Genomic DNA, 57078 nt, shown 5'->3' on the forward strand with positions numbered 1-57078 from the left:
GCTTAACTAGTGATCAAATCAGTTCAGCTGATGCAGCAATTGATAAAGAAGTCGCTAACGGTTCTGCAAATATTGATAATGCTAGTGACACCGCAGGTGTTGATAGTGCCTTAACTACCAGTGAAGGTAATATTGATAAAATTGTTGATAGTCAACAAGCCGCTAGTGATAGTAAGATTAGTAGTGATAAAACAGCTGCTATTAATAATGTAGATCAAGCCGCAAAAGATGCGATTGATCATATCAATAATAACGATTCCAGCTTGACGCAAGATGAAAAAAATAGTGCGATTAATAAGATAACTGATGATGCTAATCAAGCTAAAGATCAGATTAATAACGCTACTACTCCAGATGCGATTACGAATGCTGAAAATGACGGAATCACTAACATTAAAAATGATCAAAATGCAGCTGATTTGCAAAACTTGCAAAATGCTAAAAACAAGGCTAAAGGCGAACTAGCAGATTACGGACAAGCCGCAAAAGATAAGATTGCTAAGATGCTAGGCTTAACTAGTGATCAAATCAGTTCAGCAGATAGTGATATTGATAAAGAAGTTGCTAATGGTTCTGCAAATATTGATAATGCTAGTGACACCGCAGGTGTTGATAGTGCCTTAACTACCAGTGAAGGTAACATTGATAAGATTGTTGATAGTCAACAAGCTGCTAGTGATAGCAAGATTAGTAGTGATAAGAAAACGGCCAGTGACAATGTTGATCATGCTGCAAAAGATGCGATTGATCACATTAACAATGAACCAAACTTAACGCCAGACGAAAAGAAAGATGCCGTTAAGAAGGTAACTGATGACGCTAATCAAGCAAAAGACCAAATTAATAACGCTGGTAATCCAGATGAGATTAAGAAGGCCGCTGATGACGGAATCACTAAGATTACTAACGATCAAAATGCAGCCGACTTGCAAAATGCTAAAAACAAGGCTAAAGGCGAACTAGCAGATTACGGACAAGCTCCGCAAAAGATAAGATTGCTAAGATGCTAGGCTTAACTAGTGATCAAATCAGTTCAGCTGATGCAGCAATTGATAAAGAAGTCGCTAACGGTTCAACAAATATTGATAATGCTAGTGACACCGCAGGTGTTGATAGTGCCTTAACTACCAGTGAAGGTAACATTGATAAGATTGTTGATATTCAACAAGCTGCCAGTGATAGTAAGATTAGTAATGATAAGCAGTCAGATAGCGATGATGTAGATCATGCCACAAAAGATGCGATTGGTCACATTAATAACGAACCTAACTTAACTCCAGCTAAAAAGAAAGATGTCGTTAAGAAGGTAACTGATGATGCTAATCAGGCTAAGGACCAAATTAATAAGGCCGTTACACCAGTCGAGATTAAGAAAGCAGCTGATAACGGAATTATTAACGATCAAGAGAATTTTAAACATTCTAGTAATAAATCAGTCAGTGAAAATAAAAAAGATCTTCCACAAACTGGTCAAAGCAATAGTGTTCTAGAGCTATTGGGTATAATGGAATTAACTCTTCTTGGAATTTTTGGTTTGGCAAAAACTAAAAAAAGAAAAGAAAAATAATTTTATTTATAATTTAGATTCTCTGTTAATCTTATTAATAAATAAAATGTTTGAATAAATTGTTTTCGCATTAAGCGATTGAATTCTTAGTGAATTCAATCGCTTTTTGTTTAAGAAATTTTAAAAATTATATATTTGAAAATAAAATTATGAAGATTTATATAGATATGAAATTTTAATTAGATATTTTTTAAGAGCTTATACTGATATTCAATTGGTATGAGTCTTTTTTGTATTTCTTAATTTTTTATGTCATTTTAATTAAAAACAATATTTAAATATACTAAGATTCTGTTTTTTGATTAATCAAGGCAAAAAGCGAACATTAAAATTTGTAATTCACTAAAAAGTTAACTTTAATTGACATATATAAGAACTATATGGTTTAATTTATATGAAAGATAGTCCAAAAGGCGAATTATAAGGAGAGTATTAATGGCAAAAGTTATGATTGTGATGGGTTCTATTTCAGATTGGCCAACGATGAAAGAAACTGCTCAAGTTTTGGATGATTTGGGAGTTCCTTATGACAAAAAAATCATTTCTGCTCATCGAACTCCAGATTTATTAACTGAATTTGCAAAAAGTACTTTAAATGAAGGAGTTTCGGTTATTATTGCCGGCGCAGGAGGGGCAGCCCACTTACCCGGTATGATTGCCGCTAATACAATTGTTCCAGTAATTGGAGTTCCCATTAAAAGTAAAGCTCTTAACGGCTTAGACTCACTTCTAAGCATTGTACAAATGCCATCAGGTGTTCCGCGGTTGCAACTGTGGCAATTGGGACTCCCGGTGCCAAAAATGCTGGATATCTAGTTGCGCAACAACTAGCTATGTCTGATAAATCCATTCGAGAAAATGTCATTAATTTTAGAAAAAATGCGGTGCAGTCAGTACTTGAAAGCGAGGAAAAATTAGATGAAGAATAATAAAATTATTCCTCCAGCTACAATTGGAATTATTGGCGGTGGACAATTAGGCCGCATGATGGCAGAAGCAGCCAAACCAATGGGATATAACGTTATTATTTTAGATCCGCAACCTAACTCACCTGCTGGACAAGTTTCAGATAAGCAAATTGTGGCAGAATATGATGATGTTGCTGCTTTAACTGAGTTGGCTAAACTTTGTGATGTTTTAACTTATGAGTTTGAAAATGTTGATACAGATGCTTTAAAACAAGTCTCCGATTTAGTTAGTGTTCCTCAAGGTACTAAACTATTGGAAATCACTTCTGATCGACTATTAGAAAAAGAATTTATCCAAAAAATTGGGCTTCCAGTAACAGATTTTGCAGATGTCGCAACAATTGGAAATCTTCCTCAGGCAGCAGCTAAAGTGGGATATCCAGCCATTTTAAAAACACGTAGTGGTGGATACGATGGTCATGGCCAATGGAACATTGAAAATGAAGCCGAAATGAAGGAAGTTTTACATAAATTAACTGGAAAAATTAATGTACCACTGATTTTGGAAAAGAAATTAGCATTTAATCAAGAAATCAGCATCATGGTAACGCGTGATGGGAATCAAGAAATTAGAACTTGGCCCATTGCTCAAAATACACATCAAGATCACATTTTAAAAACGACTGAAGTAAATAATTATTTACCAGAAAAATTAGTTCAAGCAGCCCATGAATATGCCAGGATGATTGCCGACGCTTTGAATTTAAACGGAGTTTTAGGAATTGAAATGTTCGTGGTTGGCGATGAAGTTTATATTAATGAATTAGCACCGCGTCCCCATAATTCTGGTCATTATTCAATTGAAGGTTGTAATGTTTCTCAATTTGAAGGACATATTCGCAGTATTACTGGGTTGCCAATTGCCAAGATTGCACAATTGGATGATTCAATTTGCATGATTAATCTATTAGGTGATCAGATGACTCAGGCACGCAATGATTTAATTAATCATCCAGAATGGCATTTTCATGATTACCAAAAAGATCAAATTAAACCGAAACGAAAAATGGGTCACATAACCGTTTTAGGACAAAAAAATAGTGAGAATTTAAAAACATGGGAGAAGGCACATCATGAAATCAATTAAAAAAGGGGAACAAATCACTTAAGGAAAAGCAAAAGTGATTTTTGCAACTGATGATCCAGAAGTTTTATGGGTTCACAGTAAAGACCAAGCCACTGCTTTGAATGGTAAAAAGAAGGTAGCCATTAATCAAAAGGGATACTACACCAACCATATTAGTTCCTTATTATTTCAATATTTAAATAGTCAGGACGTAGCAACTCATTTTCTTAGTTTAGAAAGTGATACTGATGTGCTGGTAAAACGTTTGAAAATGATGCCTTTAGAAGTAGTTGTACGAAATTTTGCTTCTGGTCATTTTGTAAGTCGATTTGCAGTTCCTAATATGTTGAAATTAAATCCGCCAGTGCAGGAATTTTATTATAAATCTGATGAGTTAGATGATCCGATGATTAATGATTCCCAAATTATCGCTTTAAAAATTGCCGATGAACAACAAATAAAAGTATTGAAAACTAAAGCTTTGAAAATTAATGAATCATTAAAAGCACTCTTTGAACAGATTAAGATTGATTTAGTCGACATTAAATTTGAGTTTGGAATTACTAAAACTGGCGAGTTAGTTTTAGGTGATGAACTTTCACCTGATAACATGCGGTTAGTTGATCAAGAAACCGGTAAATCACTTGATAAGGATGTCTTTAGAAAAGAAACTGGTAATTTACTTGATGGTTATGCAGTTGTATTAGATCGTTTGCAACAAAAAATAGGAGAATGATTATGTATTTTGGGAGAGTCTACGTTTCATATAAACAATCAGTGTTAGATCCACAAGGTGAAGTCATTAAGTCTGGTTTAACGCACATGGGCTTTAACAAGATTGAATCTGTTAAACAAGGAAAATACTTTGAAATTAAATTTGCAGCTGCTGATATGGAACAAGCTAAACAAGAATTAGTAAAAATGATTGAAGCTCTTTTAATTAATGCCAATACCGAAACGTATCGTTATGATTTAAAAGAATTGGAGGATTAAGCATGAAAGCTGCTGTAATTCAATTTCCTGGTTCTAATTGTGATATGGACATGATGCATGCTTTACAAGATTTTGGAGTTGATGCCACGTTAGTATCACATAATGCAACTGATTTGTCTGACTATGATGCAATCTTTTTACCAGGGGGATTTTCTTTTGGAGATTATTTACGCTCGGGAGCAATTGCTAGGTTTTCACCAATTATGGATGCAGTAAAACAGGCTGATGAAGCTGGTAAAACAATTGTAGGAATCTGTAATGGGTTTCAAATATTGACGGAAGCCGGGTTGTTACCAGGACAATTAATGCAAAATGAGCATCCTGGGTTTCTCTGCGATGAAGTTAAATTAAACATCACAAATGCTGACACTGAATTTAGCCGGGCATATCCAACGAATGAAATAACTTTACCTGTTGCACATGGTGAAGGTCGTTATTATGCAGATCAGGCGACAATTGCCGATTTGGAAAAAAACCAGCAAATTGTATTTAAATATCGAACCAATGTCAATGGTTCTAGTGACGACATTGCTGGAATTACGAATCAAAAGGGAAATGTTTTAGGAATGATGCCTCATCCAGAACGTGCGATTGAAGCAATTCTTGGGAATACTGATGGCAGAAAATTATTTGAAAGCATTTTAGATAATTAGTTGGAAGACAAGGAGTGCGTTATGGGAAAAGTTCCAGAACCAATGAGAAATGAACCTTCTCCAGAAGAAATCAAAGAAAATAAAATTTACCGCGATTGGGCTTTGACGACTGAGGAATACGATTTAATTTGTGAACATTTGCATCGGTTACCTAATTACACAGAGACAGGATTATTTGCTGCTATGTGGTCGGAACATTGTTCATATAAAAAATCTAAGCCGGTTTTGAAGAAATTCTGGTCTAAAAATGAACGTGTTTTACAAGGTCCTGGTGAAGGAGCTGGGGTTTTAGATATTGGCGATCAACAAGCAGTGGTTTTTAAGGCAGAATCGCATAACCATCCTTCAGCGGTTGAACCTTATGAAGGAGCTGCTACTGGGGTTGGTGGAATTCTACGTGATATTTTTTCAATGGGAGCTCAACCAATCGCTGTGTTAGACAGCTTGCGCTTTGGGGAATTGAACAATAACGATACCAAACATCTAGTTAATGGCATCATTGCTGGAATTGCTGGTTATGGAAATGCAATCGGTATTCCAACCGTTGGTGGTGAAATTGGATTTGACGCTACTTATCAAGAGAATCCATTAGTTAATGTAATGGCAGTTGGATTGCTAAATCAAGCTGATATGCAAGTTGGTAAAGCCGAAGGAATTGGTAATCGAATTTTATACGTTGGAGCTAAAACCGGACGAGACGGAATTCATGGTGCTACTTTTGCTTCTAGCGATTTTGATAGTGGAGTCGAAAAAAATCGTTCTGCCGTCCAAGTCGGTGATCCCTTCTTAGAAAAATTAGTGATGGATGCTACCATTAAAGCAATCCGTGAACATGGCGATGAGATTGTGGGGGTGCAGGATATGGGAGCCGCAGGGCTAGTTTCGTCATCTGCTGAAATGGCTGATGAAGCTGGCACTGGTGTTCATCTTGATTTAGATAAAGTTCCGCAACGAGAAACTAATATGACTCCTTATGAATTAATGCTATCTGAATCACAAGAACGGATGTTGTTAGTGGTTAAAGCGGATCGGGTTGCTCAAGTTTCGCAAGTGTTTGCTGATGCTGGACTTTCAGCAGTTGATATTGGTGAGGTTACTGATGATGGAAAATATGTGCTGTCATTTAAAGGCCAACAAGTAGCAGATGTTGATGTTAATTATTTAACTAATCCACCTAAACAAGTAATGCAACAGTCCAAACCGCAGCATCTAAATGATGAAGGTAATAATCAATATCAGCCCCAAATAACTGATGCTAGTGAAACGTTAACGTCCTTATTAAAGCAGAGTACGATTGCTTCTAAAGCCGATTTATTTAAACACTTCGATAGTATGGTTAAAACCAATACCGTTATCAAGCCTGGTGGCGATGCTGCTCTAGTACGAATTAAAGGAACGTCTAAAGCACTTGCAATGACAACTGATATTAGCGGACGCTATACCTATCTTGCTCCAAAAGTTGGGGGAGAATTAGCGGTCGCAGAAGCTGCTCGTAATATCGTAGCAACTGGTGCTACCCCAATTGGAATCACTGATTGTTTGAATTTTGGTGATCCTGACCTGACGATCCAGAAATTTATTATGAACTTGCACAGTCGTGTGAAGGAATTAACGACATGGCAAAAGAACTGAATACCCCGATTATTTCTGGAAACGTTTCTTTGTATAACGAAACTGACGGACAAGCAATTTATCCAACACCAATGGTTGGAATGGTTGGTCTGCTTGATGATGTTCAAAAGGCAACTACGATTAATTTTAAAAGTGCTGACGATTTAATTTACTTAGTCGGCGAAGTTAAGCCGGACTTTAATGGTACTGAATTACAAAAAATGCAAACCGGTAAGATTAATGGCAAGTTAAGCGACTTTGATAAAGATAAGGAGAAACAACATCAACAACTAGTTTTAGCTGGAATTAATCAAGGACTGATCAATAGTGCTCATGACATAGCAGAAGGCGGTTTAGGAGTTACGATTGCTGAAATGACTTTTAATACTAATTTGAGTGCAAACGTCAAACGAGATATGCCGGTTAGCTGGTATTTTGCTGAAACCCCCTCGTTGTTTGTAATAACAGTTAAACCTGAAGATCAGGAACAATTTGAGAAATTAGCTGGAAAACAAGCTAAATTAATGGGGAAAGTAACGAAAAATAACGAATTGAAACTTGAAGCTCGTGATCAAAATATTACATTACCAAAAAATGAAATTGAAAAGAGTTATCAGGAGGCAATAACATGGCAATTGAACCATTAAAATCTGCTAATTCTTTAAATGAAGAATGTGGAATCTTTGGAGTGTGGGGGATGCCGAACGCCGCAGAATTAACTTTTTACGGGTTACATGCTTTACAACATCGAGGACAAGAAGGGACCGGAATCGTTGCTAATAATCATGGTCATTTATGGCAGGAACGTGGTTTAGGGTTACTTAGCACTGTATTTGAAGATCCACAGAAATTAAAAAACTTGAAAGGTAATGCAGCCTTAGGACATGTTCGGTATGCGACGGCTGGATCTGGCGGAGTAGAAAATATTCAGCCGTTTATGGTGAACTTTAATGATATGCAGGTTGCTTTAGCTCATAACGGAAATATTACAAATGCTAAAACGCTGCGCAAGGAATTAGAAGATAAGGGAGCCATTTTTCAATCTTCATCAGATACTGAAATTTTGTTGCATTTAATTCGTCGTTCAAAAAAAGCCACTTTTGTTGAACAATTAAAAGAAGCTTTGAATCAGATTCATGGTGGCTTTGCAGTCTTGTTAATGACCCCAGATGGCATATATGCTGCCTTGGATCCACACGGTTATCGCCCGTTTGTGATTGGTCAGCTTCCTAATGGAGCTTATGTAGCTACTAGTGAGACAGCAGCGTTAAATGCTGTAGGAGCTAGATTTGTTCGTGATGTTCAACCTGGTGAATTAATTACGATTAACGACCAAGGAATGAAAATTGATCACTATACTACTGATACAACCTTAAATATTGATTCAATGGAATACATTTATTTTGCGCGTCCCGATTCTGATATTTATGGGGTAAATGTTCACCAAGCTCGGAAACGAATGGGAGAACAATTAGCCAAAGAAGCTCCTGCTAATGCTGATATTGTTGTGGCTGTTCCTAATTCTTCATTATCAGCTACCATGGGATATGCTGAAGCTTCTGGACTCCCTAATGAAATGGGATTGATTAAAAATCAATATATTGCAAGAACTTTTATTGAACCAACTCAGGAGCGACGAGAACGAGCTGTGCGGATGAAATTAAGTGCGATTCCTTCTGTTCTAAAAGGAAAACGAGTAGTTTTGGTTGATGATTCAATTGTTCGAGGTACGACCTCAAAGTATATTATTCGAATGCTTCGTGAAGCAGGAGCAAAAGAAGTACACGTTCGAATTGCTTCTCCAGCTTTTAAATATCCATCTTTTTATGGCATTGATATGCAAACTAGCAAGGAATTGATGGCAGCAAATAATTCGACTGAAGAAATGCGCAAGAAAATTGGAGCCGACTCGCTTCAATTTTTATCAACTGAAGGCTTGGTTGATTCAATTGGATTACAGCATGCTGGTAAGGGAAACGGATTAACGACCGCTTATTTTGATGGTCATTATCCTTCTCCTATTTATGACTACGAACCTGAATTAGCTGCGAAAGAAAAAACAGGAGAAATTACTTTCGATCCCGAAGTGGGTCAGTAATATTTAAGGAGGATTGGAATGGGAAAAGACGCTTATGCCAAAGCCGGAGTTGATATTCATGCTGGCGATGAAGCAGTCCAAAAGATGCGTTCCGTAGTTGAGGCTACCTATACTCCCCAAGTACTAGCTGGACTAGGCGGTTTTGGATCGGTTTTTGAATTGCCAGTCGGTTATCAGCATCAAGTATTAGTGAGCGGAACTGATGGAGTTGGAACCAAATTATTATTAGCCATCGGTGCCGATAAACACGATACTATTGGGCAAGATTTAGTGGCGATGGTAATGAATGATATTATTGCAGAAGGAGCTAAGCCCCTTTTTTTACAAGATTATTTAGCGGTTGATAAAATGCGTCCTGAAACGGCAGCTGAAATTATTAGTGGAATTGCTCAAGCTACTAAAGCAGTTGGAGCATCGTTAATCGGCGGTGAGTCAGCTGAACTCCCTGGTCTTTATGCGGAAAAACATTATGATTTAGCAGCTTTTGGAGTTGGAATTGCCGAAAAAGATGAAATTCTTGATTCACCAAAAAATGCTACTGCCGGAGATATTTTGCTAGGATTGCCATCTTCTGGAATTCATTCCAATGGCTATTCGCTAGTTCGCTTAGTGTTTGGAATTAAAGATTCCAAGGACTTCAAAAAATTGTCCGATGATTTACAATCTCAGTTATTAACTCCAACTACGCTATATTATCCCTTGATTAGTAAATTGCTTGATAACCATCAAATTACTGGAATTAGTAACATTACTGGTGGTGGAATTGTCGGCAATCTGCCACGAGCCTTTAGCAAAAATTTACAAGCAAAATTAACATGGGGCAGTTGGCCAGTTTTAGATATTTTCAATTTATTACAACAAACTGGTGATTTAAGTACGAAAGACATGTTAAAAACGTTTAACAACGGGTTGGGAATGATTTTAATTGTGAAGCCAGGGAATTTAAATGCTGTGATGAATCATTTCAAAAAAATCAATCAATCAGTTTATGAAATTGGTAAATTACAACCTAAAACTAATTCAACTGATGCTGAAGTTATTTTTGAAGGAGAATCTCCATGGAAAAAATAACTCGGTTAGCTGTTATGGCATCTGGCAATGGTACTAACTTTGCTGCTTTACTAAAATATATTCAATCACAAAAGTTACCAGCCCAAATTGTCCGTTTAGTGGTTGATCATGATGATGTCAAAGTAATCCAAATTGCTAAGCAAGAAAACGTTCCAATCTTCATTATTAACTACAAAGATTATCCAAATCGTAAGGATGCTGAAGCAAAGATTTTGCAACAATTAGCTGCTGACCAAGTCGATGGGATTTTGTTAGCAGGTTATATGCGGATTTTAACACCACAATTTGTTCAAGCTTATCCCCAAAAAATTATTAATATTCACCCAGCTTTACTACCCAGCTTTCCCGGACGACAGGGAATTGATGATGCCTATAATTATGGCGTGAAAGTCACAGGGGTTACCATTCATTTTGTCAATGATGGCGTTGATAGTGGAAAAATTATTGCACAAGAACCAGTAAGAATTGAAGCAGATGACTCGTTAGATTCATTAGAAGCGAAGATTCATGCTGTCGAACATCAGTTATATCCAAAAACATTACAGAAGTTGATTACAGAGGGAGTATTTAAATCATGAGAAGAGCGTTAATTAGTGTTTCAGACAAAACCGATGTGGTTTCATTTGCAAAAGGATTGGAAAAACTTGATTTTGAAATTGTTTCAACTGGTGGAACTTTTAAAGCATTACACGATGCTGGCGTGAAAGTTATTCCAATTGAGGATGTAACTAATTTTCCAGAAATGTTAGATGGACGGGTTAAAACACTTCATCCCAATGTTCATGGCGGGTTATTAGCTCGTCATGATGTTCCTGCTCATATGCAACAACTAAAGGAAGAAAAAATTAAACCGATTGATTTAGTAGCAGTTAATTTATATCCTTTTAAAGAAACGATTGAAAAACCAAACATCACTGAAGCAGATGCCATTGAACAAATTGATATTGGTGGTCCCTCAATGCTTCGTTCTGGTGCCAAAAATTATCATGATGTATTGTCAGTTGTTGATCCAGCCGACTATTCAAAAGTGTTACAAGCAATTCAAGATAAAACTGATACTCCAGCATTTCGAAAAGAACTAGCTGCAAAAGTATTTAGACATACTGCTGCTTATGATGCTTTGATTTCTCAATATTTGACTGGTCCAGAATTTACGCAAAAAGTAACTAATACTTATGATTTATTTGAACCATTACGTTACGGCGAAAATTCACAACAAAAGGCGACTGCCTATCGTGATGCAATTTCTGAACCCTATTCTGTTTTAAACGCTAACATCTTACATGGTAAACAGCTTTCTTATAACAATATTCGTGATGCAGATGCGGCTTTACGAATTATCGCAGAATTTTCTGATCCAGCAGTAGTGACCGTTAAACATATGAATCCAGCTGGAATTGGGATTGGAAGAAACATTGAAGAAGCCTGGGATAAAGCGTATGAAGGTGACGATATTTCTATCTTTGGTGGAATTGTGGCTTTAAACCGTCCCGTTGATTTAGCCACTGCTAAAAAATTACACAGTATTTTTCTTGAAATCGTGATTGCTCCTAGTTTTGACGATGATGCTTATGAAGAATTAGCTCGAAAAAAGAATCTTCGCTTGTTAACGCTTCCCTTTACCAATCAAATTCCCCAAAAAATTGAAACCACTTCTGTTTTAGGTGGGGCCGTAATGCAAGATCGCGATTTAGAAACGGAAACAATGGATGATTTGAAAGTAGTTTCTAAAAAGCAGCCGACGGAAGCTCAAATGAAAGCAATGTTGTTTGCACAAACAGCAGTTAAATATGTAAAGTCAAATGCGATTGTGGTTGCTAGTGAAGGGCAGACCCTTGGAATCGGTGCCGGACAACCTAATCGGATTGATTCAGTTAAAATTGCAATTGACCATGCTCAATCAAAACCCAGCTTTAAAAATGCGGTATTAGCTTCTGATGCCTTTTTCCCAATGGATGATTCAGTTGAATATGCCGCTAAACATGGAATTGATGCTATTATTGAACCAGGAGGATCAATCAAAGATCAAGATTCCATTGATAAAGCTAATGAATTAGGGGTTGCTTTAGTATTTTCTGGTAATCGTCACTTTAAGCACTAAGGAGTAATCGATGGCAAAAGTATTAGTGATTGGGTCGGGAGCGCGTGAACATACTATCGCGCAGACCTTTAAACGTAGTCCTCAAGTTGATGAAATATTTGTAGTGCCAGGAAACGACGGAATGAAAAGTGCTGGAATTTCACCAGTTACTATTGACACTTCCGACTTTCCAGCTCTCATCAAATTTGCGAAGGAACATCAAGTTGATTTAACTTTTGTTGGAAATGAAGCACCGTTAGTAGCTGGAATTGTTGATGCTTTTGAAGCAGCTGGTTTAGCAATCTTTGGTCCTAATCGGCAAGCGGCAAAATTAGAAGGATCAAAAGCATTCATGAAGAAACTTTTAGCTGATGCTGACATTCCAACTGCCAAAGCTGAAACCGTAACTTCATTGAGTGCCGCTGAGAAAGTTGCCGAGGAGTTGGGATATCCAATTGTGATAAAAACGGATTCTTTAGCCGCTGGTAAGGGAGTTTCCATTCACCAAAATCAAACAGCTGCCAATGAATTTTTAACTAAGTTATATCAAAAACAGCCCAAAGCTAAATTGGTAATTGAAGAATATTTAGAAGGTTTTGAATTTTCTGTTTTTTCCTTAGTTGGGAAAGATCAAGTTATTCACACGCCGATTGCTCATGATTATAAACGGCGGTTTGAAGCCGATCGTGGACCAAATACTGGTGGAATGGGCTCATATAGTCCAGTTGCTAATGTTTCAAAAGAGAATGTTAAATTAGCAATTGATCGGTTAGTCTTGCCAACTTTAGCATCAATGAAACAACAAAACACTCCGTTTCATGGTGTTTTATATACTGGTGTGATGTTGACAAAATCTGGTCCCAAAGTAATTGAATTTAACGTTCGGTTTGGCGATCCGGAAACACAGGTGGTCTTGCCACAATTGCAAAGTGATTTTTATACTTTGATTATTGACTTGTTGGCTGTCAAACAGACGAATCCTAAATGGCAGCAGACAGATACTTATTTAGGAGTTGTGCTAGTAAATCCTAATTATCCGGCTGCCAATCAGAAAATATATGAAATACCTAGTTTAAACAAAGATATACTAGTTAATTATGCAAGTGCTAAGCTGCAAGGAAATCAGTTAGTGAGTGATGGTGGTCGAATTTTAACTACAGTTGTTCATGCTCCTATGTTAGAATTTGCACGTGAAAAAATTTACACCATTTTAGATAATACAAAAATGAACTTGGAATATCGACAAGATATTGGTAAATTAAATAATAACTAACTACAACATAACTTTTGAGGTGGAAAAATGAAGAGTGATATTGAAATTGCACAAGCTGCAACTATGTGGCCAATTGAAAAAGTAGCTAAACAAGCTGGGTTTGTTTCAGATGAAGTGATTCCTTACGGAAAAAATACCGCTAAGATTGAAATAAACGAACAGCTGCATAAGAATGAAAACGGTAAGTTAGTGTTAGTGACCTCAATTAATCCCACTCCAGCAGGAGAGGGTAAATCAACTGTTGCAGTTGGGCTGGCTGATGCCTTGAATTTAGCTCATCATAAAACTATGTTGGCATTACGAGAACCCTCACTTGGACCTGTTATGGGAATGAAGGGTGGAGCAACTGGAGGCGGTATGTCACAAGTTTTGCCAATGGATGATATTAATTTACATTTTACTGGTGATTTTCATGCTTTGACAATTGCGCAAAATACTTTAATGGCATTGGTTGATAATAGTATTTATCAAGGCAACAAATTGAATTTAGATCCCCGTCAAGTGTTATTAAAACGAGTTTTAGATGTTAATGATCGTGAGTTGCGTCATATTGTCGTTGGTTTGGGAGGAAGAACAAGTGGAGTTCCTCGTGAAAGTGGTTTTGATATTACGGCTGCTTCAGAATTAATGGCAATTTTAACTTTGTCGACTGATTTAAATGATATGCAACGCAGAATTAATAAAATCGTGGTGGGTTATACATATGATAAAAAACCTGTTACAGTTGCTGAATTAGGAGTTGCGGGAGCAATTACTACCTTATTAAAAGATGCAATTAAGCCCAACCTAGTTCAAACTATGGGACATACTCCAACTTTGATTCATGGGGGACCTTTTGCAAATATTGCCCAGGGAACTAATTCAATTCAGGCTACTAAGATTGCCTTGAAAATGGGTGATTATGCGGTAACTGAAGCCGGATTTGGTGCTGACTTAGGTGGAGAAAAATTCTTAGATGTTAAGACACCACTTTTAGGAAAACATCCAGATACAATTGTGATTGTTGCTACTGTCAGAGCTTTAAAGATGCATGGTGGAATGGATAAAAAAGATCTTAATCACGAAGATACAGCTGCTTTACAAAAAGGGCTGGCAAACTTAGGGCAACATATTAGTAGCATGAAACGTTATGGTGTCCCAGTGGTAGTTGCCATTAATAAATTTACTAATGATACCGATGCTGAGTTAAAAATGATTGAAGATTATGCAGACCAACAAGGTGTGAAAGCTTATCCTGCTGATGTGTGGGGTCAAGGTGGACAAGGTGCTACTGATTTAGCTGCTGGCGTTGTAACTGCTACTGAACAACCAGCTGATTTTCAACCTTTATATCAACCAGACGATAGTATTACTACTAAATTAAACAAAATTGTTCAAGTAATTTATGGTGGCAAAGGGATTGAATTGTCACCAAAAGCCAAAAAGCAAATTGCTAGTTTTGAAAAATTAGGCTGGGATAAGTTACCAATTATTGTTGCCAAGACCCAATATTCATTAACTGATGATGCAAAACAAATTGGAAAACCTGAAGATTTTGTGATTCATATTCGTGAGTTTGTGCCTAAGTTGGGTGCCGGTTTCTTAGTTGCGATGGCTGGTAACATTTTGACAATGCCCGGACTGCCCAAAGACCCAGTTGCTAATCATATTGAGATTGATAATGATGAAAAGATTACCGGATTGTTCTAAATTGATAGCGTATAATTATTTTGTAGCTTATTGCAAAACTATATTTTGAAATAAAAGAGGAAATTGCAGATGATTGATAGATATTCACGAGCACCAATGAAGAAAATTTGGAGTATGCAAAATCAATATCAAACTTGGTTGGATGTTGAAATTGCAATTGATGAAGCCTGGAATCAGCAAGGAATGATTTCTGATGCTGAAATTAAAAAAATCCAAGATAATGCAACTTTTGATGTTGATAAAATTGCAGAAATTGAAAAAGAAACTCATCATGATATTGTCGCTTTTACCCGCAATGTTTCTGAATCATTAGGACCTGAAAAACGCTGGATTCACTACGGAATTACTAGTACTGACGTAGTTGATACTGCACAAGGCTTACGTTTGAAACAGGCTAATCAAATCTTACGCAGTGATATCGAAATGTTAATGGAAACCATTAAAAAAATGGCATTGAAATACAAAAATACAGTTGAAATTGGTCGGACTCACGGAGTTCAAGCCGAACCAACTACTTTTGGTTTGAAAATGGCACGTTGGTATTCAGAAATGAAACGGAATCTAAAACGTTTTGACGAAGCTGCTGCAGAGGTTGAAGCTGGGAATATTTCTGGGGCTGTCGGAACTTATGCATATATGCCGCTTGAAATTGAACAATATGTTTGTAAAAAATTTGGTTTGCGTCCACAAGAAATCACTAGTCAAGTTTTGCCTCGTGATTTACACGCTGAATATATTGCTACCCTTGCCTTGATTGGTACAAGTTTAGAAAATTTTGCAACTGAAATTCGTGGTCTGCAAAGATCAGAAATTCACGAAGTTGAAGAACTATTTAATAAAGGCCAAAAAGGTTCCTCAGCTATGCCGCATAAACGGAATCCAATCGGTTCAGAAAATATTACCGGGTTAGCTCGGACCTTGCGAGGCTTAATTACAACTGCTTATGAAAATGTTTCATTATGGCATGAACGGGATATCTCGCATTCTTCTGCAGAACGTATCATTCTTCCAGAGGCTACTACTTTATTAGATTATATGTTAAATCGCTTTAACGGGATTTTAAGTAATTTAGTAGTTTTCCCGAACCGAATGAAAGAAAATATGAAAATTACTTACGGACTAATCTTTAGTCAGCGAGTAATGCTTGAGTTGATTGAAAAAGGTATGAGCCGTGAAGCAGCTTATGATTTAGTTCAGCCATTAACTGCCAAAGCTTGGGATGAACATCAACAATTTAAACCATTAGTTGAAAATAACGAAGAAATCAGCAAAAAATTGTCTCAAGAAGAAATTGATGAAATTTTTGATTATCATTATCAGATTCGTCATGCAGATGAAATTTTCAAACGTGTAGGGTTGGAATAAAAACTTAAATAATTTTTAATTAACAGTAGAATTCAAATTGAATTCTACTGTTTTTATTTGGATTTTAAATAATAAAAAAGTCTTAATCTAAATGAGATTAAGACTTGGAAATATTTATTGAAAGGGAATGTCAAGTGAACTATGTTCCTGATCAATTTTATAGTGGATAGCTTGATTGCCTCTAATAGTCATTTGAAAATCAGTGGCATATAAAACTAGAGTTAGTTTTCTCCCAGCAGGCAAATGGTAATAAGTTGGCTGTAAATCGAAACTAACATCATAAAATTTATCTGGTTCGATAATTTCATTTTGAGATGAATCATGACGGTTTTGGAGGTTTAGATGGGCTCGAGAAATTATTTTGAATGGAGTTTGCTGTTTATTTTGCAATAATTCGCGTAAATCATCAGTGTACCAGCGATAACCTAACTGGACCCCATTCTTTTTGAGGATAGTTGGTGATTCCTGTAAGCGGTTGGCATTCCCGGAATCTAACAAGAGAGCACTAATCATTCCAATATCTTGGTTGCTTTTAATTCTGAGCTTAATCGTCACATTACCATTAATAGTAGTATCGTGGTTAATATTGATATTGGCAATTAGCCGATTATCATTCAGCGTGTCGTTGCGAGGATTAAGCAAATCCGTTTGCCATTTATCAGGGTTTTGACAATATTTAATAAATTGTTGTGGTGCTATTTCATTTTTAAACTGTGTTTTTGAAAAAACAAGCGGAAAATTAGTAGTAGTTTGCGATAACCAATTAGGCTTAGAATTCCAAGTGTCAGCTTTTACATTGTCTTGAACAATCACATTGGGAATGATTTTTTCAGCTTGATTATTAATATTATATAATTCATGAGTTAACCACAGATTAACCAGGTCGGAAAAATCAAACGAAGGGAAAGCATTAATGTAGATATGTTGACCTTGATGTAAGATTAGTTTTTTACTGATAGGTAATTGTTGAATACCCCGCCACAGCTTAGCTGGATTTTTGAGTTTTACGTTCCAATCATTTAAACCATGAACTAACATAATGTCAGCTTTGATATTTTTTAAATTATTACGATAGTTGCGATTATGCCAAAATTGATTATAACTACCAGTTTTTCGATCTTGCCCAGAGGTTAAATGACTTAATTCTTTTATGAAAGCAGGTTTGATTTTTTGATAATCACCCAAACGTAAGCTCCGAGAAAAAGTTTCTCCTGCCAGCACGTCGGCATCTTCACCTTGAAAACCACCAGGAGCAATTACTAAACCATTTTCCCTGTAATAGTCGTACCACGAAGAAATTGCGGCTTCAGCAATGATGGTCTTTAAACCTTTGACTCCGGTAGTTGCCGCCGCAACTGCTAGGGTTCCGAGATATGAACGTCCAGTCATTGCAACATTGCCATTACTCCAGTTCGCTTTGACTGGTATATAATCCGTACGATTGGTGTAGGCAGTTCGATCACCATGCAACCATTCAATGACGGCAATGGTACTCGCGGTTTGTTGTGCATCTCCACAAGTTTGCAAACCGTCGGAATCGACTGTACCAATCCCGGCCGCATAAACACTTGCAAAACCACGAACTAACAGGTAATCATTAAGCGTATAACCAGGTTTAGGAGTATGTGTATGCGTGGCATTAGTAGCTGGTTGTTGATTTAGAGGCTTTTTCCCTCGTATCAAAGATGATGTTTGCATTAATTTATTCTTTTTAACAGGCTTTTTAGTGAGAGAAACATTAACGTTATGAGTTAGTTTTTCCCCTAATAAATCATTAGTCCCTTGATCATATGGAGAAGCAGTATAGGCTACTGCAACTTTCATGTTTGTTTTAGGACGAGTGATTTCAACTTTGATTAAATCATTTTTTCCGTCAAAATCAGAATCAAAATCAGTTTGGACATAAACAGTTTCATAAATGAAATTTTGGGCTAAAAAAGTAGCCTGAGCTTTTCCATTAAAAATTAATTGCTGATTTGGCTTGAAATGGTGCTGTGTATAATATCCTTGGGCTGCCAACTTATCAATTAAAGTTAGCCCATTTTTGGTATGCGTATTTAACAAATTATAGTAGGCAGTTACAAGATCGTTTGTGCTTTTGATATTATTTAGGGTAAACAAACCTAAATTTTTCATGCTAGCAATAGGAGACTCGATTTGAAAATCATCATCAGCTTCAAAATCGAGCAACTGTAAAGCAACAAGATAAAAGACCTCATTGGTAATTGATTCTTTATCCTTGATAAAGCGACCCAAAGAGGTGCTTGGGGTCGCTAAATATTGATCCAGTTCCGCGTAAAAATCACTTGTAGCAGGAAATTGCCAAAAGATGGTTTGAAGAAAATTTTTAAATAAAGCAGTTGTAGTAGTTGCTGAAGTAGGAAAACCAATCGTATTTAATTCGTTTTTGATAGTGGTTATCTCTGGGTGTAATTGTGCAAATTGATTAATTTTCATTATGGGCCTCTTTTATTTTTTCTACATTGTACCTTATTTAATTTCTTTAGGATGTAATAGTGTAGAATTAGTAGTGAAAAAGATAACGAATTAAAAATTGGAGAATAATATCATGACAGAGAAACTAACATCAGAAGTCAAAAAGAATGTTTTAAACACCAAATTATCAAATATTTATGGGTTTAGTGAAAAATTAGCTGAAATTCCAGATTTAATCAAATTAACTTTAGGGGAACCCGATTTTGCGACTCCAGAACATGTGAAAAAAGCTGCTATTGCAGCGATTCAAAATAATGATAGCCACTACACAGCAACTTGGGGTCGGATTGAAACGCGCAAAGCGGCAGCAGATTTTTTAAAGCAAAAGTATGGATTATACTATAATCCTGAAACTGAGTTAGTGATCACTAATGGTGTTACGGAAGCGATGTTTGACACAATGGAAACATTAATTTCTGATGGAGATGAGGTGCTAATTCCTACTCCTGCTTTTCCTGTTTATTATTCTTTAATTGATTTAAATGGCGGTAAACGAGTTGCAATTAACACCCAAGATGATGATTTTTTGTTAACGCCGCAAAAACTCCAAAATGTAATTGCAAAACATCCGAATGCTAAGGCTTTAATTTTAAACTTTCCGTCTAATCCGACTGGTCGAACATATTCTGAGAGTCAGATTAAAGCATTAGCTGATGTAATCGCTAATACTAACTTATTAGTAATAAGTGACGAGATTTATAGCGAACTCACTTATGGACGAAAACATACTTCGATTGCTAAATATTTGCCGGAACAAACTATTTTGTTTAATGGTCTTTCAAAATCACATGCTATGACTGGTTGGCGAATTGGTTTATTTGCTGGTCCAGCTGATTTGGTGACAGAAATTGCTAAAGTTCACGAATTAGTGACGACCTCTGTAATGACTGCAGCTCAGGATGCTGCTGAAGAGGCATTTGGAAATGGAAAAGATGATGCATTGCCAATGGTTACAGAATACGTTAAACGTCGTGATTACTTAAGCAATGCTTTAGCTGATTTAGGTTTTGAAAATCATTTGCCAGAAGGTGCATTTTATATCTTTGCTAAAATTCCGGCAGAATATAATCAAGATAGTTATGATTTTTGTTTAGATGTTGCACAAAATGCTAGAGTTGGAATGATTCCTGGATCTAGTTTTGGACCTGGTGGGGAAGGTTATGTACGTGCTAGTTATGCAACTAGTATGGATAATTTGCATGAGGCCATTAAGCGTTTGCAAGCTTACTTAAATTAATTTTTTCGACAAAAAAACGGACAATTTAAAAATTGTCCGTTTTTATTTACATTAGCAAAATACTTATTCGATACCAGTTGCTTTCATACCGTTATGAGCAGTTTCTTGTAAAGTTTTAGCAGAAGCAGCCATCTTAGCTTTTTCATCATCGCTAAGAGGAATTTCAATCACATCAGCAATTCCTTGAGCATTAATAACTGCAGGAGTACCAATATAAATATCATTTAAGCCATATTGACCGTCCATTGGAGCACCAACAGGTAATACAGCATTTTCATTACGTAAAATAGCACGAGAAATACGCATTAAGGCAGTTCCAACACCATAGAAAGTAGCACCTTTTAAGTTAATGATTTGGTAAGCCTTGTTTCTAGTTTCGTCTTCAATTTTAAGTAAATCGTCTTTTGAAACACCACGATCGGCAGCAAATTTAACTAAAGGAACGTTACCGATTGAAGCTTCGTCAATGTCAGCGAACTCTGAATCACCATGTTCACCTAAGATGTAAGCATCAACGCTAGCAGGGTCGAGACCAAGCTTTTTAGCAACGCCAACTCTGAAACGACCAGTATCAAGTGAAGTACCTGAACCAATTACTTTTTCCTTAGGGAAACCTGATAATTTTTGTGTAGCATAAGTTAAGATATCAACTGGGTTAGCAGCGACTAAGAAAATACCATTAAAACCAGAATCAACTACTGGTTTAACTATTGAAGATAAAATTTTCAAGTTACGGTTAACTAAGTCTAATCTGGTTTCACCTGGTTTTTGGGGAGTACCGGCAGTGATTACAACTAAGTCGGCATCTTTACAATCAGGATAGTCACCTGAATAAATGTTCTTAGGGAATGTGTATGGAGTTGCATCTTCTAAATCAAGTGCGTCTCCTTCAGTACGGTCTTTGTTAATATCAACGATTACGAATTCTTCGCCGATACCTTGTTGCGTCATGGCAAATGCATATGAAGAACCAACAGCACCGTCACCAACTAAAACAACTTTTTGATGTTTTTCAGCCAAAATAATCATCCTTTCAAGATAGTTTCAATAAATGATACACTTATATTATATCATTTATTGAAACTTTTTCATGTTATATAGTAGTCAAAACAAAAACTAGTCAGCAATCTAATTTATTTAAAATTTTGCTTGACGAAATAATTTTCTGATGGTAATATTTAATAGTTGTCAAAACGAGGTTATTAATTTTTTGCCTCATCCCATTCAATGGAAGATTAGCTCAGCTGGGAGAGCATCTGCCTTACAAGCAGGAGGTCACAGGTTCGATCCCTGTATCTTCCATTGAGCCGTTAGCTCAGCCGGTAGAGCATCTGACTTTTAATCAGAGGGTCGGCAGTTCGAACCTGCCACGGCTCATTAGTACAATTTAATAATAAGCATATATGCGGACGTGGCGGAATTGGCAGACGCGCTAGATTTAGGTTCTAGTGTCTTCGTGACGTGGGGGTTCGAGTCCCTTCGTCCGCATTATCTATTATGCCGACTTAGCTCAGATGGCTAGAGCGCGTCACTAGTAATGATGAGGTCGGAGGTTCGAGTCCTCTAGTCGGCATTATGCGGAAGTAGTTCAGTGGTAGAACGCCACCTTGCCATGGTGGAGGTCGCGGGTTCGAATCCCGTCTTCCGCTTTTAACATCTAGTAATTTTGCCGCGGTGGCGGAATTGGCAGACGCACAGGACTTAAAATCCTGCGGTCAGTAATGACCATACCGGTTCGATCCCGGTCCGCGGCATTTTTATTTATAATAATATGCACCTATAGCGCAATTGGATAGAGTGTCTGACTACGAATCAGAAGGTTGTAGGTTCGACTCCTACTAGGTGCATTTTCATCGGGAAGTAGCTCAGCTTGGTAGAGCACCTGGTTTGGGACCAGGGGGTCGCAGGTTCGAATCCTGTCTTCCCGATTATATTTTAATAGTCCAACTAAAATACCGCTAAATAATAAATTTGGCGGTATTTTTATATACTTAAATAAGTATTTTAAGTTACTTTACTTGTCATTTAATTAAGTTGTTTATATAATTAAAGTCAAGATTAGTCAGAAATGAGATGAGATTATGGCAAGCCATAGTATGTCAGATACTATTGAAGAATATTTGAAACAAATGCTGGTTAGTTCAGATGAAGAAGAGGTCGAAATTAGACGTTCCGATATTGCGGAACACTTTGATGTGGTACCTTCTCAAATCAACTACGTCATAAAAACTCGTTTTGCACTTCAAGACGGTTATATCGTCCAAAGCAAACGAGGCGGCGGCGGTTATATTAGGATTGAAAAGATTAACTTAATGGAAGATTCAGATGTTTTTGACCGTTTGATTAATTCGATTAGTGACCGTATCAGTCAAAAAGAAGAAGAAGATATCTTGCATACTCTCTTTAATAATGATTTACTCTCGGATCGAGAAGTAAATATGGTTGCATCGATTCTTACTCACGATGCAATCAACGTTTCTGATCCTGAAACTGAAGAAAAAGTTCGTGCAAACGTATTGTCGGCTTTATTATGTCGACTTAAATATGAATGTTAGCCGAAAGGAGATTCTAATTATGGAAGATTCATTGACGCCTAGTGCTAAAAAAGTACTTGAAATTGCTCAAGAACAGGCACGTAATTTTCGTCATCAAGCTGTGGGAACTGAACATTTGTTGTTGGCTCTTACAATTGAAAAAAGTGGAATTGCGTATCAAACCTTAAATCAATTATCAGTTACAGAGCAAGATGTCAAAGAAGAGATTGAACAATTAGCTGGATATGGTGATTTACAGGTTGATGAAAACACTTATTTGTCATATTCACCAAAAATGCGAGATGTGATTGCGTTGGCTGGAAAAATTGCTAAACAATATGGCAGTGCAAAAGTTGGACCAGAACATTTATTGCTAGCTTTGACTAACGATAATGCAATTTTATCATCCAGAATTTTAACTAGTTTAGGTGTTGGACCTGAAGAAGTTCGCAAAATTACAATTCGAAAAATGGGAGTTCCGGATCAGGGATTTCCTAAAGATGGTAAATCTAGTAATAAAAAGGGACTTACGCCAACCCTTGATTCTTTGGCTAAGGATTTAACTAAGGTTGCTAAAGATGGTAATCTAGATCCAATTATTGGCCGTGATACTGAAATCAAACGAGCAATTCAGATTCTAAGTCGAAGAACGAAAAATAATCCGGTTTTAATTGGCGAACCTGGAGTTGGTAAAACTGCGATTGCCGAAGGATTAGCACAAAAGATTGTCCAAAAAAAGGTCCCAGAAGACATGCTTAATAAACGAATTATGATGCTTGATATGGGATCATTGGTAGCTGGAACGAAATATCGTGGTGAATTTGAAAATCGTTTAAAGAAAGTTATTAACGAAGTTCAAGCAAGTGGAAATGTGATTTTATTTGTCGATGAATTGCATACTCTAATTGGTGCTGGTGGCGCTGAGGGAGCTATTGATGCTTCTAATATTTTGAAGCCTTCCCTTGCTCGAGGAGAAATCCAACTGATTGGTGCTACTACTTTAGATGAATATCAAAAACACATTGAATCTGATGCTGCTTTAGAGCGTCGTTTTGCTACCATTCAGGTTGAAGAACCTAGTGTTGACGAATCAAAGAAAATTTTAAAAGGGTTACGACCAAAATATGAAGAACATCATCATGTGAAAATTACCAATGATGCAATTGATTCAGCTGTAGATCTTTCTAGTCGTTACATTAGTGACCGCTTTTTACCTGATAAAGCAATTGATTTAATGGATGAAGCAGCTGCTAAAGTTCGAATTGATAAGATGGGAAAGCCATCTGCTTTAGCGAAAAAGCAACGTGAATTAGATGCAGCTCGGCAAGCGAAAGATCAAGCAATTGAAGAACAGCGTTTTGATGAAGCGGTGGCAATTCGTTCTAAAGAACAAAAATTAGAACAAGAAGTTGCTGATTTAACCAAAAGTGAAGCAACTAAGCGAGCAGCTGAGAATCAACAGCATCAGTATGCATTAGCTGAAAACTCTGAGGATGTAGCTGCAATTGTGGCAGAATGGACTGGAATTCCAGTCACTCATTTGAAAAAATCCGAAGCTGATCGATTAGTAAATCTTGAAGACATTCTACATCAGCGAGTAGTTGGGCAGGATGAAGCCGTTTCATCTGTTGCCAGAGCAGTTCGTCGAGCTCAAAGCGGATTGAAAGATCCCAACCGTCCCATTGGCTCATTCTTATTTTTAGGTCCTACTGGGGTTGGGAAAACAGAATTGGCTAAAGATTTAGCTGAAACCATGTTTGGATCTGAAGATTCGGTTATTCGTGTTGATATGAGCGAATATATGGAAAAGTATTCTACTAGTCGGTTGGTAGGATCAGCTCCCGGATACGTTGGGTACGATGAAGGTGGTCAGTTAACTGAAAAAGTTCGTAAGCATCCTTATTCAGTGGTTTTATTAGATGAAGTTGAAAAAGCTCATCCGGATGTTTTCAATTTATTACTTCAAGTTTTAGATGATGGTTTCTTAACCGATTCTAAGGGCCGAAAAGTTGATTTTAGAAATACAGTTATCATTATGACTTCAAACTTAGGTGCTTCAGCACTTCGGGATAAAAAAACGGTTGGCTTTGATGCTGATCGTACTAAGTCTGATGAAACTGATATGAAAAAAGTGATTGATGAACAGGTTAAACATTTCTTCCGTCCGGAATTTTTAAACCGAATTGATGAAACTGTTACTTTCCATTCATTGACTGAGTCTGAGTTGCATCGCATTGTGAAATTGATGTTGCAAGATTTGATTTCACGAGTTTCAAAACAAGGTTATGAATTAAAAATCACTCCTGCAGCAATTGATGTGGTTGCTAAGAGCGGTTATAATCCCGAATACGGTGCTCGTCCATTGCGTCGGGCTATTCAAACTAAAATTGAAGATCCTTTGAGTGAAGACATGTTGGCTGGAAAATTTCAGCAAGGCGACAAGATCTCAATTGGATCTCGTAAAAACGAAATTACCATTACTAGTAAACATCAAAATTTAGTCAAAGAATAATTGAAAGGTCACTGTAATTACAGTGGCTTTTTTGTTGACGAAATTGTTTGACAGTTGTATTATTAAGTAGTATATAAAAATGAATTGAAATGAGTCATTGCGATCTATTGTCTGTAATGACGTTTATAGAAAACCAAAAGTAAGAAGATGATCTTATTTTTGGATTTTTTTTGCTCAAAAATTGGAATTTAGCCAATTTGTAACACAAATGTAACATTTCTTTTCGAAGGATTTTTTAAGGAGGGTGAACAGTTTGGCAGGAAACGTTCAAGAAAAAAAACAAGAAGACGCAATGGCTGGAAACGTTGTTAAGTATGGTAAACACCGTACTAGAAGAAGTTACGCGCGAATCAAAAAAGTTTTGGATCTTACAAACTTGATTGAGGTTCAAACTAACTCATACAACTGGTTCTTAGACGAGGGTCTTCGTGAGATGTTTAAAGACATTATGCCAATTGATGATTTTCAAGGAAAACTTTCGTTGGACTTTGTAGATTATCAGTTATTAGAACCTAAATACACTGTTGCTGAAGCACGAGCTCACGAAGTTAATTATTCAGCTCCATTACACGTTACACTCAAATTAACTAACCATGAAACTGGTGAAATTAAGACACAAGATGTGTTCTTTGGTGATTTGCCTTTAATGACTGATCAAGGAACTTTCATTATTAATGGTGCCGAACGAGTTATTGTTTCTCAATTAGTTCGTTCCCCAGGTGCTTATTACCACAAAGAATTAGATAAAAATGGTCGTGAAATTTACAGTGCGACTGTTATTCCTAATCGTGGGGCTTGGATGGAATTTGCAACGGATGCTAAAAATGTTTCTTACATCCGCATTGATCGGACTAGAAAACTTCCAATCACCGAATTAGTTCGAGCTTTAGGTTTTGGTTCTGATGATGACATCACCCAAATCTTTGGCAGTACAAATGATAGCTTGAATCTTACTTTAGAAAAGGATGTTCATAAGGATTCTAGTGATTCTAGAACTGAAGAAGCCTTAAAAGATATTTATGAAAGATTGCGTCCTGGAGAACCTAAGACCGCTGAATCTTCTAGAAATCTTTTAACCACTAGATTCTTTGATCCTAAACGATATGATATGGCTCCCGTTGGTCGTTACAAGACTAATAAAAAATTGAGTCTAAAAAACCGTTTAATGGGATTAGCACTTGCTGAAACCTTAGCTGATCCTGAAACTGGTGAAATCATTGCCAATAAAGGCGATATTGTCGACAAAGAGTTAATGAAAAAACTTGCGCCCCATTTAGATAATAAAGATTTCAAAGCTTATACCTTTAATCCATCTGCAGAAGCAGTTGTGACCGATCCTGTTACAGTTCAAATTATTAAAGTATATTCAAATAAAGATCCTGAAAAAGTTGTTCCCGTAGTTGGTAACGACAATATCAGTCTTGATTATAAACACATTACTCCTGCTGATATGCTCGCTGAAGTTAATTATTTCTTTGATTTACAAGAAGGAATCGGCTCAGTTGATGACATTGATCATTTGAGTAATCGTCGAGTTCGTTCAGTTGGTGAATTATTACAAAACCAATTTAGAATTGGACTTTCTAGAATGGAACGGGTAGTTCGTGAAAGAATGTCAATTCAAGATACTGCCACGGTTACCCCCCAACAATTGATTAATATTCGTCCAGTAGTTGCTTCCGTAAAAGAATTTTTCGGTTCCTCGCAACTTTCACAATTCATGGATCAAACTAATCCTTTGGGAGAATTAACTCACAAACGTCGTCTTTCTGCGCTTGGACCTGGTGGTATTACTAGAGATCGAGCTGGATATGAAGTTCGAGATGTTAACTACACTCACTATGGTCGAATTTGTCCAATTGAAACTCCTGAAGGTCCTAACATTGGATTGATTAACTCATTTTCAGGATATGCACGGGTAAACAAATATGGCTTTATTGAATCTCCATATCGTCGAGTTGATTGGAAAACACATAAAGTTACTGAAAAAATTGATTATTTAACTGCTGGTGATGAAGATAAATATGTGATTGCTCAGGCTAACTCACCATTAAATGACGATGGTTCCTTTAAAGAAGAACACGTTATGGCACGTGATAAGTCAGAATATGTTGAAGCTAATACTAACAATGTTGATTATATGGATGTTTCTCCTAAACAAGTTGTTTCAGTTGCCACTGCATGTATTCCTTTCTTGGAAAATGATGACTCTAACCGTGCTTTGATGGGTTCTAACATGCAGCGTCAGGCTGTTCCATTGATTAATCCTCATGCTCCTTTAGTAGGAACTGGAATGGAATACAAAACTGCTCATGATTCTGGAGTTGCAAAAATTGCTAAATATGCCGGAATTGTTGAGTATGTTGATGCCAGCGTGATTAAAATTCGTCGTGATAACGGTACTTTAGATACTTATGAATTAACGAAATTCATGCGTTCTAATAATGGTATGAATTATAACCAGTCACCAATTGTTAAAACTGGTGATCATGTTGATGTTGATGAAATTATCGCTGATGGTCCCGCAATGGAAAATGGTGAACTTGCTCTTGGTCAAAATCCAACAGTTGCCTTTATGACATGGCAGGGATATAACTTCGAAGATGCCATCGCTATTAGCGAACGTTTAGTAAAAGAAGATGCATATACATCTATTCATATTGAAGAATACGAATCAGAAACTCGTGATACTAAACTTGGACCTGAGGAAATGACTAGAGAAATTCCTAATGTTGGTGAAGATGCTTTGAAAGATCTTGACGAAGAAGGAATTGTACGAGTTGGTGCTGAAGTTCATGATGGTGATATCTTAGTTGGTAAAGTTACTCCAAAAGGTGTGACTGAATTATCTTCTGAAGAACGTTTGCTTCATGCCATTTTTGGAGAAAAATCACGTGAAGTTCGTGATACTTCATTACGTGTTCCTCATGGTGCTGATGGTGTTGTTCAAGATGTTAAAGTTTTCTCAAGAGAAAACGGGGACGAACTTCAACCTGGCGTTAATAAAATGGTACGAGTATATATTGCCCAAAAACGTAAATTACAAGTCGGAGACAAAATGGCTGGTAAACATGGTAATAAGGGTACGGTTTCAATCGTAATTCCTGAAGAAGATATGCCATACATGCCTGATGGAACTCCAGTTGATATTTTGTTGAGTCCCATGGGTGTTCCATCACGTATGAACATTGGACAGGTTTTGGAAATGCATCTGGGAATGGCTGCAAAGAAACTTGGAATTCATGTGGCTACTCCTGTCTTTGATGGTGCTACTTCTGATGATGTTTGGTCTGCGGTTAGAGAAGCCGGAATGTCTCATGATGGTAAAACTATTCTTTACGATGGAAGAACGGGTGAACCATTTGATAAACCAATTGCTGTTGGTGTTATGGGTTATCTGAAGTTAAACCATATGTCAGAAGACAAGATTCATGCTCGTTCAATTGGACCTTACTCACTAGTTACCCAACAACCACTTGGTGGTAAAGCTCAATTTGGGGGACAGCGTTTTGGTGAAATGGAAGTTTGGGCCTTGGAAGCTTATGGTGCTGCTCATACATTGCAAGAAATTTTGACTTATAAGTCAGATGATGTTGTAGGTCGAGTAAAGACTTACGAAGCAATTGTTAAAGGTGAACCAATTCCAAAGCCAGGAGTTCCAGAATCATTCCGAGTACTTGTAAAAGAATTACAAGCTCTTGGGCTTGATATGAAAGTCCTTGGTTCCAATCATCAACCAATTGATCTTCGTGATATGGACAATGATGACGATGTTGTAAACGTGAATGCGCTTAACAAGATTGCCCACGAACAGGATGAAAAAAAGGAAGAGAAAAAGAAAGAAGAAGCTGCTAAAGCAGCCAATTCAGATGCTTCCGATGAAAACGATAACAATAAAGACGAAAACAATAATTAAAAAAGGAGGTAATGCCAATGGTTGATGTTAATAAATTTAAAAGTATGCAGGTTGGCTTAGCTTCACCTGAAACCATTCGTAGTTGGTCTTTTGGAGAAGTTAAAAAACCTGAAACGATTAACTATCGAACTTTAAAACCAGAAAAAGATGGGTTGTTTGACGAAAGAATTTTTGGTCCTACTAAGGATTGGAAATGTGCCTGTGGCAAATACAAAGGTATTCGTTACAAAGGCATTGTGTGTGATCGTTGTGGAGTTGAAGTTACCCGCTCAAAAGTTCGTCGTGAACGAATGGGACACATCGAGTTAGCTGCTCCAGTTACTCATATTTGGTACTACAAAGGAATTCCAAGTCGAATGGGACTTGTCTTGGACATGAGTCCGCGAGCTTTGGAAGAGATTATTTACTTTGCAGCATACGTTGTAACTGATCCAGGGAACACCCCTATGGAAAAGAAACAATTGTTAACAGAACAAGAATACCGTGATAAAAAACGGGAATATGGCAATCGTTTTCACGCTGAAATCGGTGCTGAAGCAATTCGAACTCTGTTAGACGATGTTGACTTAGATAAAGAAGTTAAAGAATTAAAAGAAGAATTAAAAAAAGCTACTGGTCAAAAGAGAACCAGAGCAATCCGTCGTTTGGATATTTTGGAAGCCTTTTTAACTTCTGAAAATAAACTTTCATGGATGGTAATGGACGCAATTCCAGTTATGCCACCTGATCTTCGACCAATGGTACAACTTGAAGGTGGACGTTTTGCTACTTCTGATTTAAATGATTTATATCGTCGAGTAATTAATCGTAATAATCGTTTGAAACGTTTATTAGATTTACATGCTCCCGGTATTATTGTTCAAAATGAAAAACGGATGTTACAAGAAGCAGTTGATGCATTGATTGATAATGGTCGTCGAGGCCGTCCAGTTGCTGGACCAGGTAACCGACCATTGAAATCTCTTTCTCACTTGCTAAAAGGGAAGCAAGGTCGTTTCAGACAAAACTTGCTTGGTAAACGAGTTGATTATTCAGGTCGGTCAGTTATTGATGTTGGTCCATGGTTAAAATTAAGCCAAATGGGGTTACCAGTTTCAATGGCACTAGAATTATTCAAACCTTTTATCATGCACGAATTAGTTAAACGTGGATTAGCATCCAATGTTAAAAATGCTAAGCGAGAAATCGAACGTAAAGATGATGTTGTCTTTGATGTTCTTCCTGATGTTATCAAAGAACACCCTGTTCTTTTAAACCGGGCACCTACCTTGCATAGATTGGGAATTCAAGCTTTTGAACCTGTTTTAGTTAGTGGTAAATCAATGCGTTTGCATCCATTAGTTTGTGCTGCATACAATGCTGATTTTGATGGAGATCAGATGGCTATTCACGTGCCACTTTCTGACAAAGCTCAAGCAGAATCGCGTCTATTGATGGCCGCTGCCGGACATATTTTGGCACCCAAAGATGGGAAGCCGGTTGTGGCTCCTTCGCAGGATATGGTTATTGGTAACTATTACTTAACGATGGAAGAACCCGGTCGTGAAGGTGAAGGGATGATTTTCAATAATCCTGCTGAAGTTGAATTAGCTTACCGTGATGGTTTAGTTCATTGGCACAGTCGAATTGGAATTCCTGCCTCAGCCTTTCCAGACAAAACATTTACTGATGATCAAAAAGACAAAATTATGGTTACCTCAGTTGGTAAAGTGATTTTTAATGGGATCTTGCCAAAGGAATTTACTTACCTAAATGAACCAACTGCTACTAACTTGCATGGTTATGTACCTGACAAGTACTTCTTAAAACCTGGTGAGGATATTCATGAGCACATTAAGAATGCTGAATTAGTTAAACCATTTAAGAAGAGCTTTTTATCAGATATTATTGCCGAAGTTTACAATCAATATAAAGTTACTGAAACATCAGAATTATTGGATCGAATTAAAGATCTTGGTAATGATGAATCAACTAAATCTGGTTTGACAGTTGGAATGTCTGATATTACCGACTTACACGAAAAACCAGAAATTGTAGCTGCTGCTCATAAGAAAGTTGAAACAGTTACTAAACAATTCCGTCGTGGATTAATCACTGATCAAGAACGTTACGAACGAGTTGTAAATGTTTGGAACGATGCCAGAGATGAAATTCAAGATAAACTAATGAAGACTTTTGATCCTGAAAACCCAATTTTCATGATGAGTAATTCTGGAGCTCGTGGTAATATTTCTAACTTTACCCAGCTTGCTGGAATGCGTGGATTGATGGCTTCTCCTGATGGTAAGATTATGGAACTTCCAATTACTTCTAATTTCCGTGAAGGAATGTCAGTTTTGGAAATGTTCATTTCAACCCATGGAGCTCGTAAAGGTATGACTGATACAGCCTTGAAGACTGCCAACTCAGGTTACTTGACTCGTCGTTTAGTTGATGTTTCACAAGATGTTATTGTTCGTGAAAAAGACTGTGAAACTGATCGTGGTTTGACTGTTCGTGCCATTAAAGAGGGTAACGAAATGATTGAACCGCTTTACGATCGAATTCTAGGCAGAAATGCAATGAAGACGGTTAAGAATCCTCAAACTGGTGATGTAATCGTTAAACGTAATCAAATGATTGATGATAAAAAGGCACAACAAATTGTTGATGCTGGGATTGACAGTGTTGAAATTCGTTCTGCCTTCACTTGTAATACTGCTCATGGTGTTTGCGAAATGTGTTATGGTCAAAACTTAGCAACTGGTGATGAAGTTGGTGTTGGTGAAGCAGTTGGAACGGTTGCTGCTCAATCAATTGGTGAACCAGGTACTCAGTTAACATTGCGGACTTTCCATACTGGAGGGGTTGCAAGTAACACCGATATTACTCAGGGACTTCCTCGAGTTCAAGAAATTTTTGAAGCTCGTAATCCTAAAGGTAAATCAACCATTAGTGAAGTTACTGGGGTCGTAGAGTTAATTGAAGAAGATCCTGCTGAAGGGGTTAAAGAAGTTACTATTCAAGGTAAAGCCGATACAAGAAAGTATAAGGTTCCTTTGAATGCTCGGATGAGAGTTGCTGAAGGTGACGAAGTTCGACGTGGTGATGCCTTGAATGAAGGTTCAATTGATCCTAAAGAGTTGCTTAAAATTAGAGATACTCTTTCTACTGAAACTTACTTGTTAACGGCGGTTCAAGAAGTTTACCGTCGTCAGGGTGTGGAAGTTAATGATAAGCATGCTGAAATCATGGTTAGACAAATGCTGCGTAAAGTTCGGGTAATGGATCCCGGCGATACCGATATTTTGCCTGGTACTTTGATTGATATTGATGATTTCAAGGAACGTAATAAAGACGCTGTTATGACGGGTAAAACCCCAGCAACAGCACGTCCAGTGTTACTTGGAATTACCAAAGCTGCTCTTGAAACTAACAGTTTCTTATCAGCAGCATCTTTCCAAGAAACAACTAGAGTTCTTACTGATGCCGCTATTCGTGGTAAAGTAGATCCATTAATTGGTTTGAAGGAAAATGTTATCATTGGTAAATTGTTACCTGCTGGTATTGGGGTTCATGAATATGAAGACATTGAACCAGAAGAAATTGGCAAACCTGCCGGAGAGAGCGTAAAAACTGACTCCGAAGTTGTTGAAGAATCAGATAACGAGAAATCAAGTAAATAAAGTATAATTAAAAAGAACGTTTGCAAATTAATTTGCAAACGTTCTTTTAGTATATAAATTTTTAAAATTAATCATTCATAAAAGTAACTTTGTTATTAGCTAGTGACTTGATTCGAGCAAGAGAATGGACGATAATTCCTTGATCTCGTAAATATTGGGCCCCAGGCTGAAATGATTTTTCAATTACAATTCCTACACCTGTTAAATTAGCATTGGCATTTTTAATAATTTGTAATAAGCCCTTAACTGCTTCACCGTTAGCCAAGAAATCATCAATAATTAGTATATGATCGTCTGAATTAATAAATTTCTTTTCAATGTAAATTTGATTATTAGTTTTCTTGGTATATGAGATAACCTCGGCTGTATAAACATCATCTCGAACCGTTAGTGATTTGCTTTTTCTAGCAAAAACGACTGGGACATTTAATGCTAAGCCCGTCATCATAGCTGGAGCGATTCCAGAAGACTCAACCGTAATAATTTTGGTGATTTTTGCAGTTTGAAATAATTGGGCGAATTCTTTTCCAATTTTATACATTAAATTTGGATCAATTTGATGATTTAAAAATGAATTAACCTTTAAAATATTTCCGGGTAAAACGGTTCCATGTTCCTTAATGGCAGTCTTCAATGCTTCCATGACATCCTCCTAATAATAATTGGCAATATTATTCAATTTTAATTATAATATTACGCTGTTTTAAAGTCCTAGGCAATTAAGCCCCCGCTATTTACTATTAAAGTACCAAAGTATAAAAAAGGAAGAAATGGAATGATTTTTTGTTTTTTAAAGATAGCAAAAAACAGGGCTAGTAATGAAGCAATCAATGTGACATGAATAATAGCGGTAAATCCAAAAACTATGAGTATTAAAATCATTAAATCTATGTCGCCATTACCAAGCATACTGTAGCGACGATTTAAGGCTAACAAAATAAAATATATTATAAAAATAGTTAGTAATTTTAACAAAGATAAATTAGTCACAATAAGTGCAATAATTAATAATGGTAATAACCAATAACTGCTAAACTGAAATGTGAGCAAGTCAAAGGTGCTGATAATTTGTAAAATTATAATAAATATTAATAATAAAATGTTAATGATGTTACAAGGACGAAATTCTAAAAACGCGACTCCCATAGTTAATTCAAAAATAAAAACATAATTAGGGATGTTAGTTAGACAGTTACGGCACTTTCCAAACTGAATTATATAACTAATCATCGGAATGAGTTCGTACCATTTCAAATTTTTTTGACAATTATCGCAATGGGATCGACCACTAATAAAATTAGTTTTATTCAATGATCGACTAACAAATACATTTAAAAACGAACCGATAACGCACCCAAAAACAAACCAATAGAAATTCATTTTGTCACCTCCATCTTAAAATACGTAAAAATGTTATTGACACTTAATTTTAGACGTGTTAGTCTATTCATTGTGCTTATTCAAGTTAAGCGATTTTTTTATCTCTAAAAAAGGTCCGCCTGGATGTGTGGACTTAAAACAATTTTACGAAAGGAGGACTTTTTAGATGCCTACAATTAACCAATTAGTAAGAAAAGGTCGTAAATCTAGAAGTTCTAAATCAAAGTCCCCAGCTCTTGGCTTCGGATATAACAGTTACAAAAAGAAACATACACAAAATGCTTCACCACAAAAACGTGGGGTTGCAACTCGTGTTGGTACTATGACTCCTAAAAAGCCTAACTCAGCATTACGTAAGTATGCTCGTGTTCGTCTTTCAAACTTGTATGAAGTTACTGCATACATTCCAGGAATTGGACATAACTTGCAAGAACATAGTGTTGTTTTAATTCGTGGTGGTCGTGTTAAGGATTTACCTGGAGTTAGATATCATGTTATCCGTGGTGCCTTAGATACTGCCGGTGTTCAAGATCGTCGTCAAGGACGTTCAAAATACGGTACTAAGAGACCAAAAGACAAGAAATAATATAATATTTAATTAGGAGGTCCTTTAAATGCCTAGAAAAGGTAAAGTTCAACAACGTGAAATCCTTCCTGATCCAATCTACAACTCAAAGTTGGTTTCAAAATTAATCAACCACTTGATGTTAGATGGTAAGAGAGGTACTGCATCAGAAATTTTATATGGTGCATTTGATGAAATCAAAGAACAAACTGGTAATGATCCAGTTGAAGTATTTGAAGAAGCTATGAAAAACGTAATGCCTGTACTTGAAGTTAAGGCCCGTCGTGTTGGTGGTTCTAACTACCAAGTTCCTATTGAAGTTCGTCCAGCAAGAAGAACTACATTAGGTTTGCGATGGATGGTTAACTATGCTCGTCTTCGTGGTGAACATACAATGACTGAACGTCTTGCAAAAGAAATCATTGATGCTTCAAACAATACTGGTGCCGCAGTTAAGAAACGCGAAGACACTCATAAAATGGCTGAAGCCAACCGTGCCTTTGCACATTATCGTTGGTAATCAGTTATTCGTTTAAATGTAAATCAAGGGTGGCTAAATTTTTAGCCACTTTTTTAGAATTATTGAATCATAAAAGGAGTTAAAAATGGCTAACAAACGTGCATTTCCGTTAGAAAAAACACGTAATATTGGGATCGTAGCTCATATTGATGCTGGTAAAACTACTACTACTGAACGTGTCCTTTACTATACTGGACGAATTCACAAAATTGGTGAAACCCATGATGGTGCTTCGCAAATGGATTTCATGGATGAAGAAAAAGAACGTGGAATTACTATTCAATCAGCTGCTACTACTGCTGAATGGAAGGGATACCGAGTTAACATTATCGATACTCCAGGACACGTTGATTTTACTGCCGAAGTAGAACGTTCTCTTCGTGTGCTTGATGGTGGTATTGTGGTAATGGATGGTGAAGCAGGGGTTGAACCTCAGACTGAAACAGTTTGGCGTCAATGTTCTGACTTTAACGTTCCTCGAATTGTTTTCATTAATAAGATGGATAAAATGGGAGCAAACTTTGATTGGTCAGTTCAAACCATCAAAGATCGTTTACATGCGAATGCTGTTCCTGTTCAAGTTCCAGTGGGTGCCGAATCTGATTTTGAAGGTGTAATTGACTTAGTTACTATGAAAGCCTACCTTTACGATGAAGATAAAGAAGGGGAAAACTGGGATGTTGTAGATATTCCAGCTGACTATCAAGAAAAAGCTCAACAAGCTCATGATGATATGGTTGAAGCAGTAGCTGATGTTGATGACGAAGTGATGGCTAAATTCCTTGAAGGTGAAGAAATCAGCGAAGAGGATATTAAAGCCGGAATTCGTCGTGCTACTTTAAACTTGCAAATGTTCCCAGTTTACGCTGGTTCAGCTTACAAGAACAAAGGGGTACAAATGATGATGGATGGTGTGATTGATTACTTACCATCACCATTGGAAGTTCGTCCATACATGGCTACGGATCCTGAAGATGAAGATAAGCAAGTAGAAATTCGTGCTGATGATAAGGGTCCTTTTGCTGCTTTAGCCTTTAAGATTATGACTGACCCTTATGTTGGTCGTTTAACCTTTATCCGAGTTTATCGTGGTACTTTAGGTGCTGGTTCATATATTTTGAATGCAACTAAAGACAAACGTGAACGAGTTGGACGTTTAGTTCAAATGCATTCTGATCAACGTCAAGAAATCCCAGAAGTATTTTCTGGTGATATTGCCGCTACAATTGGGTTGAAAAATACTACTACTGGTGATTCTTTAACTGACCCAGACCATCCACTTATCTTAGAATCAATGGAATTCCCTGAACCAGTTATTCAGGTTTCAATTGAACCTAAGACTAAAGCTGATCAAAACAAAATGAATACTGCTTTACAAAAACTTTCTGAAGAAGATCCTACTTTCCAAGCAAATACAGACCCTGAAACTGGTCAAACTATTATTGCCGGAATGGGTGAATTACAATTGAACATCATTATTGAACGAATGAGACGTGAATTTAATGTTGATGCTACGATTGGTGCTCCACAAGTTGCTTATCGTGAAGCCTTCTCAAAACCTGTTAAAGCAGAAGGTAAGTTTGTTCGTCAATCTGGTGGTAAAGGTCAATATGGTGATGTTTATATTGAATTTACGCCAAGTGCAGAAGGCGATGGATTTACTTTTGAAGATGCCATTGTTGGTGGGGTTGTTCCTCGTGAATTTATTCCTTCCGTTGAACAAGGTTTGAAAGAAGCTATGGAAAACGGTGTAATTGCTGGATATCCATTGATTGATATTAAAGCCAAGTTATATGATGGTAGTTATCATGATGTCGATTCTAGTGAAGCAGCCTTTAAAATTGCTGCCTCATTAGCATTGCGTGAAGCTGCTAAAAAAGCGGATCCTAAGATTTTGGAACCAATTATGAAAGTTGATATTCGAGTTCCAGAAGAATACATGGGTGATGTTATGGGACAAGTTACTGCTCGTCGTGGTAATATTGAAGGTATGGAAGCACGTGATGGTGCTGAAGATATTCATGCGATGGTTCCATTGGCAGAAATGTTTGGATATGTTACTGATTTGCGTTCTGCAACTCAAGGACGTGGAACATTCGTAATGTCATTTGATCATTACACTGCTGTTCCTAAGAGTATTCAAGAAGATATTATTAAGAAAAATGGTGGAAACGCTGAATAATTAAAAATTATAAAAAGTCTGTTAATTTCTATTTCAGAAATTGGCAGACTTTTTTATTTATTTAGACTAAAACCCTTGAAACAATGGTAAATATTCGGTATTATATAATAGTGTCTTACTTTGAGGGACTAGTGTGCTCAAAAAAGGCATTAAAATTAGCAATGATGTAGAAGGTTGCGGCACACCCGGCCGCTTTGCCATGGCAAGGTACGTCGGTAATTTCTACGGAGTTAGTCTTATTTTGGAAAATAGACGAAGGAGGGATAACTATGGCAAAAGAAAAAATTCGTATCCGTTTAAAGGCTTACGAACATCGTAGTTTGGATCAAGCTGCTGACAAAATTGTAGCAACTGCACAAAGAACTGGAGCTAACATTTCTGGCCCAATTCCATTGCCAACTGAAAGAACTTTATACACAGTTTTGGCATCACCATTCAAATACAGTAAAGCTCAAGAACAATTCGAAATGCTAACACACAAGCGTTTGATTGACATTTTGAACCCAACCCCTAAAACGGTTGATTCATTAATGAAATTAGACTTACCAAGTAGTGTAGACATCGAGATTAAATTATAATCATTACAAAATATTGGAGGTGTACTCATGACCAAAAAAGGAATCTTAGGTAAAAAGGTCGGAATGACACAAGTTTTTACTGAAAACGGTGAATTAGTTCCAGTTACTGTTGTCGATGTAACCCCAAATGTTGTTTTACAAGTTAAAAACAACGAAACTGACGGTTACGAAGCAATTCAACTTGGATTTGATGACAAACGCTCAGTATTAAGTAACAAACCTGAAGAGGGTCATGTTAAAAAGGCAAATACTACTCCTAAGCGCTTCATTCGTGAAATCAACGATGTTGACTTAGGTGAATACAAAGTTGGAGACGAAGTTAAAGCTGACACATTTGCAGCAGGCGATTTCGTTGATGTAACGGGTACTACTAAAGGTCATGGCTACCAAGGTAACATTAAAAAAGATGGTCAACATAGAGGACCTACTACTCATGGTTCAAGATATCACCGTCGTCCCGGTTCTCTTGGTGTTATTATTAACCGTGTTGTTAAAGGTATGAAATTACCTGGAAGAATGGGTAACAATACTGTTACTATTCAAAACCTTGAAGTTGTTAAGGCTGACACAGAAAACAACGTATTATTAATTAAAGGTAACGTTCCAGGAGCCAACAAAACACTAGTTACAGTTCGTACTGCAGTTAGTGAATCAAGAAAATAGAAAGGAGGAACCGTAAATGACAAGCGTATCATTATACAAACAAGATGGAAGTAAGAACGGTACAGTTGATCTTAATGAAACTATTTTCAACATTGAACCAAATGAAGATGTAGTATTTGACACTGTAGTGATGCAAAGAGCTTCACAACGCCAAGGTACTAATGGAAGCAAGTCCAGAGGACAAGTTAGTGGTGGTGGTAAAAAGCCATGGAGACAAAAAGGTACTGGTCGTGCCCGTCAAGGTTCTATTCGTTCACCTCAATGGGTTGGTGGTGGAGTAGTATTCGGACCAACTTCTCGTTCATACAGCTACCATCTTCCTAAAAAGGTTACTAGATTAGCTGTTAAATCAGTTCTTTCAGAAAAAGTTGCAAATGGTGACTTGATTGTTGTTGATTCAATTGAATTTGACAAACCAAAAACTAAAGAATTTGCTGAATTATTGAAAAATATTGACGCAGCTACTAAGACATTAGTAGTTTTGGAAGATGACAATGAAAATGCTATTCGTTCTGCAAGAAACATTGATAATGTTCAAGTTATCAATGGTAAGAGCGTTAATACACTTGATGTATTAAATAGCAAAAAAGTTGTCATCACCAAGGCTGCTCTTTCTCAAGTAGAGGAGGTGCTCGCATAATGGAAGCACGAGACATTATTTTACGTCCAGTTATCACAGAAGCTTCAACTGATCGTATGGACGACAAAAAGTATACATTTGATGTTGATTTACGAGCAAACAAAAACCAAGTTAAAGATGCTGTTGAAGAAATTTTTGGCGTTAAGGTTGTTAAAGTAAACATCATGAATGTTAGAGGAAAAGAAAAAAGACAAGGTAGATATGTTGGAATGACTAAAAAACGTCGTAAAGCTATCGTTACTTTGTCAGATGATTCAGATGAAATTAAGTTATTCTCTGAAGAATAATATTTGAATAGGAGGGAAATAACGTGGCTTTAAAGAAATATAAACCAACGACTAATGGTCGTCGTAATATGACTAGTATTGATTACAGTGAAATCACTACTAACAAGCCTGAAAAGAGTTTGCTTGCAGTTAACGCTCACACAGCCGGACGTAATAATTCTGGTCGCATGACTGTTCGTCACCGTGGCGGTGGAAACAAACATAAATATCGTATTATCGATTTCAAGCGTAATCATGATGGTGTTCCAGCAACTGTAAAGACACTTGAATATGATCCAAACAGAAGTGCTAACATTGCATTGATTGTATATGCTGATGGATTAAAATCATACATTATTGCTCCTAAAGGATTAAAAGTTGGCGATGTTGTTGAATCAGGAAAAGATGCTGATATCAAACCTGGTAATGCACTTCAGCTTAAAGATATTCCAGTTGGATCAATTATTCATAACATTGAATTGAAACCAGGCAAGGGTGGCCAATTAGCTCGTTCTGCTGGAAACTCAGCTCAATTAATTAGTAATGAAGGAAATGACAAGTATTCACTTGTTAAATTACCTTCCGGTGAAGTTAGAATGGTTCTCTCAGTTTGTCGTGCTACTATCGGTGCTGTAGGTAATGGTGAACATTCACTTATTAACTGGGGTAAAGCAGGTAGAACTCGTTATCGTGGTCAAAGACCTCATGTTCGTGGTTCTGTAATGAATCCTAACGATCACCCACATGGTGGTGGTGAAGGAAAAGCTCCAGTTGGTTACCCATCTCCATTGTCTCCATGGCATAAGAAGACGGTTGGTAAGAAAACTCGTTCTAAGAAAGCACGTTCAAGTAAGTTTATTGTTCGTCGTCGTAAAGGTTCAAAGATGTAATATAACTTACATTTAGATTAACAATTACTTTGAAGAGGAGGTTTTATTAATGAGCCGTAGTTTAAAAAAGGGACCATTTGCTGATAAATCTTTATTAAAGAAAATTGATGCTCAGAAAGATCAAGAAAAAAAGACTGTAATTAAAACATGGTCACGTCGTTCAACTATTTTCCCAAGTTTCATTGGTTATACCATTTCTGTATATAACGGAAGAACTCATGTCCCAGTTTATATTCAAGAAGACATGGTAGGTCACAAACTTGGAGAATTTGCACCAACTCGTACATTCCATGGTCATGGTAATGTAGGTGGCAAAGGTGCCGACAAGCAAACTGTTTAAACAAGGAGGATATCTAATGGCTGAACAAGTTACATCAGCAAAAGCTATTGCCAAAACTGTTCGTATTGCCCCTCGTAAGGTCCGCCTTGTTTTAGATCTTATTAGAGGAAAGAACGTAGCAGAAGCTACTTCTATTTTAGAGTTCACCCCTCGAGGTGCTTCTCCAGTAGTAGAAAAAGTTTTGAAATCAGCTGTAGCAAATGCAGAAAATAATTTTGACCTTGATGGTCAAGACTTAGTTATTAGTGAAGCATACGCAGACGAAGGTCCAACCTTAAAGCGTTTCCGTCCCCGTGCCAAGGGTTCAGCTTCACCAATCAATAAAAGAACAAGTCACATTACAATCGTAGTATCAGAAAAGAAGGAGGGATAGAACATGGGTCAAAAAATTAATCCTAATGGTTTGCGAATTGGCGTTAATCGTGGTTGGCAAGCACAATGGTATGCCAACGATGATAAATTCGCTTCATACTTAAATGAAGATTTGAAGATTCGTGACTACCTCGAAAAACGTTTAGCTGATGCCTCAGTATCAGAAATTGACATTGAACGAGCTGCAAAACGTATTAACATTTCTATTCACACTGCCAAACCTGGAATGGTAATTGGTAAAGGTGGTTCAGAAGTTGAAAGTCTTCGTCAAGAACTAAACAAATTAACTGGACGTCGTGTTCACATTAATATTGTTGAAGTTAAAAAACCAGATCTTGAAGCTGACCTTGTTGGTGATAACATTGCTAAACAACTTGAAGGTCGTGTTGCATTCCGTCGTGCTATGCGTCAAAGCATGAAAGGCGTTATGCGTTCAGGAGCAAAAGGTGTTAAAACTCAATCTTCAGGTCGTTTAAATGGTGCTGATATGGCTCGTGTTGAAAGTTACTCAGAAGGAAGAGTTCCTCTTCATACTTTGAGAGCTGACATTAACTATTCATGGAATGAAGCACATACCACTTATGGTTCAATCGGTGTAAAAACTTGGATTAACCGTGGTGAAGTTTTACCTGACAAACCTGAGGAAAAACGTAAGGGAGGTAAATAAATATGCTTGTACCAAAACGTGTTAAGCATCGTCGTGAACATCGAGGCAAGCTACGTGGACATTCAAAAGGTGGAAACAGTGTAGCCTTTGGTGAATACGGTTTACAAGCCGTTGATTCACATTGGATCTCTAACAGACAAATTGAAGCTTGTCGTATTGCTATTACTCGTTGTATGAAACGTGGTGGTAAAGTTTGGATTAAAATTTTCCCACACAAATCATACACTGAAAAGGGTATTGGTGTTCGTATGGGTAAAGGTAAAGGTAGTCCAGCTGGATGGGTTTCTCCTGTTAAGCGTGGTAAAGTCCTTTTTGAAGTTGGTGGTGTTGATAAAGCAACAGCCATTAAAGCTTTAACTTTGGCTTCAAGCAAGTTGCCTGTTCGTACTAAGATTATTAAACGTGAGGAAGTAGGTGGCGATTCAGATGAAGGCTAAAGAAATTAGTAAGTTGACTACTGACGAGATGCGTGCTAAAGAACAAGATTACAAAAAAGAATTGTTCAATCTTCGTTTTCAATTAGCCACTGGACAATTAGAGAATACTGCTCGTCTAAGAACTGTTCGCAAAACAATTGCTCGTCTAAAAACTGCATTAAGACAAAAAGAATTAAATAAATAAAATACGATAAAAGGGAGGGGTTATTATATGAGCGAAAAACGTAATGAACGTAAGACATATAGAGGCCGTGTTGTTTCTGACAAAATGGATAAAACTATTACTGTTGTAGTAGAAACTACTAAAACGCATCCAACTTACGGGAAACGCATTAAGTATACTAAAAAGTACATGACTCGCGATGAAAACAACGAAGCAAAAGTGAACGATATTGTTGAAATTATGGAAACTAGACCATTATCAAAAAATGTTCATTTTCGTTTAGTTAACATTGTTGAAAAGGCCGTAATTATTTAGTCTTGTTTCATTTTTATCGTATATTTATTTAGTTTAAGAAGGGAGGACACTTACTTATGATCCAACAAGAAAGTCGTTTAAAGGTTGCTGACAACTCTGGTGCTCGTGAACTTTTAACAATTAAAGTTTTAGGTGGTTCAAGAGTTAGATATGCAGGTATTGGTGATACAATTGTTGCTACTGTTAAACAAGCAACACCAGGTGGCGTTGTCAAAAAAGGTGACGTTGTTAAAGCTGTTATTGTAAGAACTAAATCAGCTGCACATAGAACTGATGGTTCATACATTCGTTTCGACGAAAATGCTGCAGTTTTAGTTAATGATGATAAGAGTCCTAAGGGAACCCGTATTTTCGGACCGGTTGCTCGTGAATTACGTAATAATAATTTCATGAAGATCGTTTCATTAGCGCCTGAAGTACTTTAATACTATTGCAAATCAAGGAGGTGCCAGATTAATGTTCTTGAAAACTGGTGACAAAGTTCGTGTTATTGCTGGTAAAGACAAAGGTAAGGATGGAAAAATCATCAAAGCCATTGCTGCTGACAATCGCGTAGTTGTTGAGGGAATCAACAAAGTTAAAAAACATCAAAAAGCTTCACAAGCAAATCCACAAGGTAACGTGTCTGATGTTGAAGCACCAATTAACGCATCAAACGTTATGTTGATTGATCCATCGACTAATGAGCCTACTAGAATTAGTATGGAAGTTAAAGATGGCAAAAAAATTCGTATTTCAAAAAAATCACATAAAGCAATCGATTAAGATTGTTAGTGAAAGGAGGAAACTATTTTCATGTCTACTCGTTTAGAAGAAAGATATAAGAAAGAAATTCTCCCAGCACTAGTAGAGAAATTTGACTATTCATCAATTATGCAAGGACCAAAACTTGATAAAATTGTTTTGAATATGGGTGTTGGTGATGCAGTAACAAACTCTAAAAACTTAGACGAAGCTGTTAATGAATTGACTTTAATTGCTGGTCAAAAACCTCTTGTAACTAAGGCTAAGAAATCTATTGCTACTTTCCGTTTACGTGAAGGTATGCCAATTGGTGCTAAAGTTACTCTTAGAGGTGACAAAATGTATGACTTTTTGGACAAATTAATTAATGTTTCATTGCCACGAGTTCGAGATTTCCATGGTGTTCCAAATCGTTCATTTGACGGTCGTGGAAACTACACTCTTGGTATTAAAGAACAATTGATTTTCCCAGAAATTAGTTACGATGATGTGAACCGTGTTAGAGGGTTGGATATCGTATTGGTAACAACTGCTAAAACGGATGAAGAAGGACACGAATTATTAAAACAATTCGGTATGCCATTCGCTAAATAGGAGGTTTTATATTGGCTAAGAAATCAATGATTGAAAAAAGCAAACGTCCAGCTAAGTTTTCTACACAAGCATATACTCGCTGCGAACGTTGTGGTCGACCTCGTGCGGTTTACCAAAAGTTCCACTTATGCCGAATTTGCTTGAGACAACTTGCTCATAAAGGTCAAATTCCAGGCATGAAAAAAGCTAGTTGGTAGAATAAATAAACTTAAAGGGAGGTTTCACGTTTATGGCAATGACAGATCCGATTGCAGACTTTTTAACTAGAATTCGTAACGCCAACATGGCTCGTCACAATTCAGTTGATGTTCCTGCATCAAAAATGAAACGCAATATTGCTGAAATTTTAAAACGCGAAGGTTTTGTAAGTCGTGTTGAATACATTGAAGATGACAAACAAGGCGTTATTCGTGTTTATCTTAAATATGGTAAAAATGATCAACGTGTAATTTCAGGATTGAAACGAATTTCAAAACCTGGATTACGTTCATACGTTAAATCAGATGATGTTCCTAAGGTACTTAATGGATTAGGAATTGCAATCATCTCAACATCAAATGGTGTTATTACTGATAAAGAAGCTCGTGACAAACAAGTCGGCGGAGAAGTATTAGCATACGTTTGGTAAAATTTATAATGAAATGGAGGTGTCTATTAAATGAGTAGAATTGGTTATAAAACGGTAGTTATTCCTGAAGGCGTAACAATTGAACGTAAAGATGATCAAGTTACAGTTAAGGGTCCTAAGGGTGAATTAACTGAAGCTTTTGCTCCAACTGTAGAAATGAAAGTTGATGGCAACGAAGTTAACTTTGAACCAACAGGTAAGTACGATAACAAAATGCGTGCCATGCATGGTACTCAACGTGCTAACTTTGCTAACATGGTTGAAGGTGTTACCGATGGTTTTGCCAAAACTTTAAAATTAGTTGGTGTTGGATACCGTACCCAATTAAAGGGAAAGACATTAACTTTAAATGTTGGTTACTCTAACCCAGTTGAAGTTCCAGTTCCTGAAGATATTGAAGTTAAAGTTCCAGATAACACTACAACTGAAATTAGTGGAATCAACAAGCAACATGTTGGTGATTTTGCTGCTAAAGTTCGTGCAATTCGTTCACCAGAACCTTACAAAGGTAAAGGTATTCGTTATGCTGAAGAACATATTACTCTTAAAGAAGGTAAAACTGGTAAGTAGTAATAATTAAAGAATAATATAGAGGTGACTATTTTGATTACAAAACCAAGCAAAAACAAAACACGTCAAGTAAGACATACACGTGTTCGTACTAAAATTGCTGGTACTGCTGAGTGCCCACGTTTAGACGTATTTCGTTCTAACAAAAACATCTACGCTCAAGTTATTGATGACGTAGCGGGTGTAACGCTAGCTAGTGCCTCAACTCTTGATAAAGAAGTAACTGGTGATAACAAATCTGAAAAAGCTGCTAGTGTTGGTAAACTAGTCGCAAAACGTGCTAATGACAACAAAATTAAAAAAGTTGTTTTTGATCGTGGAGGATACTTATACCATGGACGTGTTAAAGCACTTGCAGACGCTGCACGTGAAAATGGATTAGAATTTTAATAAAAGGAGGAATTTACTTACATGGCTAAATATATTGATCCTGACAAATTGGATTTAGATGATAACGTTGTTGCCATTAACCGAATTACTAAAGTTGTTAAAGGTGGACGTAGATTACGTTTTGCCGCTTTAGCAGTTGTTGGTGATAAAAACGGTCACGTTGGCTTTGGTACTGGTAAAGCTCAAGAAGTTCCAGAAGCAATTCGTAAAGCAGTTGAAGCTGCTAAAAAGAACTTGATTGAGGTTCCAATCGTTGGAACAACTATTCCTCACGAAATAGTTGGTGTTTACGGCGGTGGTAAGATTATGTTGAAACCTGCTGAAGAAGGTTCTGGAGTTGCAGCCGGTGGTGCTGTTCGTTCTGTCATGGAATTAGCTGGTATCAGTGATGTTACTAGTAAACGTCTTGGTTCAGACACAGCAATCAACGTAATTCGTGCAACTTTCGAAGGTCTTAAAGGCCTCAAAAATGCTAATGAAGTTTCAGAACTTCGTGGTGTTTCTGTTGATCATTTAGCTGAATAAGGAGGATTATCAGATGGCTCAATTAAAGATTACTTTAGTTCATAGCGCTGCTCATCGTCTTCCTAAACAACGTAAGATTGTGGAAGCTTTAGGTTTAGGTCGTATTAATAGTAGTGTTATTCGACCTGACAATGCAGCAACTCGTGGTGCAATCTTCAAAGTTGCTCATTTAGTTGATGTTGAACAAATTAAAGATTAATTATTTTAAAGTAAGAGGAGGTGCAATTTTTATGAAGTTACACGAATTAAAGTTTGCTGAAGGTTCACGTGGTGAAAGAACTAGAAAAGGTCGTGGACGTTCAAGTAAAGGTAAGACTTCTGGCCGTGGTCAAAAAGGTCAAAAGGCTCGTGGTAAAACACGTTTAGGTTTTGAAGGTGGACAAATGCCTTTGTACCGTCGAATTCCAAAACGTGGATTTACTAACATTCATCGTAAAGATATTGTGATTGTTAATGTTAACGAACTTAATAGTTTTGATAACGGTGCTGAAGTTACACCAGAAGTATTAATTGAAACTGGAATTATTAAGAATGCCAAAGATGGTGTTAAAATCCTAGGTGAAGGTAAACTTGAAAAGAAATTAAATGTAAAAGCAAACAAGTTTTCTGAAAGTGCAAAAAAAGCTATTGAAGATGCCGGCGGTAAAGCTGAGGTGATTTAATGTTATCAACCTTAAAAAGTGCCTTCGAAGACAAAAATATTCGCAAAAAGATTTTGTTTACTCTTTTTGTATTAGCAATATTTCGATTAGGAGCTTATATCACAGTTCCTGGAGTAAATGCTAAGGCTCTTCAAGAAGTAGCTTCTTCTGGGTTAGTTAATGTTTTAAATATGTTTAGTGGTGGAGGATTAACTAATTACTCCATTTTTGCCATGGGGGTTTCTCCTTATATTACTGCTCAAATTGTAGTTCAACTTTTACAAATGGATATTGTTCCAAAGTTTGTTGAGTGGGGTAAGCAAGGTGAAGTCGGGCGATTAAAGTTAGATAAAGTTACTCGAAGACTTACAATTGTTTTAGCTTTTTGTCAGTCAATTGGGATTACAGCAGGATTTAATGCCTTAAGTAGTTTGCATTTGGTTGAAAATCCAAGTATTGGAACGTATATAAGCATTGGTTTGATTTTAACTGCTGGAACTATGTTAACAACTTGGATGGGTGACATGATTACTGATAAAGGAATTGGTCAAGGAATTTCAATGATCATTTTTGCTGGGATTGTAGCTAATATTCCAACCGGGTTTGAAAGTGTTTACCGTGAATATGTTCAAGGTACACCAATGAGTGATATGTGGCGACCTGCTTTATTTATTGCAATTTTGATTATTGCTATTTTAGTAGTTGTTACTTTTGTTACTTGGGTTCAACAAGCTGAGAGAAGAATTCCAATTCAGTATACTAGAAGAGCTGCTGGATCTGCCAAATCAAGTTATCTTCCTTTGAAAGTTAACGTTGCTGGTGTTATTCCAGTTATTTTCGCTAGTGCTTTTATTTCTACTCCACAGACGATTTTAATGTTTTTTACTAGAAATTATGGTGGAGCTGGTTGGTTTAAGTTTTTAACACAATTATTTAATATGCAAACTCCAATGGGAGCTACATTTTATACTGTTTTAATTGTTGTCTTTACATTCTTTTATGCTTTTGTTCAAGTTAATCCTGAAAAGTTAGCTGAAAATTTGCAAAAGCAAGGTAGTTATATTCCTGGTGTATGGCCTGGGCATGAAACCCAACTTTATATTTCTCGTCTTTTGATGAGATTAAGTACAGTTGGTGCATTGTTTTTAGGAATCGTTTCTTTGATTCCATTAGTTGCACAAAATGTTTGGAATTTAAATAGTTCTATTGGACTAGGCGGAACTAACTTATTGATTATAGTTGGAGTTGCTATTGAAACCATGCAACAAATTAAGGGATTAACTATGAGACAAGAATATACTGGTTTTATTCAAAACGATCCTAAAGGCAATTAGTAATGGAGGACAAATAAATGTCAATGAATTTATTGTTAATGGGTCTTCCAGGTGCCGGTAAAGGAACTCAAGCTGAATTTATAGTTGAAAAATATCAAATTCCACATATTTCTACCGGTGATATTTTTAGAGCAGCTATAAAAGGAAAGACGCCATTAGGTATTGAAGCACAAAAGTATATTGATAAAGGTGAATTAGTTCCAGACGAAGTCACCTGTAAAATTGTTGCAGAACGGCTAAAACAAAATGACACTAAAAATGGTTATCTGTTGGATGGATTTCCACGAGATTTAGATCAAGCAAAAAGTCTTGAAGAAATTACTGATAAACTTGATAAAAAGTTAGATGCTGTAATTAACATTGATGTTGATCCCGACACCTTAGTTCAACGTTTATCTGGTCGTTTTATTTGTAAGAACTGTGGTGCTACTTATCATAAATTGTACAAAAAACCTAAAGTCGAAGGTACGTGTGATGTTTGTGGTGGACACGTATTTTATCAACGAAGCGATGACAAACCTGAAACTGTAGAAAATCGATTGAAAGTAAATATTAAAATGAATACTCCATTAATTGATTTTTATAAAAAACTCAATTTATTGCATACAGTAAATGGTAATCAAGACATTGCAAATGTTACTGAAGATATTAATAAAATTCTTACTAATTTAAACTAATTTTTAGTTAGTTGATTGTGGAATTGAAAAGTATGTGCTATATTTAAGTTTGCTATAATATTTAATAAATATTGAATTAATCATTAATTTTGGAGGACTATTTTGTCTAAAGATAATGTAATTGAAATCGAAGGAAAGATTACTGAAACCTTACCTAATGCAATGTTCAAAGTTGAATTAGAAAATGGTCACGTTATTTTGGCTCATGTTTCTGGTAAAATTAGAATGCATTACATTAAGATACTTCCAGGAGATCGTGTAACTGTTGAAATGTCACCATATGATTTAACTAAAGGCAGAATTACTTATAGATTTAAGTGATGTCTTTTATTTAGGAGGTTTATAATATGAAAGTGAGACCATCAGTAAAAAAGATGTGTGAACATTGTAAAATCATCAAAAGAAAAGGTCGTGTGATGGTAATTTGTTCCGCAAATCCAAAACACAAACAAAGACAAGGAAAATAATTAATATAACAGGAGGTGGACATTAATGGCTCGTATCGCCGGAGTAGATTTACCACGTAACAAACGAATTGTAATTGCATTAACATATATCTATGGTGTTGGTGAAACAACTGCCCAAGAAGTATTAAAAGAAGCTGGTGTTTCTGAAGACGTTCGTACTCAAAACTTAACTCCTGATCAAGAAGATAAGATTAGAGCTGCTCTTGACTCATTCACTATTGAAGGTGACTTGCGTCGTGAAGTTAGTATGAATATTAAGAGACTTTCAGAAATTGGTTCTTACCGTGGCATGCGTCATCGTCGTGGCTTACCTTCTAGAGGTCAACACACTAAAAACAACGCTCGTACCAGAAAAGGTAAGAGAACCAAGAAATAATAATTAAAAAAGGAGGTTATCAATTCATATGGTAAAGACTAAAAATACTCGTAAACGTAAAGCAAGAAAACATGTTGAATCCGGTGTTGCTCACATCCATTCAACTTTTAACAATACATTGGTTATGATTACTGATATTCAAGGGAATGCAATTGCATGGTCATCTGCTGGTGCTTTAGGTTTCCGTGGAAGTCGTAAGTCAACGCCATTTGCTGCACAAATGGCCGCTGAAGCAGCTGCTAAGTCAGCAATGGAACATGGTATGAAATCAGTTGAAGTTGCTGTTAAGGGACCAGGTTCTGGACGTGAATCTGCAATCCGTGCTTTACAAACTACTGGTTTGGAAGTTGCAGCAATTCGCGATGTTACCCCAGTTCCTCATAATGGTTGTCGTCCTCCAAAACGTCGTAGAGTTTAATTTTTAATGAAAGTTAATTTTGTAAAAGACTCAACGCGGTTTGAAAGGGGTAGAAATTAGAATGATTGAATTTGAAAAGCCTAACATTCATAAAATTGAAGAAACAAATAACTATGGTGAAGTAGTTGTAGAACCATTAGAACGTGGATATGGGACAACCCTTGGTAATTCTTTAAGACGTATTTTGCTGGCTTCATTACCTGGTGCTGCCATAACCAGTGTTCAAATTGATGGTGTTTTGCATGAATTTTCAACTGTTAAAGGTGTTACAGAAGATGTTACTAAGATTATTTTAAACTTGAAGAAAATCAAGTTAAAGATTGAATCTGATGATAATGATCTCCATACTATGAGTATTAATGTAACCGGGCCTGCAGACGTGACAGCTGGTGACATCGTTACTGATAGCGATACAACCATTTTGAATCCTGATTTGCATATTGCAACTGTTGCTGAAGGTGCCACTTTACACATGACTATGACTGCTAACAAAGGTCGTGGATATGTATCAGCTGAAGAAAACAAAGCTAGAAACGATGATATGCCAATTGGTGTATTACCAGTCGATTCTATTTATACCCCAATCGAACGTGTTAACTACCAAGTGGAAGATACACGTGTTGGACAACGTGATGATTTTGATAAATTGACTTTGGATGTTTGGACTGATGGTTCAATTACTCCTTCTGATTCTATTAGTTTAGCTGCTAAGATTTTAAGTCAACATCTTGATATGTTTGTTGGCTTAACTGATCGAGCTCAAAAAGCTAACGTAATGGTTGAAAAAGAAGAAAGCCATAAAGAAAAAATGCTTGAAATGTCAATTGAAGAATTAGATCTTTCAGTTCGTTCATATAATTGTTTGAAACGTGCTGGAATTAACACTGTTCAAGAATTAACAGATAAATCCATGGCTGATATGATGAAGGTTAGAAATCTTGGTCGTAAGTCCCTTGAAGAAATTGAACAAAAAATTGAAGCTCTTGGATTATCTTTTCGTAAAGAAGATTAAATAAAAAGGAGGATACCAACTTATGAGTTATCGTAAATTTGGTCGTGAAAAAGGACCACGTCGTGCCATGCTTCGTAATTTAACTACTGACTTAATTGTTAATGGAAGAATTAAAACTACAGAAGCAAAAGCTAAAGATGTAAGATCTTCTGCTGAAAAAATGGTTACTTTAGGTAAACGTGGGGACTTAAATGCTCGTCGTCAAGCAGCTGCATATTTACAAAATATGATTGCAGATGTTAAAGAAGATGGTGATGACATTAAAGTAACATCTGCTTTGCAAAAATTATTTGATGAAATTGCTCCTAAATATAAGGATCGTAATGGTGGGTACACTCGGATTCTTAAAACCATTCCTCGTCGTGGAGACGGTGCACAAATGGTAATTTTAGAATTTGTTTAATTAATAAATTCTAAGATAATTTAATATTTCACTGAATCACTAAGATTAAGGTATAAAGCGTTACGATGATGGATTTCCAAGTCTAGCTTGAATGTGGGTTAAACCATGCGCCTTAATCTTTTAGTGATTTTTTTATACATAATATTCAGAAGTAGGTGAATTTAGTGCCGTCAAAAATTAAATTTAAAAATGTTTCGTTTAAATATGAGAATCAAATTAGTGTACTGAAAGATATTTCGTTTAAAATTAAGGCGGGAACTACTAATGCTTTAGTTGGTAAAAATGGAAGCGGAAAAAGTACAATTGCTAAATTAATGGACGGATTACTTGCACCTGATTCTGGAACAATTGAAATTGATGGAGAAAAGATCAATACAAAAAATATAGCTCAGATGCGAACTAAAATTGGTCTTGTTTTTCAAAATCCTAATGATCAAATTATTGGTGCTACAGTTGCTGAAGATGTTGCTTTTGGATTAGAAAATCGAAATATTGATTATAAAATCATGCATGAAATGGTTGAGAAAGCATTAATTAAAGTTGGAATGAATGAATTTGAAAATCAGGATCCTAATTTGCTTTCTGGCGGACAAAAACAAAAAGTTGCCATAGCAGCTGCCTTAGCAATTAATCCATCAATTTTAATATTGGATGAAGCAACGAGCATGCTTGATCCAGTTTCAAAACAAGAAATAAAAAATATCATAAAAAAGTTACAAACAACGACTGATTTAACGATTATAATCATTACACATGACATAGAAATGTTGGATCAGGTTGATAACGTGATTGCAATTCAAGAACAACAGATTATTTTTTCAGGTGAGCCACAACAGTTATTCTTATGTACTAACTTGATGAAAAGAATGGACATGGAACCTCCGTTTAGTGAACAAGTTAAAAAAGAACTCACTAGTCAAGGAATTAAGTTACCAAACCAATATCTAAATGATGAGGAATTAGCACAATGGATTACCAAATTAATTTAAATAATGTTGATTATTTGTATGCTCCTAACACACCATTTGTACACTTAGCATTACATGGGATTAATTTAAAAGTTAAAAAAGGAGAGTTTCTAACAATTATCGGTTCAACTGGTAGTGGGAAATCAACTTTAATTAAATTATTAAATGGATTGCAAACTGCTACGAGAGGAATAGTTGAGATAAATGGAATCGAGCTTAATTCCAAGACAAAAAAGAAAAATTTACAAGAAATTAGATCTCAAGTTGGAATGATTTTTCAATCGCCAGAAAAACAGTTATTTGCGGATACAGTCTTAGATGATGTAAGTTTTGGACCACTTAATTTTGGTTATTCAAAAAAAGAATCAGAAACTTTAGCAAAAAAGACTTTGCTTTCAGTAGGTATCAAATCTGAGTTATTTAATCGGTCGCCTTTTGAGTTGTCTGGGGGACAAATGCGGCGGGTAGCAATTGCAGGAGTATTAGCAATGCAGCCTCAAGTTTTGGTTTTAGACGAGCCTACCGTTGGACTAGATGCTAATGGTAAAAAAAATATTTTAGAATTAATTAAAAAATTAAATGTTAAAAATAAGACAACCATCATTATGGTTACACATGATATGAATGTTGTTAGTGAATATTCTAATCGAGTTGTTTATTTGAATAAGGGACAAGTTCAAGCGGACATTATCCCTAAACAATTTTTTGCAGATTATCAAGATACGGTTATTCTTCCAGATGCTGTTAAAATGTATAAACTTTTAAAACAACATGGAATCGTATTAGATGAACTGCCAATGACTAAAAATGAACTGATAAAATTAATTATGCAGAAATCAAAAATGGTGAGGTGAAGTTGAATGAATCATGTTGTATTTGGAAGTTATCTTCCGGGGAATTCATTTATTCATCGACTCAATCCTGCTCTAAAAATTTTAGCAGTTTTATTGTTGATTACTTGGACATTGTTTGCTAATAATTGGTTAAATTACGGTTTATTAGCAATATTTATTTTACTTCAACTTATTTTGTCAGCTACGTCGGTCAAAACAGTTTTTAGAGCTATCCGACCATTTCTTTGGTTAATTATGTTTACTGTTTTGATTCAAATTTTATTTGGTAATCAAGGAACGATTTACTGGCAATGGGGACCAATTAAGATTACTTCAGTGGGCTTAGAAATGGCTGTGTTGATTTTTATTCGTTTTACTTTGATTATTATTGAAGCTACAATTTTAACGCTGACGACTTCTCCAAATGCGATTGCTACTGGAGTAGAGTATTTAATTAGTCCTTTAAAATATCTTGGAGTTCCAGTTGCAACCATTAGTATTATGATATCGATTGCATTAAGATTTATTCCAACTTTGGTTGATGAATTACATACTATTATGAATGCACAAAAATCACGAGGAGTTTCTTTCGGTAGTGGTGGAATTATTAAACGGGTTAAAAGCATTTGTTCGCTGATTATTCCTATTTTGGTATCGTCCTTTCGGCATGCTGATAATTTAGCGGATGCTCTAAGTGCTAGTGGATATGAGGCAAATGCAACTCGTAGTAGTTACCAGCAGTTTCATTGGACCATATTTGATACTCTTTGTTTAGTAGTAGTTTTAATACTAGGGATTTTAGTAATATTAATGAGGAAGATTTAATTGACAAACAGATATAAAATTACATTTGCATATGATGGTACAAAGTTTGCTGGTTTTCAAAAACAACCTCAGCAAAGAACGATTGAGGGTGTTTTAACTAGAGTTGTAAATAAGATGGCTAAGCGAGCAGATGGAGAGATTTCCGTATATGGTTCGGGTAGAACTGATGCAGGAGTACATGCATTAGCTCAGGTCGCTCATTTTGATTTTCCGTTTGATATTCCAGCTGACAGTATGCTAAAAGGTTTAAATAGTATGTGTCCCTTGGATATTGAAGTTAAAGATGTTGAAATAGTATCCAATGATTTTCATGCTCGTTATGATGTAACCGGGAAAAAGTATTTATATCGAATATCTCAAGGCAGATTTACTGATCCTTTCAAACGAAATTATACGGCGCATTGGCGGTTGCCAATTGATTTTTCGCTTATTGATACAGCAATTCAGGATTTTGTGGGAAAACATGATTTTTCTTCATTTGTTGCTTCTGGGGCTAAACCTGGAAGTCGAATTCGGACGATTTTTGCGGTTAATGCAATCGACGATGAGGTTAATGATGAGATTCAACTCGAGTTTTATGGAGATGGATTCATGTATAATCAAATCAGAATTATGGTTGCCGTTTTGGTTGAAATTGGGATGGGTAAACGGCCAGTTCATGATATTCAGCGTTTATTGAAAGTCAAAGATCGACAGCAAGCTCGTTTAACGATGCCAGCTAATGGCTTGTATCTAAAAAAAGTTTATTATCCGGGTGATGATCCTAAACATTCGATGAAAAAACATCAACAACGGGATTAATCTTGAAAGAATATTGACTTTTTAGTTGATAATTTGTATCATGGTAGTTGGTATTGTTTGCCCCACATAAGCCCCGGAAACTTATAAGGTGTCGAACAAACACAGAAACATGGAGGAAGAAATATTGCGTACAACATACATGGCTAAACCCGATGAAATTGAACATAAATGGTACATTATTGACGCAGCAGGCGTTCCACTAGGTCGTCTTGCAAGTGTTACTGCTTCAATTTTACGTGGTAAAAATAAACCAACATTTACACCCAACGTTGATACAGGTGACAACGTGATTGTTATCAATGCTTCAGAAGTTGCCTTAACTGGTCGTAAAGCAAAAGATAAAATGCACTATCACCACACTCAATTCATTGGTGGGATTAAACAAGAATCATTTGGCAAGTTACGCGACGAAAAGCCAGATAAGTTAATTGAGCAAACTGTAAAAGGTATGCTTCCTCATGGTACATTAGGACGTAAGATTGCTAAGAAACTTCACGTTTATGCAGGTGAAGATCACAAACATGATGCACAAAAACCCGAAGTTTTAGATATTAACAACCTAATTTAAGGAGGAAACACAATTGGCTAAAGTACAATATACTGGCACAGGTCGCCGTAAAGATTCAGTTGCTCGTGTACGTTTAGTACCCGGCACAGGAAAAGTTATTATCAACGGTAAAGACGTTGAAGAATACATTCCTTTCCCAAACTTAAGAGAAGTTATTTTACAACCATACAATGTTACTGAAACTCTTGGTAACTATGACACATTAGCTAACGTTAATGGTGGTGGATTCTCTGGTCAAGCTGGTGCAGTTCGTTTAGGAATTGCTCGTGCTTTACTTGATGTAGATCCAGATTTCAGAGAAGCACTTAAACGAGCTGGTTTATTAACTCGTGATGCTCGTATGAAAGAACGTAAGAAACCAGGTCTTAAGAAAGCTCGTAAGGCTGGTCAATTCTCAAAACGTTAAAATATTTTTCAAATATGCTTATTTTGGACACTCACGCTTTGGCGTGGGTGTTTTTTATAATTTATTTTAAATAATATAATGATGAGGTAATTAATGTCGAAAAAAGAAAAAATTAATATTTCACTTGATATTGGAATTTTGAAAACTGCTAAAATGTTAGCCAACGCCAAAGGTATCACTGTGGCTGCCGAAATTGAGTCAATCATCACCCAACATTTTGCTAATCCAGAACTAATTGGGATGCCTGATTTAGTCGGCACCGAAATTAGCGGTAAGCAACTGCAAGCGGATGGAATTGTAAAACTTAACGGTGTGTTATACTTTTACCAACTCGTCGGCAGTACATTAAAGCCAAAAGCGACTTATGTAGTGGCTGATGTGACCGACCAAAAAGTTTATTTAGTCGATAAAGGAGAGTACCATGCTCGGAATTAAGATTGTGCAACAAAACAACGTCGGATTAGTGACTTTTTTAGGAAAGTATTCTCACCAACTTGAAAGTGGACTTCACTTTTATATTCCAATTGTAGGAAGAGTTAGAACTGTTAGCTTACAATCACAACCACTGGCTTTGCCAGTTCAAACTGGGATTACCAAAGATAATGCCAGCATCAGTATCCAAGTTACGTTAAACTACCGAATTACTAATGCAGAGCGTTATACGTTTGGCAACAGTAATTCGATTCAATCAATGGCCTACCAAGTTAGCGGAACACTTCGTGATATTATTGGTAGTTTGGATTTAGATGAAGTTTTAAATTCAACTGACAAAATTAATACGAAACTAATGCAGAATATCGGTGACCTTACCAACACATATGGTGTGATGATTGAAAGAGTTCAAATTGGTGACTTAACACCTTCTAAAGGTGTTAGTGAGGCGATGGAAAATCAAATTACAGCTTCAAAAAATAAACAAGCAACAATTTCAGAAGCACAAGGGAATGCTGAACAGATTCGCCTAAACACCGAAGCAAAAAATGCTGCAAAGATTGCCACTTCTAAAGCTGACAAACAACAGACCGAGATTGAAGCGGATGCAGCTGCTTATGCCACTAAGATTGGGGCAGATGCTGAAAAATATCGAATTAACGAATTACAACAGGCTTATGCCGCATCCGATTCT

Annotated in this window: 62 protein-coding genes, 8 tRNA genes and 2 pseudogenes (2 of these 72 cut by a window edge); 68 read left to right on the forward strand and 4 right to left on the reverse strand. The window is 36.4% G+C overall.

The annotated features are described in order from the left end of the window. The 15 genes and pseudogenes from BHU33_RS04290 to purB all read left to right on the forward strand — a co-directional run. A protein-coding gene (locus BHU33_RS04290; RefSeq protein WP_103433994.1) for a DUF1542 domain-containing protein crosses the window boundary here: on the forward strand, window positions 1-1010 show its end. Its footprint begins 3325 nt before the window's first position; only the last 1010 of its 4335 coding nucleotides appear in the window; the start codon falls outside the window, past its left edge; the stop codon is at window positions 1008-1010. Continuing rightward, window positions 1004-1567 (forward strand): LPXTG cell wall anchor domain-containing protein, encoded by a 564-nt coding sequence (locus BHU33_RS04295; RefSeq protein ID WP_103422821.1) that lies wholly within the window; start codon window positions 1004-1006, stop codon window positions 1565-1567. The genes BHU33_RS04290 and BHU33_RS04295 overlap by 7 nt, the downstream gene beginning before the upstream one ends. 435 nt (window positions 1568-2002) lie before the next feature. Continuing rightward, a pseudogene (gene purE / locus BHU33_RS04300) lies at window positions 2003-2496 on the forward strand (5-(carboxyamino)imidazole ribonucleotide mutase). Further along, window positions 2486-3622, forward strand: coding sequence for a 5-(carboxyamino)imidazole ribonucleotide synthase (gene purK, locus BHU33_RS04305; protein WP_054645883.1), 1137 nt, complete (start codon window positions 2486-2488; stop codon window positions 3620-3622). Before purE ends, purK begins: the two are co-directional and overlap by 11 nt. A 34-nt stretch (window positions 3623-3656) precedes the next feature. Further along, window positions 3657-4337: a phosphoribosylaminoimidazolesuccinocarboxamide synthase gene (locus tag BHU33_RS04310; protein WP_054645882.1), complete on the forward strand. Its 681-nt coding sequence runs from the start codon at window positions 3657-3659 to the stop codon at window positions 4335-4337. A gap of 2 nt (window positions 4338-4339) precedes the next feature. Beyond that, window positions 4340-4594: a phosphoribosylformylglycinamidine synthase subunit PurS gene (gene purS / locus BHU33_RS04315; protein ID WP_054645881.1), complete on the forward strand. Its 255-nt coding sequence runs from the start codon at window positions 4340-4342 to the stop codon at window positions 4592-4594. Window positions 4595-4596: 2 nt separating this feature from the next. Beyond that, window positions 4597-5247 carry a phosphoribosylformylglycinamidine synthase subunit PurQ gene (gene purQ, locus BHU33_RS04320; protein WP_054645880.1) on the forward strand — a complete coding sequence of 217 codons (651 nt, stop codon included), beginning with the start codon at window positions 4597-4599 and terminating at the stop codon, window positions 5245-5247. A 21-nt stretch (window positions 5248-5268) separates the two neighbouring features. Continuing rightward, window positions 5269-7505: pseudogene (gene purL / locus BHU33_RS04325) on the forward strand (phosphoribosylformylglycinamidine synthase subunit PurL). Then, on the forward strand, window positions 7487-8956 hold the full coding sequence (purF, locus tag BHU33_RS04330; protein ID WP_056997694.1) for an amidophosphoribosyltransferase: 1470 nt from the start codon (window positions 7487-7489) through the stop codon (window positions 8954-8956). The pseudogene purL and the gene purF overlap by 19 nt, the downstream one beginning before the upstream one ends. A gap of 18 nt (window positions 8957-8974) precedes the next feature. Beyond that, window positions 8975-10027 carry a phosphoribosylformylglycinamidine cyclo-ligase gene (purM, locus tag BHU33_RS04335; RefSeq protein WP_054645879.1) on the forward strand — a complete coding sequence of 351 codons (1053 nt, stop codon included), beginning with the start codon at window positions 8975-8977 and terminating at the stop codon, window positions 10025-10027. Next, the gene (purN, locus tag BHU33_RS04340; protein WP_056997693.1) at window positions 10015-10605 is read left to right on the forward strand and encodes a phosphoribosylglycinamide formyltransferase; all 591 of its coding nucleotides are present in this window, start codon (window positions 10015-10017) and stop codon (window positions 10603-10605) included. The genes purM and purN overlap by 13 nt, the downstream gene beginning before the upstream one ends. Next, complete coding sequence (purH, locus tag BHU33_RS04345; RefSeq protein ID WP_054645878.1) at window positions 10602-12128, forward strand: bifunctional phosphoribosylaminoimidazolecarboxamide formyltransferase/IMP cyclohydrolase; 1527 nt, start codon at window positions 10602-10604, stop codon at window positions 12126-12128. Before purN ends, purH begins: the two co-directional genes overlap by 4 nt. 10 nt (window positions 12129-12138) lie before the next feature. Next, window positions 12139-13380: a phosphoribosylamine--glycine ligase gene (gene purD, locus BHU33_RS04350; protein WP_054645877.1), complete on the forward strand. Its 1242-nt coding sequence runs from the start codon at window positions 12139-12141 to the stop codon at window positions 13378-13380. A gap of 27 nt (window positions 13381-13407) precedes the next feature. Then, window positions 13408-15069 carry a formate--tetrahydrofolate ligase gene (locus BHU33_RS04355; RefSeq protein WP_056997692.1) on the forward strand — a complete coding sequence of 554 codons (1662 nt, stop codon included), beginning with the start codon at window positions 13408-13410 and terminating at the stop codon, window positions 15067-15069. Window positions 15070-15138: 69 nt separating this feature from the next. Further along, entirely contained in the window at window positions 15139-16434 is a 1296-nt protein-coding gene (gene purB / locus BHU33_RS04360; RefSeq protein WP_054645876.1) for an adenylosuccinate lyase, read from the forward strand. A 114-nt stretch (window positions 16435-16548) separates the two neighbouring features. On the opposite strand, the gene BHU33_RS04365 is transcribed toward purB, so the two are convergent. Further along, complete coding sequence (locus tag BHU33_RS04365) at window positions 16549-18891, reverse strand: Xaa-Pro dipeptidyl-peptidase (protein ID WP_054645875.1); 2343 nt, start codon at window positions 18889-18891, stop codon at window positions 16549-16551. 112 nt (window positions 18892-19003) lie between these two features. Between BHU33_RS04365 and BHU33_RS04370 the strand changes: the two genes are divergently transcribed. Further along, window positions 19004-20167 (forward strand): aminotransferase class I/II-fold pyridoxal phosphate-dependent enzyme, encoded by a 1164-nt coding sequence (locus tag BHU33_RS04370; RefSeq protein ID WP_054645874.1) that lies wholly within the window; start codon window positions 19004-19006, stop codon window positions 20165-20167. 63 nt (window positions 20168-20230) lie between these two features. On the opposite strand, the gene BHU33_RS04375 is transcribed toward BHU33_RS04370, so the two are convergent. Continuing rightward, a complete protein-coding gene (locus BHU33_RS04375) occupies window positions 20231-21196 on the reverse strand; it encodes an L-lactate dehydrogenase (protein WP_054645873.1) in 966 nt (321 codons plus the stop codon). A 200-nt stretch (window positions 21197-21396) separates the two neighbouring features. Here BHU33_RS04375 and BHU33_RS04380 point away from each other — a divergent pair. The 12 genes from BHU33_RS04380 to rpoC all read left to right on the forward strand — a co-directional run bounded on the left by BHU33_RS04380 (window position 21397) and on the right by rpoC (window position 32794). Continuing rightward, window positions 21397-21469 (forward strand) — tRNA-Val (locus BHU33_RS04380). A gap of 2 nt (window positions 21470-21471) precedes the next feature. Continuing rightward, a tRNA-Lys gene (locus BHU33_RS04385) sits at window positions 21472-21544 on the forward strand. Between the two features lie 28 nt (window positions 21545-21572). Further along, a tRNA-Leu gene (locus BHU33_RS04390) sits at window positions 21573-21655 on the forward strand. Window positions 21656-21666: 11 nt separating this feature from the next. Beyond that, window positions 21667-21740, forward strand: a tRNA-Thr gene (locus BHU33_RS04395). A 4-nt stretch (window positions 21741-21744) separates the two neighbouring features. Then, window positions 21745-21816 (forward strand) — tRNA-Gly (locus BHU33_RS04400). A gap of 19 nt (window positions 21817-21835) precedes the next feature. Next, a tRNA-Leu gene (locus tag BHU33_RS04405) sits at window positions 21836-21921 on the forward strand. Window positions 21922-21940: 19 nt separating this feature from the next. Beyond that, window positions 21941-22014, forward strand: a tRNA-Arg gene (locus tag BHU33_RS04410). A 7-nt stretch (window positions 22015-22021) separates the two neighbouring features. Continuing rightward, a tRNA-Pro gene (locus BHU33_RS04415) sits at window positions 22022-22095 on the forward strand. A 153-nt stretch (window positions 22096-22248) separates the two neighbouring features. Further along, a complete protein-coding gene (locus tag BHU33_RS04420; protein ID WP_054645872.1) occupies window positions 22249-22722 on the forward strand; it encodes a CtsR family transcriptional regulator in 474 nt (157 codons plus the stop codon). Between the two features lie 19 nt (window positions 22723-22741). After that, window positions 22742-25213, forward strand: coding sequence for an ATP-dependent Clp protease ATP-binding subunit (locus BHU33_RS04425; protein ID WP_054645871.1), 2472 nt, complete (start codon window positions 22742-22744; stop codon window positions 25211-25213). Window positions 25214-25505: 292 nt separating this feature from the next. After that, window positions 25506-29129: a DNA-directed RNA polymerase subunit beta gene (gene rpoB, locus BHU33_RS04430; protein WP_054646082.1), complete on the forward strand. Its 3624-nt coding sequence runs from the start codon at window positions 25506-25508 to the stop codon at window positions 29127-29129. A gap of 17 nt (window positions 29130-29146) precedes the next feature. After that, window positions 29147-32794 carry a DNA-directed RNA polymerase subunit beta' gene (gene rpoC / locus BHU33_RS04435; protein ID WP_056997691.1) on the forward strand — a complete coding sequence of 1216 codons (3648 nt, stop codon included), beginning with the start codon at window positions 29147-29149 and terminating at the stop codon, window positions 32792-32794. A gap of 67 nt (window positions 32795-32861) precedes the next feature. Here the strand turns inward: rpoC and BHU33_RS04440 are convergent, their stop codons facing one another. Continuing rightward, the gene (locus BHU33_RS04440; protein ID WP_056997690.1) at window positions 32862-33437 is read right to left on the reverse strand and encodes a xanthine phosphoribosyltransferase; all 576 of its coding nucleotides are present in this window, start codon (window positions 33435-33437) and stop codon (window positions 32862-32864) included. A gap of 68 nt (window positions 33438-33505) precedes the next feature. Further along, window positions 33506-34174: a prepilin peptidase gene (locus BHU33_RS04445; RefSeq protein WP_054645870.1), complete on the reverse strand. Its 669-nt coding sequence runs from the start codon at window positions 34172-34174 to the stop codon at window positions 33506-33508. A 166-nt stretch (window positions 34175-34340) separates the two neighbouring features. Between BHU33_RS04445 and rpsL the strand changes: the two genes are divergently transcribed. The 40 genes from rpsL to BHU33_RS04645 all read left to right on the forward strand — a co-directional run. Further along, window positions 34341-34760: a 30S ribosomal protein S12 gene (gene rpsL, locus BHU33_RS04450; protein WP_054645869.1), complete on the forward strand. Its 420-nt coding sequence runs from the start codon at window positions 34341-34343 to the stop codon at window positions 34758-34760. Between the two features lie 28 nt (window positions 34761-34788). Beyond that, window positions 34789-35259 carry a 30S ribosomal protein S7 gene (gene rpsG / locus BHU33_RS04455; RefSeq protein WP_054645868.1) on the forward strand — a complete coding sequence of 157 codons (471 nt, stop codon included), beginning with the start codon at window positions 34789-34791 and terminating at the stop codon, window positions 35257-35259. Between the two features lie 85 nt (window positions 35260-35344). After that, window positions 35345-37441 carry an elongation factor G gene (gene fusA, locus BHU33_RS04460; protein ID WP_054645867.1) on the forward strand — a complete coding sequence of 699 codons (2097 nt, stop codon included), beginning with the start codon at window positions 35345-35347 and terminating at the stop codon, window positions 37439-37441. A 269-nt stretch (window positions 37442-37710) separates the two neighbouring features. After that, window positions 37711-38019: a 30S ribosomal protein S10 gene (rpsJ, locus tag BHU33_RS04465; RefSeq protein ID WP_054645866.1), complete on the forward strand. Its 309-nt coding sequence runs from the start codon at window positions 37711-37713 to the stop codon at window positions 38017-38019. Window positions 38020-38046: 27 nt separating this feature from the next. Further along, a complete protein-coding gene (gene rplC, locus BHU33_RS04470; RefSeq protein WP_054645865.1) occupies window positions 38047-38682 on the forward strand; it encodes a 50S ribosomal protein L3 in 636 nt (211 codons plus the stop codon). Window positions 38683-38698: 16 nt separating this feature from the next. Then, complete coding sequence (gene rplD / locus BHU33_RS04475; RefSeq protein ID WP_054645864.1) at window positions 38699-39322, forward strand: 50S ribosomal protein L4; 624 nt, start codon at window positions 38699-38701, stop codon at window positions 39320-39322. Next, entirely contained in the window at window positions 39322-39609 is a 288-nt protein-coding gene (gene rplW / locus BHU33_RS04480; protein WP_054645863.1) for a 50S ribosomal protein L23, read from the forward strand. Before rplD ends, rplW begins: the two co-directional genes overlap by 1 nt. 23 nt (window positions 39610-39632) lie before the next feature. Beyond that, entirely contained in the window at window positions 39633-40478 is an 846-nt protein-coding gene (gene rplB / locus BHU33_RS04485; RefSeq protein WP_054645862.1) for a 50S ribosomal protein L2, read from the forward strand. 49 nt (window positions 40479-40527) lie between these two features. Then, window positions 40528-40818 (forward strand): 30S ribosomal protein S19, encoded by a 291-nt coding sequence (rpsS, locus tag BHU33_RS04490; protein ID WP_054645861.1) that lies wholly within the window; start codon window positions 40528-40530, stop codon window positions 40816-40818. Window positions 40819-40834: 16 nt separating this feature from the next. Beyond that, window positions 40835-41191: a 50S ribosomal protein L22 gene (gene rplV / locus BHU33_RS04495; RefSeq protein ID WP_054645860.1), complete on the forward strand. Its 357-nt coding sequence runs from the start codon at window positions 40835-40837 to the stop codon at window positions 41189-41191. A 3-nt stretch (window positions 41192-41194) separates the two neighbouring features. Next, entirely contained in the window at window positions 41195-41857 is a 663-nt protein-coding gene (gene rpsC, locus BHU33_RS04500) for a 30S ribosomal protein S3 (protein ID WP_054645859.1), read from the forward strand. 2 nt (window positions 41858-41859) lie between these two features. Beyond that, on the forward strand, window positions 41860-42294 hold the full coding sequence (gene rplP / locus BHU33_RS04505) for a 50S ribosomal protein L16 (protein ID WP_054645858.1): 435 nt from the start codon (window positions 41860-41862) through the stop codon (window positions 42292-42294). Further along, a complete protein-coding gene (gene rpmC, locus BHU33_RS04510; RefSeq protein ID WP_054645857.1) occupies window positions 42284-42478 on the forward strand; it encodes a 50S ribosomal protein L29 in 195 nt (64 codons plus the stop codon). The genes rplP and rpmC overlap by 11 nt, the downstream gene beginning before the upstream one ends. A gap of 27 nt (window positions 42479-42505) precedes the next feature. Beyond that, the gene (rpsQ, locus tag BHU33_RS04515; RefSeq protein ID WP_054645856.1) at window positions 42506-42772 is read left to right on the forward strand and encodes a 30S ribosomal protein S17; all 267 of its coding nucleotides are present in this window, start codon (window positions 42506-42508) and stop codon (window positions 42770-42772) included. Between the two features lie 56 nt (window positions 42773-42828). Continuing rightward, complete coding sequence (rplN, locus tag BHU33_RS04520; protein ID WP_054645855.1) at window positions 42829-43197, forward strand: 50S ribosomal protein L14; 369 nt, start codon at window positions 42829-42831, stop codon at window positions 43195-43197. A 31-nt stretch (window positions 43198-43228) separates the two neighbouring features. Continuing rightward, a complete protein-coding gene (gene rplX / locus BHU33_RS04525; protein WP_054645854.1) occupies window positions 43229-43537 on the forward strand; it encodes a 50S ribosomal protein L24 in 309 nt (102 codons plus the stop codon). 30 nt (window positions 43538-43567) lie between these two features. After that, a complete protein-coding gene (gene rplE / locus BHU33_RS04530; protein ID WP_054645853.1) occupies window positions 43568-44110 on the forward strand; it encodes a 50S ribosomal protein L5 in 543 nt (180 codons plus the stop codon). An 11-nt stretch (window positions 44111-44121) separates the two neighbouring features. Further along, window positions 44122-44307, forward strand: a complete 186-nt coding sequence (locus BHU33_RS04535) for a type Z 30S ribosomal protein S14 (RefSeq protein ID WP_054645852.1) — start codon at window positions 44122-44124, stop codon at window positions 44305-44307. 32 nt (window positions 44308-44339) lie between these two features. After that, window positions 44340-44738, forward strand: a complete 399-nt coding sequence (rpsH, locus tag BHU33_RS04540; protein ID WP_054645851.1) for a 30S ribosomal protein S8 — start codon at window positions 44340-44342, stop codon at window positions 44736-44738. A gap of 30 nt (window positions 44739-44768) precedes the next feature. Next, on the forward strand, window positions 44769-45308 hold the full coding sequence (rplF, locus tag BHU33_RS04545; RefSeq protein ID WP_054645850.1) for a 50S ribosomal protein L6: 540 nt from the start codon (window positions 44769-44771) through the stop codon (window positions 45306-45308). 33 nt (window positions 45309-45341) lie between these two features. Further along, complete coding sequence (rplR, locus tag BHU33_RS04550) at window positions 45342-45698, forward strand: 50S ribosomal protein L18 (protein ID WP_054645849.1); 357 nt, start codon at window positions 45342-45344, stop codon at window positions 45696-45698. A gap of 21 nt (window positions 45699-45719) precedes the next feature. Beyond that, window positions 45720-46223, forward strand: a complete 504-nt coding sequence (rpsE, locus tag BHU33_RS04555; protein WP_054645848.1) for a 30S ribosomal protein S5 — start codon at window positions 45720-45722, stop codon at window positions 46221-46223. A gap of 13 nt (window positions 46224-46236) precedes the next feature. Then, on the forward strand, window positions 46237-46422 hold the full coding sequence (gene rpmD, locus BHU33_RS04560) for a 50S ribosomal protein L30 (protein WP_054645847.1): 186 nt from the start codon (window positions 46237-46239) through the stop codon (window positions 46420-46422). Window positions 46423-46453: 31 nt separating this feature from the next. Beyond that, window positions 46454-46885 (forward strand): 50S ribosomal protein L15, encoded by a 432-nt coding sequence (rplO, locus tag BHU33_RS04565; RefSeq protein WP_054645846.1) that lies wholly within the window; start codon window positions 46454-46456, stop codon window positions 46883-46885. Next, complete coding sequence (gene secY / locus BHU33_RS04570; protein WP_054645845.1) at window positions 46885-48198, forward strand: preprotein translocase subunit SecY; 1314 nt, start codon at window positions 46885-46887, stop codon at window positions 48196-48198. The genes rplO and secY overlap by 1 nt, the downstream gene beginning before the upstream one ends. A gap of 23 nt (window positions 48199-48221) precedes the next feature. Beyond that, entirely contained in the window at window positions 48222-48875 is a 654-nt protein-coding gene (locus tag BHU33_RS04575) for an adenylate kinase (RefSeq protein ID WP_318529185.1), read from the forward strand. Between the two features lie 102 nt (window positions 48876-48977). Continuing rightward, window positions 48978-49196, forward strand: coding sequence for a translation initiation factor IF-1 (gene infA, locus BHU33_RS04580; protein ID WP_054645843.1), 219 nt, complete (start codon window positions 48978-48980; stop codon window positions 49194-49196). Window positions 49197-49222: 26 nt separating this feature from the next. Next, the gene (gene rpmJ / locus BHU33_RS04585) at window positions 49223-49342 is read left to right on the forward strand and encodes a 50S ribosomal protein L36 (protein WP_054645842.1); all 120 of its coding nucleotides are present in this window, start codon (window positions 49223-49225) and stop codon (window positions 49340-49342) included. Window positions 49343-49367: 25 nt separating this feature from the next. After that, window positions 49368-49718: a 30S ribosomal protein S13 gene (rpsM, locus tag BHU33_RS04590; RefSeq protein ID WP_054645841.1), complete on the forward strand. Its 351-nt coding sequence runs from the start codon at window positions 49368-49370 to the stop codon at window positions 49716-49718. A 28-nt stretch (window positions 49719-49746) separates the two neighbouring features. Then, complete coding sequence (gene rpsK / locus BHU33_RS04595; protein WP_054645840.1) at window positions 49747-50136, forward strand: 30S ribosomal protein S11; 390 nt, start codon at window positions 49747-49749, stop codon at window positions 50134-50136. Between the two features lie 61 nt (window positions 50137-50197). Continuing rightward, window positions 50198-51148 carry a DNA-directed RNA polymerase subunit alpha gene (locus BHU33_RS04600; RefSeq protein WP_054645839.1) on the forward strand — a complete coding sequence of 317 codons (951 nt, stop codon included), beginning with the start codon at window positions 50198-50200 and terminating at the stop codon, window positions 51146-51148. A gap of 22 nt (window positions 51149-51170) precedes the next feature. After that, entirely contained in the window at window positions 51171-51551 is a 381-nt protein-coding gene (gene rplQ, locus BHU33_RS04605; protein ID WP_054645838.1) for a 50S ribosomal protein L17, read from the forward strand. A gap of 164 nt (window positions 51552-51715) precedes the next feature. Further along, entirely contained in the window at window positions 51716-52540 is an 825-nt protein-coding gene (locus tag BHU33_RS04610) for an energy-coupling factor transporter ATPase (protein ID WP_054645837.1), read from the forward strand. Beyond that, the gene (locus BHU33_RS04615; protein ID WP_056997689.1) at window positions 52519-53373 is read left to right on the forward strand and encodes an energy-coupling factor transporter ATPase; all 855 of its coding nucleotides are present in this window, start codon (window positions 52519-52521) and stop codon (window positions 53371-53373) included. Before BHU33_RS04610 ends, BHU33_RS04615 begins: the two co-directional genes overlap by 22 nt. Before the next feature lie 6 nt (window positions 53374-53379). Continuing rightward, window positions 53380-54177, forward strand: coding sequence for an energy-coupling factor transporter transmembrane component T family protein (locus BHU33_RS04620; protein WP_054645836.1), 798 nt, complete (start codon window positions 53380-53382; stop codon window positions 54175-54177). After that, window positions 54178-54978: a tRNA pseudouridine(38-40) synthase TruA gene (gene truA / locus BHU33_RS04625; RefSeq protein WP_056997688.1), complete on the forward strand. Its 801-nt coding sequence runs from the start codon at window positions 54178-54180 to the stop codon at window positions 54976-54978. Between the two features lie 124 nt (window positions 54979-55102). Continuing rightward, a complete protein-coding gene (rplM, locus tag BHU33_RS04630) occupies window positions 55103-55546 on the forward strand; it encodes a 50S ribosomal protein L13 (RefSeq protein ID WP_054645835.1) in 444 nt (147 codons plus the stop codon). A gap of 13 nt (window positions 55547-55559) precedes the next feature. Further along, window positions 55560-55952 (forward strand): 30S ribosomal protein S9, encoded by a 393-nt coding sequence (gene rpsI / locus BHU33_RS04635; RefSeq protein WP_054645834.1) that lies wholly within the window; start codon window positions 55560-55562, stop codon window positions 55950-55952. A gap of 93 nt (window positions 55953-56045) precedes the next feature. Beyond that, window positions 56046-56387: a hypothetical protein gene (locus BHU33_RS04640; RefSeq protein WP_225354765.1), complete on the forward strand. Its 342-nt coding sequence runs from the start codon at window positions 56046-56048 to the stop codon at window positions 56385-56387. Then, window positions 56374-57078, forward strand: partial view of an SPFH domain-containing protein gene (locus tag BHU33_RS04645; RefSeq protein WP_054645833.1) — the 5' portion only. The gene runs 144 nt beyond the window's last position; the window shows 705 of its 849 coding nt (coding positions 1-705); its start codon is at window positions 56374-56376; the stop codon falls past the right edge of the window. Before BHU33_RS04640 ends, BHU33_RS04645 begins: the two co-directional genes overlap by 14 nt.

The sequence above is a fragment of the Fructilactobacillus lindneri DSM 20690 = JCM 11027 genome (assembly GCF_002907375.1).
GTDB lineage: Bacteria > Bacillota > Bacilli > Lactobacillales > Lactobacillaceae > Fructilactobacillus > Fructilactobacillus lindneri.

Excerpts from the sequence above, each read along its gene's own strand:
- secY (WP_054645845.1), top strand. The coding sequence starts at position 46,885 with ATGTTATCAACCTTAAAAAGTGCCTTCGAAGACAAAAATATTCGCAAA.
- purS (WP_054645881.1), top strand. The coding sequence starts at position 4,340 with ATGTATTTTGGGAGAGTCTACGTTTCATATAAACAATCAGTGTTAGAT.
- BHU33_RS04640 (WP_225354765.1), top strand. The coding sequence starts at position 56,046 with ATGTCGAAAAAAGAAAAAATTAATATTTCACTTGATATTGGAATTTTG.
- fusA (WP_054645867.1), top strand. The coding sequence starts at position 35,345 with ATGGCTAACAAACGTGCATTTCCGTTAGAAAAAACACGTAATATTGGG.
- purD (WP_054645877.1), top strand. The coding sequence starts at position 12,139 with ATGGCAAAAGTATTAGTGATTGGGTCGGGAGCGCGTGAACATACTATC.
- rplD (WP_054645864.1), top strand. The coding sequence starts at position 38,699 with ATGACAAGCGTATCATTATACAAACAAGATGGAAGTAAGAACGGTACA.
- rpsL (WP_054645869.1), top strand. The coding sequence starts at position 34,341 with ATGCCTACAATTAACCAATTAGTAAGAAAAGGTCGTAAATCTAGAAGT.
- rpsC (WP_054645859.1), top strand. The coding sequence starts at position 41,195 with ATGGGTCAAAAAATTAATCCTAATGGTTTGCGAATTGGCGTTAATCGT.
- BHU33_RS04365 (WP_054645875.1), bottom strand. The coding sequence starts at position 18,891 with ATGAAAATTAATCAATTTGCACAATTACACCCAGAGATAACCACTATC.
- BHU33_RS04575 (WP_318529185.1), top strand. The coding sequence starts at position 48,222 with ATGAATTTATTGTTAATGGGTCTTCCAGGTGCCGGTAAAGGAACTCAA.
- purM (WP_054645879.1), top strand. The coding sequence starts at position 8,975 with ATGGGAAAAGACGCTTATGCCAAAGCCGGAGTTGATATTCATGCTGGC.
- rplF (WP_054645850.1), top strand. The coding sequence starts at position 44,769 with ATGAGTAGAATTGGTTATAAAACGGTAGTTATTCCTGAAGGCGTAACA.
- BHU33_RS04615 (WP_056997689.1), top strand. The coding sequence starts at position 52,519 with ATGGATTACCAAATTAATTTAAATAATGTTGATTATTTGTATGCTCCT.
- BHU33_RS04445 (WP_054645870.1), bottom strand. The coding sequence starts at position 34,174 with ATGAATTTCTATTGGTTTGTTTTTGGGTGCGTTATCGGTTCGTTTTTA.
- rpsH (WP_054645851.1), top strand. The coding sequence starts at position 44,340 with ATGGCAATGACAGATCCGATTGCAGACTTTTTAACTAGAATTCGTAAC.
- rpoC (WP_056997691.1), top strand. The coding sequence starts at position 29,147 with ATGGTTGATGTTAATAAATTTAAAAGTATGCAGGTTGGCTTAGCTTCA.
- rplQ (WP_054645838.1), top strand. The coding sequence starts at position 51,171 with ATGAGTTATCGTAAATTTGGTCGTGAAAAAGGACCACGTCGTGCCATG.
- purK (WP_054645883.1), top strand. The coding sequence starts at position 2,486 with ATGAAGAATAATAAAATTATTCCTCCAGCTACAATTGGAATTATTGGC.
- rpsG (WP_054645868.1), top strand. The coding sequence starts at position 34,789 with ATGCCTAGAAAAGGTAAAGTTCAACAACGTGAAATCCTTCCTGATCCA.
- rplC (WP_054645865.1), top strand. The coding sequence starts at position 38,047 with ATGACCAAAAAAGGAATCTTAGGTAAAAAGGTCGGAATGACACAAGTT.
- BHU33_RS04375 (WP_054645873.1), bottom strand. The coding sequence starts at position 21,196 with ATGATTATTTTGGCTGAAAAACATCAAAAAGTTGTTTTAGTTGGTGAC.
- rplX (WP_054645854.1), top strand. The coding sequence starts at position 43,229 with ATGTTCTTGAAAACTGGTGACAAAGTTCGTGTTATTGCTGGTAAAGAC.
- rplP (WP_054645858.1), top strand. The coding sequence starts at position 41,860 with ATGCTTGTACCAAAACGTGTTAAGCATCGTCGTGAACATCGAGGCAAG.
- purN (WP_056997693.1), top strand. The coding sequence starts at position 10,015 with ATGGAAAAAATAACTCGGTTAGCTGTTATGGCATCTGGCAATGGTACT.
- BHU33_RS04600 (WP_054645839.1), top strand. The coding sequence starts at position 50,198 with ATGATTGAATTTGAAAAGCCTAACATTCATAAAATTGAAGAAACAAAT.
- rpmJ (WP_054645842.1), top strand. The coding sequence starts at position 49,223 with ATGAAAGTGAGACCATCAGTAAAAAAGATGTGTGAACATTGTAAAATC.
- rplV (WP_054645860.1), top strand. The coding sequence starts at position 40,835 with ATGGCTGAACAAGTTACATCAGCAAAAGCTATTGCCAAAACTGTTCGT.
- rpmC (WP_054645857.1), top strand. The coding sequence starts at position 42,284 with ATGAAGGCTAAAGAAATTAGTAAGTTGACTACTGACGAGATGCGTGCT.
- rplO (WP_054645846.1), top strand. The coding sequence starts at position 46,454 with ATGAAGTTACACGAATTAAAGTTTGCTGAAGGTTCACGTGGTGAAAGA.
- BHU33_RS04370 (WP_054645874.1), top strand. The coding sequence starts at position 19,004 with ATGACAGAGAAACTAACATCAGAAGTCAAAAAGAATGTTTTAAACACC.
- purQ (WP_054645880.1), top strand. The coding sequence starts at position 4,597 with ATGAAAGCTGCTGTAATTCAATTTCCTGGTTCTAATTGTGATATGGAC.
- BHU33_RS04420 (WP_054645872.1), top strand. The coding sequence starts at position 22,249 with ATGGCAAGCCATAGTATGTCAGATACTATTGAAGAATATTTGAAACAA.
- rplN (WP_054645855.1), top strand. The coding sequence starts at position 42,829 with ATGATCCAACAAGAAAGTCGTTTAAAGGTTGCTGACAACTCTGGTGCT.
- rpsJ (WP_054645866.1), top strand. The coding sequence starts at position 37,711 with ATGGCAAAAGAAAAAATTCGTATCCGTTTAAAGGCTTACGAACATCGT.
- BHU33_RS04440 (WP_056997690.1), bottom strand. The coding sequence starts at position 33,437 with ATGGAAGCATTGAAGACTGCCATTAAGGAACATGGAACCGTTTTACCC.
- BHU33_RS04620 (WP_054645836.1), top strand. The coding sequence starts at position 53,380 with ATGAATCATGTTGTATTTGGAAGTTATCTTCCGGGGAATTCATTTATT.
- rpoB (WP_054646082.1), top strand. The coding sequence starts at position 25,506 with ATGGCTGGAAACGTTGTTAAGTATGGTAAACACCGTACTAGAAGAAGT.
- rpsS (WP_054645861.1), top strand. The coding sequence starts at position 40,528 with ATGAGCCGTAGTTTAAAAAAGGGACCATTTGCTGATAAATCTTTATTA.
- purH (WP_054645878.1), top strand. The coding sequence starts at position 10,602 with ATGAGAAGAGCGTTAATTAGTGTTTCAGACAAAACCGATGTGGTTTCA.
- rpsE (WP_054645848.1), top strand. The coding sequence starts at position 45,720 with ATGGCTAAATATATTGATCCTGACAAATTGGATTTAGATGATAACGTT.
- purB (WP_054645876.1), top strand. The coding sequence starts at position 15,139 with ATGATTGATAGATATTCACGAGCACCAATGAAGAAAATTTGGAGTATG.
- rpsM (WP_054645841.1), top strand. The coding sequence starts at position 49,368 with ATGGCTCGTATCGCCGGAGTAGATTTACCACGTAACAAACGAATTGTA.
- purF (WP_056997694.1), top strand. The coding sequence starts at position 7,487 with ATGGCAATTGAACCATTAAAATCTGCTAATTCTTTAAATGAAGAATGT.
- rplE (WP_054645853.1), top strand. The coding sequence starts at position 43,568 with ATGTCTACTCGTTTAGAAGAAAGATATAAGAAAGAAATTCTCCCAGCA.
- rplW (WP_054645863.1), top strand. The coding sequence starts at position 39,322 with ATGGAAGCACGAGACATTATTTTACGTCCAGTTATCACAGAAGCTTCA.
- rpsQ (WP_054645856.1), top strand. The coding sequence starts at position 42,506 with ATGAGCGAAAAACGTAATGAACGTAAGACATATAGAGGCCGTGTTGTT.
- BHU33_RS04355 (WP_056997692.1), top strand. The coding sequence starts at position 13,408 with ATGAAGAGTGATATTGAAATTGCACAAGCTGCAACTATGTGGCCAATT.
- BHU33_RS04295 (WP_103422821.1), top strand. The coding sequence starts at position 1,004 with ATGCTAGGCTTAACTAGTGATCAAATCAGTTCAGCTGATGCAGCAATT.
- BHU33_RS04425 (WP_054645871.1), top strand. The coding sequence starts at position 22,742 with ATGGAAGATTCATTGACGCCTAGTGCTAAAAAAGTACTTGAAATTGCT.
- rpmD (WP_054645847.1), top strand. The coding sequence starts at position 46,237 with ATGGCTCAATTAAAGATTACTTTAGTTCATAGCGCTGCTCATCGTCTT.
- rpsK (WP_054645840.1), top strand. The coding sequence starts at position 49,747 with ATGGTAAAGACTAAAAATACTCGTAAACGTAAAGCAAGAAAACATGTT.